Genomic DNA, 57671 nt, shown 5'->3' with positions numbered 1-57671 from the left:
TTCAGGAAGCGGCTGATGAGATTCGGCAGTCCAAGCAGCTGCTGGAAAATCGGCTGAAGGCAGTAGGATCAGGCTGGCAGGGAGAAGCAAGGGATAAATTTGATCAAAGCTTTGAAGAAACAACGGCACGCTATGATCAATTTGAAAAGGATTTGCTTGAAACAAGTCAGGAACTGCGGGATGCAGCGGTCAAAATTGAGGAGCGTAAAGCTGAAATTGCCAGAATGGAAGAGCTTGAGCGAAAGAGACGAGAAGAACGGAGAGAAAGAAACCGAGAAGGGAGATGATGTGATGGCACGTGACATTGTGGTTGATCCAGATCAGCTGACTGGGCTGGCGAATGATTTTGTAGGCGAGCTGTCAGCCATTGAAACGAAGCACCGCGATTTACATAGTGAACTGGACGGGCTGATTTTAGGCTGCGATCCTCGGTATAGAAGCTGTTTTTCTGGTGTCGGGGATGCATGGGGAGCAGGACAGGCATTAATCAGCAAATTGAGCAGTGATGATATTGCCATTCGACATGCAACCGATAAAATGGTCGAAGCAGATGATATATTGCGGAAATTGTACAGTATCTATGATCAATATGGTACACTCACGAGCTTAGGTGGTATCGTGATGATGCAGGCGAAATATTACGGGCTTGGGATGACGACTTTCATTAAAGAGAATGGCCGATATGCAGCGCAGCATTCAAAACTGCTGCTTGATCTGACCAGCCGGGTAGAAGGAACGAGATTTGACCGGTTAGCAAGGATTTGGCTGAGTAAAAAAGAATTATTAAAACGATCGAACTGGCCGATGGCTGACTTGGTCCATAAGAAATTCACAAAATTTTATCCTGACGATACAGTTGCGTTCACAAACAGTGTTCGTGATTTTACAAAAGGAAGTATTAATTGGAAGGACACGGCTGCGATTAAGTCTGTTCTGAAAAATGGTGCAAGATTTGCGAAAGGAAATGCCATCATTGCAACAGTTGTCACTGGTGCAACAGAAACGGTTGGCTGTGGATTGAAAATTGCCGAGAACTATGCAGAATTCGGCGATCAGCCAGAAGTTCTTAAGCGTGAAAATGCAAAGGCTGTTGGAAATGCAGTGAACAATACGGTCTTTATCGCTGGCGGTTCTGTCGCAGGTGCCGTTGTCGGCGGTGCTCTTGGCAGCTTTGCAGGTCCGATTGGAACCGTTGTTGGCGGCGCCATTGGTTCAGCAGTAGGTGGATTTATTGGAGAAAAAGTCGCCAAGCTGACATCCGGTTTTGCTGAACAGATGGCAGTGAAATTAAAGGACCCGATTCATGCAGTCGTGGATAAAGGGAAAAAAGCATTCGAACTGGCGGGTCAAGGTGTGAAAGCAGTGAATGATACCATTGATCAGGCAAATCAGGCGATACATAAAGGGATAGAAAAAACAAAAGAAACCGCAGATTCGCTCATAAAGGGTGCAGGCGATTTCTTTAAGGGTGCATTTTCTTTTGGATAAGGAGAGATCAAGTTGGATCAGCTAAGTCTAAGTATTGAGGAACTCATCTTTAGTTTTTACAGTGAAGGCTATTTTGAACAAGGCATGTCCTTAAAGGAGGCCTATTATCCTGAAGTAGAGGACGAGCGCCTTGGGTTTTTATTTGAAATTGCGTGCCGCTCTTTGCTTGCAAAAGGTGTACTGGAATTTCGAAACAGACAATACCGTTATAAAGCGGAATACCGTCATTTCATCCAGGCGATGAATGATGCCTCTCACACGATCAAGGCATCTAAATTTGGAGACACAGATGAAGAAGTCAGCACCTCTTTTCACACAACACAGGCCGGTGTATATGCGCATCATACGCTTTATGATCAACAAGTGCATCAGATTCGCAAACTGAACAGCGATCAGCAGGCAGAGGAGCAAGTGACAGCCTTTTTCAATATACAGATGAATGATCACCCTGAACCTGTCATCAGTTTGCAGGCAGAGGAATTTGAAATGCTGTTAGAGCAAGCAAGCGAAGCGAAAAATGAGTGGCCATCCTTTCTGAATAAAGCAGAGAATCAAGAGCTCGTGAAGGCATTTGTTTCTGATGTACTGACGAGAAAAGGAAAGATGGACTCCCTCATGAAGGTCGTCTATGACAAAAATAATACGCCTGATGTGGAGACCATGATATTTGTGATTCCAGGTGAGAACCAATCGTGGCTTGTATCAGGAATAAAAGAAAATGAATTTCGCATTGAGACGGCTCATCTAGACGGGTTACGTTCTATATTCTAATGGAGAAAAGGAGAATGACGCTTGAATCCAAGTGAAGTAATAGAAGTAAGGAGCAGACCTTTTTTAAGAGTATGGGCATTCTTAGCAACGGGCGGCTTCGGTATCATCGGTATTTGGTTATTTTCAGAAGCCCTTACATTTGAATCAAACTATACATTATTTTTATTTTTAGGCGGACTATTAGGTATTGTCTATGGCTGGATCTCCTTTTTGATGATTTTGCCTGCTTTTACGAAGAGGGGAAATGTGATTTTTCGCATTCAGCGCGGAGAGAATGGCGCTGTGCTGCACCGGGAGCGAATGATTCCTTTTCAAGATATTCAATCAATTGACATGCGCAGGCATCGTTACAGTATAAGAGGATTTCTTTTCATGGATGTGCTCATTCGGAAAGTAGATGGGAAATTGATCAAAATTCCGGCGTACAGCATTTTAGATGAAGAAGTATTTGAACAGACCGTCAAACAGGAGATCTATCCATATTTACATCAGACAGCCCAAGAAAATTGGAGACAGCAGCATGGCCAAGGAGAAGAGAAGACCGACTAAGCTGTTTTTGTCAGAATTCTATAGGATGAGGCGCCACTTTTTCGAAGAAATCGTGTATGATGTCAGTAAAGACTGAACACTCGAAAGAGGCGATGAGAGATGGATAAAGAGATGGTAATCGACCTCGTCACAGAACAAATGGCACGGATTCGAAGAGAAAAGAATTATACGCAGGATCGTATGGCGGAGGTACTTGGTCTATCGAAACGGCATCTACAGCAGGTTGAAAAAAACAGGCTGCGTCTCAACTGGACGCAATCCGCGGCCGTATGTGCATTATTCAGAGATAGTGACATTTTGAAAGGAACCCTAGGGGATGACCCGCTCGAGATTTTGGAAGTTGTGGCACATGATGAATTACATCTATCAGTAGAGCGTACGATTGGCGGCAAGGTTTGGTGGAGGACGTCTGTCAAAAAAGGCACGTTTCGCCTTCAGCAAAATGTACTTAGTCAGCATTACCGCATCTTAGATGAGGAGAATTATCGCTATTATAGTTCGTTTAATAAAGAAGAAGCGAAGCGGCGGCTAGAGGAATTAAGCCAGCTGTCTTCTCCATATTGAGATTGGAAAAGGAAAGAGAGGCACCTGTTTATAAGGTGCCTCTCTTTTCTGTGTTTATACTTTTAGAGTGTTTTTCGCCCGAATAAAGGCAACAAGCTGTTTGATTTCTTCATCATTTAGGGGAACGCCGTCTACATAAATGGTTCCTTCTTTTGCTTCCGTCAGTTCAATTTTGATATCAGAGATTTTGCGTTGTATCTCTGGCTCGTCCGTTCTACCAAGTAAAAAATCAATGGACGTATCATACAAATCAGCCAGCAGCTTCACTGCTTCAAGCGAAGGTCGTCGGTACCCAGATTCGTAACCGGCATAGGTGCTTTTGGCGATACCTAGGCGATCTGCCGTATGCTGGAGAGACCATTTTTTCTTTTTTCTAAGGGTGGTTAAACGATCGAGTATCATACATGAACGCTCCTTTATTTACAACAACAGTATATCATATTTTGACATAGAATGTACGCGTTATGCGTAACAATTTCTTGATTAATTCGCGTTATGTGACTATAATGGCAATGAAGGTACGCGTAAAGCGTATATTATAGAATAGCACAAGCTAGCTTATAATATGTGTGACAAACGAAGTAATTTTACGAAAGAGGTGGACCTGTTGAAGAAATTATTGCTTTTAACGACTGGTGGGACGATTGCATCTGTAGAGAGTGAAAATGGTTTAGCTCCAGGTGTTAAAGCTGAGGATCTTTTGAGCTATTTAAACGAAATTAATGCAGAATATACAATGGACACAAAGTCCCTAATGAGTATAGATAGTACAAATATGCAGCCTGAATACTGGGTTGATATCGCAACAGCCATTTATGAGAATTATGATCAGTATGACGGGTTTGTCGTTACTCACGGAACCGATACAATGGCCTATACATCAGCAGCGCTGTCTTATATGCTGCAAAACCCTGATAAGCCGATCGTGATTACAGGTTCACAAATTCCGATTACTTTTAAGAAAACAGATGCGAAGAAAAATATCACAGATGCCATTCGCTTTGCATGTGACGGTGTTGGCGGCGTGTATGTCGTGTTTGATGGCAGGGTCATCCAAGGAACACGTGCGATCAAACTAAGAACGAAAAGCTACGATGCATTTGAAAGCATTAACTACCCATATATTGCATCAATTGAAAACCATCAAATTGAATACAATAGCAAAGTAAAAAGAACACCAATGAAACCGCTTAAATTAGATGCATCCTTGAACACAGATGTGTGTCTGTTAAAATTGCACCCAGGCCTGAAGCCTGAGTTTTTAGATGCAGTCAAAAGCATGTACAAAGGCGTTGTCATTGAAAGCTACGGCAGCGGCGGAATTCCTTTCGAAGGAAGAAACCTTTTAGAAAAGATCAACGAATTGCTGGAAGAAGGCATTTCTGTTGTCATCACCACTCAGTGTCTGGAAGAAGGAGAAGACATGAGTGTGTATGAGGTAGGACGCAAGATCAATCAAGAATTGGTGGCACGTTCAAGAAATATGAATACAGAAGCTATCGTGCCGAAACTGATGTGGGCACTAGGCAAAACAACAGATCCAAGAGAAGTCAAAAAGATTATGGAAACGCCAATCGCAGAAGATTTAGTGATTTAACTATTCTATAGAAAGCAGGTCATAAGAGATGGTTCAAGCAACTTATCGCTATGAGAAGGATTTTCTTGGTGAAAAAGAAATTCCAGCAGACGTGTATTATGGGGTTCAAACCCTCCGTGCAAAAGAGAATTTCCCGATTACAGGATATCGGATGCACGAGGAACTAATTAGAGCCTTTGCCATCGTGAAAAAAGCAGCAGCTCAAGCCAATATGGAAGTTGGACGTTTATATGAGGGAATTGGAAATGCCATCGTTCAAGCGTCTGATGAAGTCATTGAAGGCAAGCTGCACGAGTACTTTATTGTCGATCCAATTCAAGGCGGCGCAGGAACGTCCATGAATATGAATGCCAATGAAGTGATTGGAAACAGAGCGCTAGAAATCATGGGACATCAAAAGGGTGAATACATCCATTTAAGCCCAAACACACATGTGAACATGTCGCAATCAACGAATGACTCATTCCCAACGGCGATCCACATTGCTGTGCTCAAGCAGTTAGACATTCTGCTTGAAACGATGCAAGTCATGCAGGACGTCTTTCAAAAGAAAGCGAAAGAATTCGATCATGTGATCAAAATGGGACGTACGCACCTTCAAGATGCTGTTCCAATCCGTTTGGGACAGGAATTTGAAGCTTACAGCCGCGTGCTGAGCCGTGATATTAAGCGGATCAACCAATCAAAACAGCATTTATATGAAGTCAATATGGGTGCAACAGCAGTTGGGACAGGCTTAAACGCAGATCCTCGTTATATTGAAATCGTGGTGAAGAAGCTCGCTGATATATCTGGTCTTCCTCTTGTAGGCGCAGAGCATCTCGTGGATGCAACGCAAAATACAGATGCTTACACAGAAGTATCCGCCGCTTTAAAAGTATGTATGATGAACATGTCTAAGATTGCCAATGACCTTCGCTTAATGGCATCTGGTCCGCGCGCAGGTCTTGCTGAAATCGCATTGCCGGCCCGCCAGCCTGGATCATCCATCATGCCTGGGAAAGTCAATCCAGTCATGGCAGAGCTCATTAACCAAATCGCATTCCAAGTCATTGGGAACGACCACACGATCTGTCTTGCTTCTGAAGCAGGCCAGCTTGAGTTAAATGTGATGGAGCCTGTTCTGGTCTTTAACTTGCTTCAATCTATTAGTATAATGAATAACGGATTCCGCTCATTCACAGATCATTGCTTAGCGGACATTGAAGCAAATGAAATACGTTTGAAAGAATATGTAGAAAAAAGTGCAGGCGTGATCACTGCCGTGAACCCTCACTTAGGCTATGAAGCAGCCGCTAGAATTGCAAGAGAAGCCATTTTAACAGGACAATCGATCAGAGATCTTTGCTTGCAGTACGATGTTTTAACGGAGGAAGAACTTGATATTATCTTAAATCCATACGAGATGACAAAGCCTGGTATTGCGGGTGCAGAGCTCCTAGAGCGATAATAATATCAAAAATTTTATTTTATTAATATGTGGAATTGCCTGTGAAAAAGAGAAAAACAGGCAATTCACTTTCTTTCGAATTGACACACTTTTTTCACAATATTTTGAAAACGCTTAACGCACGCACAAAGGGAGGAAACAACATTGAAATCGGTTCGCTTGCCATCTATGGTGGAGATCATCGCCGTACTAGGTTTATTTTTGGCGATTGTCTTATCATTTACTATTTATTTCGACTTGGATATTCAACTGGCTTTATTTATTTCTTGGTTTCTAGCAATTGGGCTTGGTCTTCATTTAGGACACTCTTACAAGGATTTACAGGGTGCTATTACAAAAGGGATATCAAATGGATTAGATGCTGTTTTGATTTTACTTGCTGTAGGTGCTTTAATTGGAACTTGGATCGCTGGCGGAGTCGTGCCGACACTGATCTATTATGGTCTTGAATTTATTCATCCAAATATCTTCTTACTGGCAACACTCATTATTTGTGCCATTATGTCTGTCGCAACAGGGACATCTTGGGGAACAGTTGGTACAGCTGGGATTGCCATGATTGCCATTGGTGAAGGTTTAGGGATTCCTCTCCCAATCGTTGCAGGTGCCGTCTTGTCAGGTGCTTATTTTGGAGACAAGCTTTCTCCACTGTCAGACAGTACAGTTCTCGCCTCGTCCTTATCAAAGGTTGAAGTTCTGGCGCATGTAAGAGCGATGATGGTCTTATCCATACCTGCTTTTGTTATTACAGCTATTATGTTTACGGTTACTGGTTTTATCTATGGAGGACGTAATATTGATCAAGAAAAGGTTGAATACTTAAAGAATGCATTGCTCGATACATTCAATATTAATGTATGGATGCTCATTCCAGCTCTAATTGTTGTGGTTTTACTTGTCATGAAAAAGCCTGCTCTGCCGGTTATTGCAATCGGTGCTTTGTTTGGGGCGATCTGGGCCTTTGCTTTTCAAGGTGCGAATCCTAGTGATGCAATTGGTGCAGCATACAATGGATTTTCAATTCAATCAGATGTAGACTTTCTAAACCAGCTTCTCAATCGTGGTGGAATGGTCAACATGCTTGGCTCTTTGGTAGTGATTATTCTTGGGCTTGGTTTTGGGGGAGTATTGGAACATCTGGGTGTATTGAAAGTCATTGTCTCAACCTTTGAGAAAAAACTGCACAATGCGGGAAATGTTACTCTTTCCACTATTCTTGTTGCATTCTTTGCTAACATTTTTGGTTGTGCAATGTATGTATCAATTATCCTTACACCAAAAATTATGGAAAAGAGCTACGATAAATTAAAGTTAGACAGACGAGTTTTATCCAGAAACTCTGAGGTCGGTGGTACGCTTACGTCTGGTATGGTTCCATGGTCAGATAACGGTATTTACATGGCAGGAATTCTCGGCGTATCGACATTCTCTTATTTACCATTTATGTGGTTGAGTTTTGTTGCCATTGGTCTTGCAATCATTTACGGATATACAGGTAAATTCATTTGGTACGTGAAAGATCAACAAGAAAGAGAAGAATCGGCCTCATAAGCCGTTTGCAAAAGCCGCTCCTGAACGGGGCGGCTTTGTTTGTCCTAGGACCGTGAGACTATATGTGACATATAGCAAACGAACAGGAGTTTAGACCTCCTATAAATGAGGTCGAAAGGGGTAGTGTGAAGCAGAATGAAAGCATATTTATCCCATAAAAAGGGCACAAATCCCTATTCAAACATGAGTCTTTGAACCTTATAATAACAATATTGGAAAAAGTGCTATTCACCTTACGCTCGTTTAGAGGGACTCTAAACAGCGTTTTTATTTTTGGACAGGAGGAGGAACCCATATGAGCTTATCGGATATGCTGTCTGCCCTTAACGGTGGCATTTCAAATAAAAAAGCAGAAATTGAAGAGAAAATTGCTCGACTCAAAAAGGCCAAAAGCAAGGTTGAACGTGAACAAGATGCGGCAGAAACAGATTTAAAGCAAATCAAGCAGCCAAAGCTTGGGACCTCTTGGAAAGGTGAGCGAAGCCAGGATTTCAAAACAGACCGAAATGAAGCACATGATGCGCTGCAAACAATCGTGAACGATCAATACCCACGCTACGTGAGCCGCATCGAATTCAAAATCAGTACATTAGAAGCAGAACAAGCTGCGTTATCCTTTGCCAGTTCCTTAGCTGGAGACGCTGCACGTCTTGCTGAAAAAGGAGAAGACGCAGTAGAGGACGCAAAACGCTTGATCTCAAAAGCATGGAGCAGCTTGTAAGAGAGCGTCATGCTGAACAAATCTGGAGGAAATCACAATGGGACAAATTAAGTTAAACTACCAAACAGTCATGGATAAACTAGATGAAGTCTCCCAAGCCGTAGAAGCTTTAGCGATGAAAAAAGCAGCAGATAAAGCGGGTGAAAACAGCCTTGAATTTGTAACTAAGTGGACGGCACGTGAAAGAGAAGTGAGCGAAATGGTCTCAAGCTTTAAAGAAGCCTTAATTAAAAATGTTCAGGATACACGTTCTAACGTGAAAACATTAAAAGAACAAGACGAAGCGATTGCTGCAAAATAATCAGCACACTCGCTTTTATTTATAGGTACATTTAACGCGGTGTATAATTATAGTCTTAAAGACTCATATTAAATTAGGGGTGTAAGACCTTGTATTATTCCGTTTTTCTTCCAAACGCGTCACTAAAAGGACACCTTTTCCCTATTTAAGGCTGAGGCTTTTCGCCTTATACTATACTTAATGAAAGCAAAACGATAGAAATGTCAGGATTGGAAAAATCATGTGATTCGTTGGTTTCCAAAGGCGCTCACGCCATGCTTTCGTATGAGGTCAGATAGAGGTGGATGACATGAGTTTATCCGAGATGCTGTACCATCTGCATATGGGAATTGAGAACAAACGTGCAGAATTTGACGAAATGATCTCTCGGTTAAAGACAGCCAAAAGCAATATTCAAACAGAACAAGATCTTGCCCAGTCAGATATCAAAGAAATCAAGAAGCCTGCACTAGATTCGTCATGGAAAGGCAAGAGAGGGACCGACTTTCATCGCCATCGGAAAGACGCTTACAGCGTGATGCATGACATCGTCAACAATGAATATGAAAAATATATAACAGAGATTGATCAAAAAATCTTACACTTTGAATTGAAAAAAATGGAGCTGGCCGTAGCCAGTAATTTTGCAGGAAGAGCTCAGGACGTGATGGAAAAGGGCGAGGATTTTGCAAAGGATGTTAAACATTTGATTGAACGGGGCTGGAAAGCTCTTTAAAACCATAAATGAAACAGCCGACTCATAAAAGGGCGGCTGTTTTTTTGTTTAATCACATCCACCACCGCCGCTGTCGCCTGAATCACTCCCACAGGAGGCATCAGAAGCGTGATGGGTATACGAATCAGTATAAGTGCTTGTCGTTGAGCTATGATGTGCAGAACGCTTAGCAGATGCACGTTTATCCTTTGGTGTGAACAAGCTGGCAACGATGGCTCCTAAAGAAGCTAATATGATAATGACAACAAACATAAAAGTACCCATAATGCATCCCTCCTCTAGTTTCATATTCATACGAATGAGCCATATCAAGGTTCCCGATTTGAAAGAAATACTGGGCAAAGAGTTCTATTTTCGTTTATGATGATAGGCAAAAGTAAATGCCAAGGGAGGAGAGCCCATGCTATCTCTACGTCAGGAGGAGCTTTTGAAACGATTGATGCAAGCGGAGCAGGAACTGACAAGTGAAGAAATTGCCCGTGTGATCGGAGTCACATCACGAACTATTCGAACAGATATGAAAGCGCTTAAAAAGATCTTAGAAGAACATGGTGCCGCACTGCATATTAAACGCGGAGCAGGGTATACATTGAGCGTTGAAGATTATGGAGCATTTCGTACATTTTTGAAAAAGTCACTGAGAGAAAGGAATGAGAAAAAGGAACCGTTCATTCCCAATCAGCCTGAGGACCGTGTGGCTTATCTATTGAAAAGGCTGCTTCTGTCAGAAGACTATATCAAATTAGAGGGGTTGGCAGAGGAATTATTTGTGAGTGAATCTACAGTGAAAAATGATTTGAAAGCTGTCAGGCACTTGTTTTCATTGCATGGACTTTCTATATCGCACCGGCCTAAATATGGACTGCGTCTGACAGGCGATGAAATGAAATTAAGATATTGTATGGCAGAGCATGTGTTTCAGCAGGAGCACGCGAACGCTGCACTGTTACCTGAAGAAACATATCAATTGATTCAGGACATCGTGCGTTCACGTACAAAAGCCACCGGACTTCATCTATCAGAAATCGGTTTAAGTAATTTAGTAACCCACATTGCTATCGCATGCAAACGAATTGAAGAAAAAAAGCTGGTCAAGATGCCAGAAGCGGAATTGAGAGAAATTCAAGTGCAGCCAGTTTTCCAGGTAGCTCAACAAATGGCTGAAGATATTCGCCGCGTATTATCGATTGATTTTCCGCTATCAGAAATGGCGTACATCGCGATTCACTTAATGGGGGCAAAGATGATGGCATATGGAGAGGCTGGCCATACGCTATTTCATCTGCTGGACGAAGATCATTTTCGTTTCACTCACCAATTGCTTGCTTATGTAGAGGAGCACATGTCACTTGATATTCAGTTTGATAAGGAGCTGATCGTTGGTTTAAGTCTTCATTTGCGTTCAGCCATTCATCGTTTTAGATACGATATGAACATCCGAAATCCTTATTTACCAGACATTAAAAGGTATTATCCCATTGCGTTTGAGGCGGGTGTTTATATGGGGAGATGGCTGAAGGAAAAAGAGGGTGTTGAGATTCCTGAGGATGAAATCGGATATTTGGCACTTCATATTGGGGCTGCAATCGAGCGGACAAAATCACAGCATGTGAGAAAGACATGTCTTATTGTGTGTGCGACGGGTGTCGCCAGCAGCCAGCTTCTTCTTCATAAACTCACGGCAGCTTTTAGCGGAAGGCTGGAGATCGCTGGAACTGCAAGTGTCGGGGAACTTCCTTCGTATGATTTAAGAAGCATTGATTTTATTATTAGTACCATTCCGCTTCAGAATACATTGCCGGTGCCAGTCATTGATGTACATACGATTCTAAGTGACGATGATATTGTACGGCTGAAACGATTTGTGATGAATTCACAGGATACAGGAGTTTTGCGGTATGTGAGTCCGGCGCTGACATTTTTTCAGCAAGATCTCCAATCAAGAGAAGAGGTTCTTCAATTTTTTGTGAACGTGCTAAAGGAGCAGCATCGAATCCCAGACGAGTTTGAACAATTATTGCTAGAAAGAGAGCAGGTGTCACCCACATCTTTCGGTCATTTGGTTGCGATTCCTCATCCAATTAAGCCGGCAACAGATGACACATTTTGTGCGATCTGTACGTTGAAAAAGCCGGTGCTGTGGGGTGAAGATCGAGTACAAGTCGTATGCTTGTTAAGCATCCAGAAGACGTATCAAAAAGAATTACAGTCGCTTTATCAATTTCTTGTGCGGCTGACAGAACGGAAGGAAGTGGTGGAACAACTCATCAAAGCCGCTTCATTTGAAGAACTGACAGCTGCGCTTCAAGTATTGGAGCATCCAAATGAAAAAACGCGGCACCCATTTCCGCATCTGTGAGGAAAAAGATTAGATGTTAATGAAAGCGCTTTTAAAATAACATCAAAAAGGAGGATGATCACGAGTTTTTGCAAAGGGGGAGACGGATCATGAGCTTCAAGGAGAAAGCGGCAGATGTCATGGGGCATGTGGCTTATCGCATCACCAACCAGAAATATATTATGGCGATTAAACAGGCATTTGTCACACTGATGCCGATCATCATTACAGGAGCTTTTGCTGTACTGGTGGCGAATATGATCATGAGCCCGGAAACAGGGCTTGCTCATTTTGAGATATTCAGGTTTTTAGCAGAGCTTCAGCCTATTATGAAGGCAATCAATTATGCCACACTGAACTTTTTAACCATTGGGGCTGTGTTCCTCATTGGGATTGAGCTTGGGAAAATCAACGGTCACAAGTCTCTGTTCCCAGGATTGATGGCATTGATTTCATTTATATCTGTTATTCCAACGACACTTCTTCTTGAGGTCGATGGATCGATGCGTGAGGTTGTTGACGTGTTGGCAAGACAATTTTCTGATCCAAAAAGCTTATTTTTAGGGATGATCATTGCGATCGTATCTGTGGAGATTTTTTGTAAGCTGACCGAGGTGAAATGGCTGCAAATCAAGATGCCGGATTCGGTTCCGTCGAATGTGGCAACGTCTTTTTCGTCACTTTTCCCATCGATCATTACAATTACAATCATTAGCTCAATTGGCTTTGCATTTCACCGGTTGACAGGCATTTATCTGCATGAAGCAGTGTATAACGTGGTGCAGCGTCCGTTAGAAAGTGTTGTACAGGGGCTGCCTGGGATTTTAACGTTGATGTTTGTGGCGCAATTTTTCTGGGTGATCGGCATTCATGGCAACCAGATGATTAAGCCGATCCGGGAGCCGCTCTTATTAGGATCGATTGCAGTGAATATGACAGCATTTCAAGAGGGAAAAGAGATCCCGAATATCATCACGATGCCGTTTTGGGATGTGTATATGAGCATCGGTGGTTCAGGTGTGACCATTGGTCTTTTGATTGCGATTTTTATTGCTGGGAGAAGGGAAGAGATGCGAAGCATTGCCAAGCTCTCATCTGGACCCGGACTGTTCAACATCAATGAACCCGTTATTTTTGGATTACCTGTGATGCTAAACCCTGTGATGGCGATCCCATTTATCGTCACGCCCCTTGTGACAGGTACGATTGGGTATATTGCGACGGCTACAGGATTCGCTGGAAAAGCGGTCGTGATGGTGCCATGGACGACACCACCGCTTGTGAATGCATGGCTGTCCACCGCTGGCAGTATGGGCGCTGTCATCACACAGCTTATCTGCATTGGAGTTGCTGTTTTCATCTATTTACCGTTTGTTCTCTTGTCTAATCGCAAGCCAGAAGCAGCACCAGATTCAGAATAAACATTCAGACGAAGAAAAGGGAGGCGGCGACATGAACAGAATTGAGATTCCAAGTGATTTTATCCTAGGTGCTGCGGCTTCTGCTTGGCAGACCGAGGGATGGAAGGGAAAGCGGGCGCATCAGGACTCGTACATCGACTTATGGTATAAGGAAGGATATCACGTGTGGCACGAAGGCTATGGTCCTGCTGGTGCGACAAGCTTTTACGAGCGCTACCCTGAAGATGTAGCCTTAATGAAAGAGATTGGGCTGACACATTACAGGACATCGATCAATTGGTCGAGGTTTCTCATAGATTACGAGAATGGGATAGTGGATGAGGCCTATGCTCGTTACATTGATGATCTGATCAATGAATTAATCGCAGCAGGTGTAGAGCCGATGTTTTGCTTAGAGCACTATGAATTTCCTGCTGTTTTGCTTGAGAAGTACGGCGGATGGTCATCAAAGCATGTTGTCGAGCTGTTTGTTCTCTATGCAGAAAAGGTGTTTGAACGCTACGGAGACCGAGTCAAGCATTGGTTTAGTTTTAATGAACCGATTGTTGTTCAGACACGTGTTTATCTAGATGCGATACGATATCCGTTTGAGCAAAATACGAAGAAATGGATGCAGTGGAACTATCATAAAGCTCTGGCAACAGCAAAAGTGGTGAAGCTGTTTCAGGAGATGGGTTTGAAGGAATCGGCAGGAGCCAAAATCGGCGTGATTCTCAATCCAGAAGTGACGTATGCAAGATCGTCTGCTCCCCATGACCAAGAAGCGGCACGTATGTATGACTTGTTTTTTAATCGAGTGTTCCTAGATCCTTCCATCAAAGGGGAGTATCCAGAGGAACTGATCGATGTGTTGAAAAAGCATGATATTCTTTTCGATTCCACAGAGGAAGAGCTTCAGATCATCAAGAATCATACGGTGGATGTTGTTGGGCTTAACTTGTACTATCCGCATCGTGTCAAGGCACCGAGTAAGGCTTGGAACGAAGGGACGCCTTTTCATCCATCCTATTATTACGATATGTTTGAGCTTCCAGGGAGAAAAATGAATCCTTTCAGAGGCTGGGAAATCTACCCGAAGATTGTCTATGATATGGGGATGAGAATAAAAGAAGAATACGGAAATATTGAGTGGTTTGTGGCCGAAAACGGCATGGGTGTAGAAAAAGAAGAACGGTTTAAAAAAGAAGACGGCATCATTGATGATCAATATCGCATTTCATTTATCAGCCAGCATTTGAAGCGGGCACTTCAAGCGAAAGCAGAAGGATCAAATTGCACAGGCTATATGCTTTGGGCATTTACAGACAATGTCTCACCGATGAATGCCTTTAAAAACCGCTACGGATTAGTCGAAATCCAGCTGGAGAATGAACGAAATCGTCAGCTGAAGGCATCTGCGTATTGGTACCAGACGTTAATCAAAACAAGGGAACTGCAGGTTGAAACAGAAGTCATTTATCAATAGGAGTGATGAGAAATGAAACGAATCATTCTCGCTTGTGCAGCAGGAATGTCAACGTCTATTGTGGTGTCCAAAATGAAGGCTGCCGCAGAAGCTAAAGGGCTGGATTACTATATTTATGCTATACCTGAAGGAGCCATTGCAGATGAACTAGAAGAGCATGGAGAGGATGTACAGGCGATTTTACTTGGACCGCAAGTAAGCTTTATGAAAAAAGCAGCTGAAAAAACGGCGGCACCCTATCAAATACCTGTCGATGTCGTCAATGTAAGATTATACGGAACAGCAAACGGAGAAAAAATTCTAGAGCATGCACTGAAACTAGCAAATGAATCTTGAATAATTGGAGGAGAAGCAGATGACGGTATTAGAGGAAATGCAGGGAGCAGCCTTTCAAATCATTGCCCATGCAGGCGAGGCAAGAAGTCATTATGTAGAAGCGATTCGTCTAGCAAGAGCGGATGATTTTGAAAAAGCGCAGCAGTTGATCGAAAAAGGGGAGGAAGCGTTTCGAAGCATCCACAACCTGCATCTGTCGCTGATTCAAAAAGAAGCGGCAGGTGAACAGCTTCCTTTTTCTTTACTGCTCATACACGCAGAAGATCAAATGCTCACAACAGAGACCATTCATCTGCTCGCCATCGAAATGATCGAAATGTGTAAAAAAATGAATACCCTGTCAAAATAGTTGTCAATGAATAACCAATTTCTGTTATAATCATTCGGTAGATAAAGAGAAAGCAGGATTGGTGAATGAAGAAAACATGTATGCTGATGACGATTGGTCTTATGCTGCTGCTCATTTCGGGCTGTATGGGAATGAAGGAGCAGGCGGGAGGAAGCCAGCAAGTCATCAAAGAGGAAAAGGGTCCATTACAAACAAAAGACATTCAGCAGAAAAAAGAAACGGCAGTGATAGAGACAAAAAACTGGATCAAGCAAAAGGAGCCGGTCGAGCTTCCGATTTTGATGTATCACAGTATCTCAAGCGGCAACTCGTTACGTGTGCCAAAAAGCGAATTTGCATCTCATATGAAATGGCTGAAGGACAATAACTATGTCACACTGTCGCCAAAAGAGGCATATCAAGTTCTCACGACCAATTCGATACCAAGTGAAAAGTATGTTCTCATCACATTTGATGACGGATATACGGATAACTATACAAAGGCATTTCCGATTTTAAAGCAGTATGAAATGAAAGCAACGATTTTCATGATTGAGCAATCCATTGGCCGTCCAAATCACTTAACGGATGAGCAAATGGACGAGATGATGGCACATGGGATATCGATTGAGAGTCATACGATTCATCATTTAGAGCTCAATCGATTATCAAAGCAGCAGCAGGAAGAGGAGTTAAAAGGATCAAAGACATTCTTCGATCAGCGATTTTCTCAGCGTACGAGAATGGTCAGTTATCCTGTCGGGCGCTATAATGAAGAGACGTTGAAGCTGGCGAAGGAAGCCGGATATCAAATGGCTGTCACCACTGAACCAGGACATGCGAAGAAGGAACAAGGCATGATGTCATTGCACCGCGTCCGTATTTCACCGGGGCTTTCACCTGAAAGCTTTGGCAGGCTGATAGAAGGGAAGTAAAGATCAATGTTTCACATGAAACATTTTTCGACAAGTTTCACCAAAATGACTTACCGCCCATACACCTTGACATGATATGTCTTGGTTTCAACTGTCATGACAAGAGACACTTAGATGGACAGAACTTTCATTATCAGGGGAGTTCTGTTTTTTAAATTGTCATTCAAACCCTACATCGTAAGAAACACCTCAATGAAAAACTCAAAGATCAAGCCCGCCAATGAAGTAACAAGTAAATTTTCTCAGCATCGCAAAAACTTAAGAAACACTACATAGAAAAACCAATTGAGAAAAGAAAGGGAGAAGGAATATGTCAAACTTTTTTGGAATAGACCATGTTCAACTAGCTGCCCCAAAAGGCAGTGAAGAGAAAGCTCGTTTGTTTTTTGGTGAAATTTTAGGGATGAAAGAAATACCTAAGCCTAGTAATCTAGCTAAACGTGGAGGTGTCTGGTTCCAATGCGGTCATCATCAGCTTCACATTGGCATTCAGGAACATTTTCAAGCTGCAAAGAAAGCTCATCCAGCTTTTCTTGTAAAGAGCCTATCGGAATTAAAAGAGGTATTATTGAAGCATCAGATTAGTATAAAAGAAGATGAGCCATTGGAGGGAGCCAATCGGTTTTATGTAGAAGATCCTTTTGGGAATCGAATTGAGTTTTTAGAGAGAAGAGACTAGAAGACAAAAAGAAGGCTGTCGAGGAAATCTCGACAGCCTGTTTGTTATTGATAAACGGGATAGCCCGTTATTTTAATATCTTTTCCGAGTGGTTCCACGGTGAGTTGATCCAGTTCAATGGCATCACTCATGAGGCGTATGCCTTCGCCTCCGAAAAAGGAAGGGGAAAGTCGTCCTCCAATGAGCTTAGGCGCCATATAGATGACGAGTTTATCTACAAGCTGCTGCTCTAAGAATGAGGCGTTAATCTGGCCGCCGCCTTCAATCATGAGAGAGGAGATATTTTTTTCTCCCAGCACTTGAAGCACTTCTTTCAGGGGCACCCGCGTGTCGCTGTCTGTCATGAAGACACGGACGCCAGCTTCTTCTAAAGCCGCTCGTTTTTCCTTATCGGCTTGCTTTGTTGTAAAGATCCATGTAGGTGCCATCTGATCCGTGACGATCTTTGCTGTCAGTGGTGTTGACAGCTTAGAGTCTAAGACAATTCGAATCGGATTATTCCCATTTGGAATCCGCGCAGTTAATGAAGGATCATCGTGAATGACGGTTTGAGCACCGACCAAAATCGCATCATTGATACTGCGGATATGGTGAGCGTCATAACGGGATGTCTCAGATGTAATCCACTTGCTGTCAGACGTGGCAGAGGCGATTTTTCCATCTAAGGTAATGCCTGCTTTGAGCGTCACAAAAGGTGTTTTTTTCGTAATAAAGTGATTAAATACTTCATTCATCAGAATGGATTCCTGTTCAAGTACGCCCGTGATGACTTGAATGCCTGCGTCTTGTAAAATGGCAATCCCGCGGCCAGCGACAAGCGGATTCGGATCAAGTGCTGCCACGACAACAGTTTCGACGCCGGCTTTTACAAGTGCTTCCGCGCAAGGGCCTGTGCGTCCATGGTGGGAACAAGGCTCGAGGGTCACATAAATAGTGGCTCCTTTTGCTTTGTCTCCGGCCATGTTGAGTGCATGAATTTCAGCATGTGGTTCACCGGCTTTCATATGAGCACCGACTCCAACAATTTCATTCTCTCGCACAATCACAGCCCCGACGAGCGGGTTCGGAGATGTCTGACCTTTCATTGCCCGTGCATTATCAAGGGCTAGCTTCATATATCGCTCATGATGTGGCAATCGTACGCACCTCTTGCTCCGCCTTCATGTGACCTGAGCGGTTGATTTTTGTCTGCAAGTATTTTTCGTTAAATTCAGAGACATCTCCCCAAAGCGGAATGCGTCCAGAAAGAGATAAGCCTGCATGGCTGATCGCATCTGTCTTTTTCGGATTATTGGTAATGAGTCTGACTGGCTTTGTACGAAGTGTTTGAAGAACGGCAATGGCTTCTTCGTATTGACGTGTGTCATCTTCAAAACCAAGTGCTTCGTTCGCTTCTACTGTATCGTAGCCGTTTTCTTGAAGAATATAAGCCATGGCTTTACTGAAAAGACCAATGCCGCGGCCTTCATGATTGGCTAAGTAAAACAGGGCTCCTGCCCCATTGTCCTCGATCATTCGCATAGACTGCTTCAATTGGAATCCGCAGTCGCAGCGCTTGCTTCCGAAAATATCGCCAGTGTGGCAAATGGAATGCATGCGGATAAGGGCTTCGTCAGCTTGCTCAAAATCCCCGTATACTAGAACGCTTGACTGCTGATGATCAGCAAGCTGGCGGGACGAGAGGCTTTCAATTAAAGCTTCATCTGTCAATGGCTCTTTTCCATCGTCTTTTAACCATGAATACCAGTTGAACATGATAGTTCTGCCGTCTAAATTCACTGGCAGTTTAATGGGTCCAGTAATATATATATACCCGTCTTCTTGCTGTACTCGTTTGATTTTATCTTTTAATATGGCTGTTTTAAGCTCTGTGTGTTTGTCCATATTCTGCACCTTCTTTTTAGTCTGTTTCTTCAATCTGTAAACGAACGAGAACGCCAAATGGATCAACAAATTCGCTGCTTTTTCCTGTCGTGTTGACTTGAGTGCCTGCTTTTGTCAGGCGTTCGATGACGGATTGTCTGTCTGCTTCTTCTGGGAAAACCAGTGTATAGCTTCTAATTCCTGAAAAACGTGGATCAATGGCTCCTTTTCGTCCGCGTCCCCATGCATTAAAGGCAAGGTGGTGGTGGTACACACCAGCAGCGATAAATAGGCTTGCTGGTGGAGCCATTCGGATATGAAAACCGAGCGTATGGACATAAAAGGAATCTGCTTCTTCTGGGTTGAGATGGAAATGCAAGTGTCCCATCACTGTACCCGCAGGGAGTCCTTCCCATGTGGTATCAGCGGCTTCCTGAAGGAGACCATCTCCATCAAGCGGTGCATTTCCGCCACCTTTCAGTTCTCCATGCTCACCTACCCAAATGTCCTCAGGACGGTCAGCATAAATTTCTACGCCAATGCCGTCAGGATCACTTAAATAAATGGCTTCACTGAAAAAGTGATCGCTTGCTCCAATTAAAGGATAGCCTTTTTTGATCACATGTGCCAGCCATGTGCCCAGGTTTTTTCTGGTAGGTAATAAAACCGCAAAGTGATAAAGTCCTGGCTCATGATCAGGCTTCTCTTTGAGCTGTGCATCTTCTTTTAACAAAAGAATTGGTTCCTTTGCATTGCTGCCAAGTGTCACCGTGGAATCTGTTTTTTCTAATATAGTAAATCCTAAAATGTCTGTATAAAAAGGTAAAGAACGATCAAAGCTGGACACATGTAATTCTGTCACACCCAACCTTAGCTGCTCAATTGTCTTCAAGCTCGGTCATCTCCTTCATGATATATGCATCGGCATGTTCAAATGTTTTTGAAAATCTATAAAAAATGAATACCTTGTTACTTTTAGTAACTAAACTATATAATAGTTAGTGACTTATTTCAAGTAATTAATTGTGTTATAATGAAAAAAAGAGAAAAAAGCAGGAGGGAGTAAGATATGGCTCAAGTAGATGGCTGCCCAATTACAGATGCCATGGAGATTCTAGGCAAGAAGTGGGTCATTCTCATCATCAATCAGCTTCTGACAGGGCCTAAGCGTTTTTGTCAGCTTGAAAATGAAATGAACATCAGCGGAAGATTACTATCAGAAAGGCTGAAGGATTTAGAAGCTGAGGGACTTGTTGAGAAAAAGGTATACCCCGACATTCCAGTGCGGATAGAATACGAATTAACAGTGCAAGGGAAGAAAATTGAACCGATTATTCGTGAAATGTATGCTTGGTCTTTAGATCGTAAAAACAGCAAAATAGAGGAACATGTTCCTTCTTAATCGATTTCGATCAGTGTGTCTGATCGAAATTTTTTTGTGTGATTTTCCAGAAAACTAAGACAATAGTATGAAAAATGATGTTGACAATCATTTCATGCATTATATAATATCAAGGAGAAGAGGGTTCTTTTCCCTGTAATGGAATGGAGGTTATGCCATGGTATTATGAATGGGACAGATTGCCTAAAACTCTTATCCATCCATCATTTAGAAACAGCCATCTTTGACTTTTTGGAAGCAAAGATTTATTTTTTCAACTCAATTGATAATGATTATCATAATCATCTATAAGTGTGTTCCAGCACTTATGAAGGTTATTTTTTTTATTGTCTATTGAGAATAATTATCAATATCATTTAGGAGGGCTCACATGAAAGTCATTCGTTCAACGTCACCCGTATTATTATTCCTTAGTTTTGTTCTATTATTTGCTCTAGCTCCTGTTAGCTCAGCCTCAGCAGCTGGCTTAGCAGATGGTCAATATTCAGCGCAATATGTGGTATGGAAAGCTGATAGCGATTCGAATTCAACAGCGAATACGTATTTCGAAAAACCAGCCAAGCTTGTCGTAAAGGATGGAAAAATCAAAGCGCAAGTCACGTTAACGAATAGCTCTTGGATCACAAGCTTTAAAACGCTCGATCAAGGTGTCTATAAAGATGCGAAGGTGATTAGTACAAATACAGCTGCGAATAAGAGAACAGTAGAATTCAATGTGAACAGCCTGACTGAGGCCGTACCAGCAAAAGTGAGTGTGACTGTACCGGCTATCGGATATACAGGCAATTACGACATTCGCCTCAAGTTTGATGCGGCATCTGTTCAATAGAAAGGGAGGAAATTCGCTTGATGAAAAAAAGAATGAGGCTGTCAGTCTTCATGGCGGTTTTTTTACTGGCACTTATGCTGCCTTTTTCAAACGCACAGGCTGCCGCATTAAAGGATGGTACATACTCCGTCAATTATACAGTGCTAAAAGCTGAAGGAAATGCGGTCTCAATGGCAAATGATTACTGGCTAAAACCAGCAAAAGTGATAGCGAAAAATGGGAACCTGACAGTGCAAATGACGATTAAAAATAGCAGCTGGGTAACGGAATTTAAAGTACCGGGAAATGGCGGCTATGTCGATACAACCGTTCTCTCAACAAATAAAAAAGCCAATACAAGGCTCGTTCAGTTCCAAGCTCAAAGCTTGTCTAAACCAATCAAGTCAAAAATTCATGTCACTGTGAAATCTGCTGATTATGATCATGATTACACCATTCAGCTGAAATTTGATGAGAGCAGCATCAAGTCACTTTCGTCTAACAATGCAAATCAATCAGCAGGTGCAGCAGAAAGTCAGCAGCCATCAAAAGAATCAACGAACAAAGCTGATTCATCCACAACGAAACAAGAAGAAAATCCTCAAACTGGTGATACAAGCCAGACAGGGTGGCTCCTTGTGCTTGTCTTATGTTCAGGCGGGTTTTTAGCAAGAAAGTGGATCATCAAGCATTAACGGAAGGAAGTGTCACCATTTGAAACGTCTTTTTCATCTAAAGGCAGCCAATCTGCTCGTTTTATTCAGTTTGTTGACTGCGTTTCAGATTCCTCAAGGAACAGCTCAAGCGGCATCATTCGTTGATGGTGAATACACAGTTGGATTCACCGTTTTAAAAAATGGCAGCACAGAAGCGTCCATGATGGATACCTATACAGAAAAGCCAGCTAAGCTGATTGTGGAAAATGGCAAGAAAACAGCCTATGTCACACTGAAGCAAAGCAAAGAAATAACAGATTTCAAGGTCGAACAAAATGGTGCTCTCGTTACCACTGAAACGGTCAGTGAGGACGAGACAGCCAATACACGTGTGATCAAATTTGATGTCGACGACTTATCAGCGAAATTAAACGGCTGGGTGAAAATTTACTGGGATTTAGGCGGCTTTATTTATGACGAAGCATATGACGTACAGCTTGCATTCGATCAAAGCAGCCTCACACTCGTTACGCCTGCAAAACCAGATGATAACGAAACAAAACCAGATGACCAAAACGGTACAAAGCCAGACGATAACGAAACAAAACCGGATGACCAAAACGGTGCAAAGCCAGACGATAACGAAACAAAACCGGATGACCAAAATGGTACAAAGCCAGACGATCAACCAACAACACCGGGCAATAATAATGGCACAAAACCAGATGATTCCGCGCAAAATCAATTAAAAGATGGCGTATATCGTATCAATTACAGTGTGCTAAAAGGGGATACGGATGAGTCATCTCGAATGAGTGATTACTTCTCACATCCTGCATCCTTAACTGTCAAAAATGGAAAGCAAACCATTTCCTTTACGGTGAAGGACCATAAGTCTGTCGCTTCTTTGAAAACAGAGAAAGACGGTTCTTATCAAGAAGCCAAAACAGTCAGCAAGGATGAAGCAAAGAACACAAGAGTGGTTTCATTTGATGTAGGTGATTTGAAAAACGAGATCAAAGGAAAAGTACACATTGTAGTAGCAGCCGCTAACTATGACCAAACCTACGATATTCGTTTTCAATTTGATTCAAAGAGTATCGCTCCAGTGAAGGACGGGCAGGTGGTAGAGGAAGAAACACCAGCTGCACCAGAAACACCAAAACCAAACACACCAACAACAGAAACAAATAACGGCGGAGCAAATCAAGAGACGGCTCAGCTAAAAGATGGTGTATACAAGCTTCCTTTCTCAATGAAGAAGGCAGACAAGGATGAGCTTTCTCGCATGAACGATTACGTTGTGAGTCCTGCGACACTGGTTGTAAAAAATGGCCGCCATTTCGTTTCATATACAGTGAAGAACAGCTCAGCGATCACGTCATTCCAAGTAGGAACAGGCGGAAAGTTTGAGGAGACACTTGTCGCGAAGACAGATCAAAAAGCAGATACACGCGTCATTCAATATGAAGCAAAAAGTTTAAGTGGAGCTCAGGCAGCACGCGTAAAGATTGATATTCCAGCTGCGAATTATCATGAGCAGTACGATGTCAAACTCGTCTATGACACAAAAGGTATCGCTCTCGGTGAGGGAAGCGGAATTTCAACGGTCATTGGAGACGATGAGAGTATCGGCTTTATCAAAAATCCAAATGATCACGATTCTCAAACGAATCAACTTGAGAATGCAGTACCTGAGGAAACGGGTGCGGAGCAGATGACATTTACGCCATCAGATGATCAAACCAAATCTGAGTCTGGACAGCTGAATCCGAAAACGGGAGATACCTCTCTTCTTTGGGTGTATATTCTTTTATTCGGCGGTTCGTTATTGGTACTCGTCAGAAAATATCAAACACGGACAAGATAGACTGTTTATTTTATGTGAGATGCGCCATTTATGCTGGCGCATCCACTCTCTTTTTTCGAAAGGAGGCTTCTATTTTTGAAGCATCGAATGTTATGTACCTTGATCGCTGCCTTCAGTGTGTGCATGATCTTATCGGGCTGCTCACAGTCAGCTGAAAGCTCAGCAAAAGGCAAAAAAAGCGCTGAATCAAGTGAGCGCATTGTAGCAACGACTGTAGCTGCTGCGGAGATCATGGATGCTTTAGAGGTGGATCTTGTCGGGGTGCCAACAAGTCAAAAATCCTTGCCAGCTCGTTACAAAGGACTGCCGGAAGTCGGTAACCCAATGAGCCCGGACATGGAAATCATCCAATCACTTCAACCGACAGATGTCCTCTCTGTCACAACCCTTCAATATGATTTAGAGACACCCTTTCAGCAAGCAGGTGTCCCTGCCACATACCTAAATCTCGAGAGCATGGCTGACATGGAGAAGGCCATCACGAAGCTTGGAGATCAGTATGACAGAAAGAAGCAGGCTGAACGCATTGTGTCAGAGTTTGAGCAAAAAAAGAAAGACATTCAAGAGAGGACGAAAGGAAAACGCAAGCCGTCCGTTCTGATTTTGCTTGGTGTGCCAGGCAGTTATTTGGTGGCGACAGAGAATTCATATATTGGTGATCTTGTGCGTATCGCAGGAGGAAAGAATATTGTCAAAGGCGAGAAAATGGAGTATTTGGCATCCAATACGGAATATTTACAAAAAGCCAATCCAGATATCATTCTCCGGGCCGCACATGGGATGCCAGACGAAGTCGTCCAAATGTTTGATGAAGAATTCAAAACAAATGACATCTGGAAACATTTCAATGCGGTCAAACAAGACCGGGTGTATGACCTCGAAGAAAGCTTATTCGGGACAACAGGCAATTTAAAGGCAGCAGAAGCATTAGATGAATTGACTCGTATGTTGTATCCGTCATAAGCGGCGAATCTTAATGATAAAAGGACGTTCAAGATGAAAAAAACAGGGATTTTATTTCTGATAGTCAGTCTCTTACTGGTCTGCGTATTTATTTATTCAGCCATTACTGGGAGCATTCATGTCACCCCATTTGAATTATTAGAAGGGCTCATCACCGGTCAACATGCACAGGTAGAAATCATTAAAGATTTGAGAATTCCCCGCATGCTTATCGCGATGTTTACAGGGGCCGCCTTATCTGTCTCCGGTGTACTGCTGCAGTCGGTCATGAGGAATCCGTTAGCTGATGCCGGCGTCATTGGCATTTCATCAGGAGCCAGCTTCTTTTCATTAATGGCGATTACAGCGCTTCCTCAATTTTATTTCTACTCTCCTTTATTTTCGGTTTTAGGCGGGGCTATTGCGTGTTTCCTCGTGTACGTTCTGTCTTGGAAGGGTGGTTTAAGCCCGATCCGCATGATCTTGGTTGGGATCGCCATCAATGCCATGTTTACTGGGATGGCTGAAGCATTTGTGACCATTTGCAGCTATTTCAATATCACAATTAATCAGTCAGGGCAGTCGAATCTCACGATGAAAACGTGGGGAGATGTCCGTTTAATCGGTGTCTATGGTGTCGCCGGCCTTGTCGTTGCACTCTTCTTCAGCAGATGGTGCAACCTCCTGGCTCTTCAGGACAAGACAGCGAAAAATTTAGGATTGCGTGTGACCAGAATGCGCCTTTTGATTTCCATCACAGCCGTTTTACTTGCGGCGGTGACAGCTGCAGTAGCGGGCGTGATAGCCTTTGTCGGCTTGCTCATTCCGCACATTTCAAGAAGGCTTGTCGGCTCGGATCACCGGGTACTGATTCCATTTTCTGCGTTAAGCGGGGCTTTGCTTATTTTAACGGCTGATACGCTCGGCAGGACGCTTGTGGCGCCAAATGAGATTCCTGCTTCTACGATCATGGCCGTGATAGGCGGGCCGTTTCTGATCTTTTTATTAAGAAGGGGGGACCGTCTCCATGGACATTCGTGAGGTGTCATTCTCATATGATCAGCAGAAGGACATTGTTCAATCGGTCACAACACAGATTGAAAAGGGGAAAATCACAACCATTATCGGTCCAAATGGCTCGGGAAAATCCACACTGCTTTCCTTAATGGCGAATAATCATTGTCCAAATAAAGGGCAAATTCACTTAGACGGGCAAACGCTGAATACGTTCAAGCCAAAGGAGCTGGCAAAAAAGCTCGCTGTCGTCCATCAGCAAAATGAAGCGCCGCTTGATTTAACGATCGAACGGGTCGTGGCATTCGGCAGAACGCCGTACCAGACGATGCGCGGAGGAGACAAGGAAGAGGATGAGAGAGCCATAGAGTGGGCGCTGTCCAGTACAAAGCTAACGGACAAACGAAAGGTGCCGCTCGCCTCTCTGTCAGGTGGAGAGCGGCAGCGTGTATGGATTGCGATGGCGCTTGCGCAAAAAACACCAATCCTTTTCTTAGATGAACCGACAACTTATTTGGATATTTACTATCAATTTGACATTCTTGAGCTGATCCGTGAACTGAATGCCGTGCATGGATTAACGATTGTCATGGTGCTGCACGACATGAATCAGGCTGTCCGCTATAGCGATATCATCATAGCGATGAAGGATGGACAGGTTATCAGTGAAGGACAGCCAAACGATGTGTTAACAGAGGAAAACGTGCGTCACATTTATGATGTGTCCGTCACGATTAGACAGGATGCAGAAACAGGGATGTATATTGTGCCTGTTGGTATATAAGCTGTGCAAAAAGCAGGTGAGACAGTGTGAAACGAGGAAAACGGCTCTGGCAGCGGATGCTGACGATTGTTTGTTTAGGAGTGTTTATTTATAGCGGTACAGCCATCGGCTTCGAACTTTTCGGTTATTATCAAAATCGCCAGGTGCTTGCAAAGGCCCAAACGATGTATGGACATCAAGAAGAAATGACTGAAAAACGGGAGCCGGGAAAGATCCGTTCGTCATTTGATGAGCTGCGGAAGGTGAATGAGGATATTGTCGGCTGGATCAATATGAAGGACACGATGATTCAGTATCCGATTGTTCAATCTCGTGATAATGCATTCTACTTAACTCGCAATTATTTAAAAAAAGACACCCGGGCAGGCAGTATCTTTATGGATTATCGTAATGATGTCCTGCATGAAAGCCCAAATACAGTCGTGTACGGCCATCGGATGAGGGATGGATCCATGTTCGCTGGACTCACAAACTATCTAAAAAAAGATTTCTTCCAAGAGCACCGGACATTTCAGTACGATACGCTGTATCAAAGCTATGAAGCGGAGATTTTTGCTGTGTATGAAACGACGGTTGACTTCGACTATATTCAAACCGATTTTCAAGATCTTGGCGAATATGCGCACTACTTGCAAGCTGTGCGGAAGAAATCAATCTATCAAACGAAGACAGACGTGTCCACAGATGACCTCATCCTCACCTTATCGACCTGTGATCATGTGCTTGCACCTAAAAACGGGCGTCTCGTGGTACAGGCAAAGCTAAAGAAAGTTTACTAGAAAAGGAGAGACAGGCGGTTGAAATTTTCACATGTGATCTTGGCGGGACTCGTCTTGATGCTTCTCCTCGGCGGATGCAGTCAGGCAGCACCTGTAGAGAAAGGGAGCGGGCAAGGAGCACTGAAGATAAAGGATTTTACCGGAAGAACGCTGTCGTTTGATGAATCCCCTCAGCGTATCGTCGCTTTGTCGTCTGGGGACATGAGTATTGTGTATGCTTTAGGCGGTGAGGTGGTCGGCCGGCCAACTGCCGAGTTACCAGACAGCTTACAAAAGGCAAAGTCCGTACAAACGATTGGCACAACGCATCAATTTGATGTAGAGCTGATCACAAGCTTAAAGCCTGATGTTGTGCTTGGAAATGAACAATTAAACAGCAAGGACATCTCTACAATAGAAGGAATTGGTTCACAGCTTCTTTTGACAAGCGCCAATTCAGTGAAGGACATCCAGCGTCAAATGACGTTATTTGGGGAGTTACTTGGGAAACAGCAACAGGCTAAAGCACTCAATGATCAAATTGAAGAGCGGAAAAAGCAGGTCAAGCAGCCTGAGAAAAAAGTGAAAACACTCGTTGTGTACGGGGCACCCGGCACATATATGGCGGCGCTTCCTCAATCCTTAAGCGGAGATTTACTGCATATCGCAGGGGGTGCAAACATCGCTGAGAATGAACCGGCACTCGAAAAATTCCCACAATACGCCCAAATCAATGCAGAAAAGGTGATCGAAGCCGATCCTGATCTCATTCTGCTCATGACACACAGCAATCCTGAAGATGTGAAAGCAGGTTTTATGAGTGAAATGAAACAGAATGCAGCATGGCACGATGTATCTGCTGTCAAGAATGGCCGAGTGGAGGTTCTGCCTAGTGATCTATTCGGGACGAATCCAGGCGCAGACGTCATAAAGGCGATAGATGAACTAGAGAAGAGATTGAAGCGATTGTCATCATGAAGATGAATGCAGAGTTAGATTTTCAAAAAAGACAGTCGAGACGAAGATGGCTGATACCGGGACTGCTTCTTTCGCTAGGTGTGGGCATTTGTTTAGGGCTTGCCTTAGGTTCTGTTCAATTATCGCTGCCAGATTTGATCGCTGCTTTGACGGGATCAGGCCAGCCAGTCCATGAAAAAATCGTCATGGATTTACGTCTGCCTCGCGTTCTCATAGGTTTCATCGTCGGGGCCTGTCTCGCAGCATCAGGGGCCATTTTACAAGGAGTCGTCCGAAATCCACTCGCTGACCCCGGGATCATCGGTGTGACCGCCGGCGGCGGGTTAGCTGCTGTACTCAGCATGATTGTGTTTCCGCAATTCACTTATCTGCTTCCAGCGGCTGCCTTCCTAGGGGCTTTATTAGCGGCACTTGTTGTGTATATGTTGTCGTTTGATCAAGGAGTTTCACCACTGAAATTGATTCTGGCGGGTGTGGCAGTTAATGCCCTGCTTGGTGCGGTCATGAATGGATTTATGGTGCTTTATAGTGAGCGTGTGCAGGCTGTTCTGCCTTTTTTATCAGGAGGATTAAATGGACGGAGCTGGCATCACCTGAGCTTTGTGTCACCTTATGCGATTGCTGGATTGTGTCTTTGTTTTTTTGCGATCAAGCCGGCAAATCTTCTTTTGCTTGGTGATGAGTCAGCACAGCTGCTCGGCCTTAGAGTCGAGCGAACCCGATTTTTCTTAATTGCACTGGCGGCGCTTTTGGCGGGTGCAGCTGTAAGCGTGAGCGGTTTAATTGGATTTGTCGGTCTTGTCGTCCCTCATTTTATCCGCCTTTTAATTGGAGATGACTACCGGTACCTGCTGCCGATCTCAATGCTTGGCGGCGGCGTACTTGTGGTCTTTGCTGATACAGCAGCACGGGTATGGTTTACACCGGTTGAACTGCCTGTTGGTATCCTGCTTGCCTGTATCGGTGCACCTTTCTTCCTCTATTTATTAAAAAAGAAAGGGAGGGGTTAAGTTGGATGTGATTGCGATGGATGACGTGAGTCTCAGTCAAGGAGGCTTTCGGCTGTCGTCTATATCAGCAGCTGTGCCTAAAGGAAGTGTAACAGGCATTATTGGACCGAATGGGTCAGGGAAGTCGACGTTTATTAAAGCAGCCGCACGTCTTACGTCGATTGAAAGCGGCATGATTTATATTCACGATATCCCGCAAAAAGAAATGACAGCACAGGAGATTGCACAGGAAATCGCCGTTCTGATGCAGACGAGAACGGCGATCCCATCGATGACAGTACGTGAGCTGGTCGCACTTGGACGCAGTCCGCATCGTTCGATCTGGAAAAAGAGCTCGAAGACAGATCAGGAAGCGGTAGAGTGGGCGCTTGATGTGACAAATAGCCGCGTGAATGAAAACAGGATGCTGCATACATTGTCAGGCGGAGAAAGGCAAAAGGCGTATATTGCAATGGCACTGGCTCAGAAGACAGAAACGATTATTCTGGATGAGCCTACCACTTACTTAGATATTGCGCACCAACTTGATTTATTAGAGCTGCTCAAACAGCTGAATGAAACACATGGAATCACCATTTTAATGGTACTTCATGACCTGCAGCAGGCAGCAAAATATTGTGACCGCCTGATTGCGATGAAGCGTGGTCAGGTTTACCAAATAGGGACACCAAAGGAAGTATTAACAGAAAACTTTTTCAAAGAGGTCTTTGGGATTCAGGCAGAGGTTCACCTAGATGGAGAGCATCCGCTCATTATCCCAATCGCTTCGATCCAACAACAAAAGGGAGATGAACCAAACATGATCATTGTAAACAACCAGGTTAGAGTAGAAAAAGGCAGTGCAGACCACCTTGTTAAGCGTTTTAACAAGCAGGGACAAGTAGAATTCATGGAAGGATTTTTAGGCATGGAAGTCTGGGTCACGCAGCAGACAACTGATTACGATGAGGTGACCATTCATACCCGCTGGAATCGAAAAGAAGACTTTGTGAACTGGACAAAATCTCAGGCATTTGGAGATGCACACGCTCACGGAAAAGCGAAACCTGAAGGCCTATTAAAAAACAAAATTACGTACTATGAAGTCCAAGTGACAAGACCTGCTTTACAGAAAAAAGCCTAAAAAGAAACACAGCGCTGCGGCCCACATGCAGCGCTGTTTTTTTGCGATTTTTTATTTTCCGTCACATATTTTTGACAAAGTATTCAAACAACTGACACAATACCATCCAATTTTTAGGTAAAATTTACTTTATTTTTGAAGCGTATGGGTGTAAAGTACAGGTATAAATAACTAACCGAATGAAAATCAAGAGTAAAATTTCACCGAGTGAACCATTTCAAATGGACTTTTATTTGTGAAACATTGAACAAATGGTGAATATTTTGTGAAGTGGTGAGCATGAATCGTTCGGCATGTGAAAGTAAGGGAGGATGTAAGGCTGTGAGTGAGCTGTTTTTAGCAAGATTTCAATTTGCTTCAACGACATTATTTCATTTTATTTTTGTTCCTATGTCAATAGGTTTGGTGTTTATCGTCGCATTGATGCAGACCCTTTATGTCGTCAAGAAAAAAGACATCTATAAAAAGATGGCGAAGTTTTGGGGTCACCTGTTCTTACTTAACTTTGCAGTAGGTGTGGTAACAGGGATTCTGCAGGAATTCCAGTTTGGGATGAACTGGTCAGATTATTCAAGGTTTGTCGGTGATGTCTTTGGTGCACCGCTTGCCATTGAAGCACTTTTGGCCTTTTTCCTTGAATCTACATTTATTGGACTTTGGATATTCGGCTGGGATCGTCTGCCGAAGAAGATTCATTTATTGTGCATTTGGCTTGTTTCCCTTGGTACGATCTTTTCGGCATTTTGGATTTTACTCGCTAACTCATTTATGCAGGAGCCAGTTGGATTTGCCATTAAAAATGGCCGTGCAGAAATGAATGATTTTGGCGCTCTTGTGACGAACCCGCAGCTTTGGGTTGAGTTTCCGCACGTTCTATTTGGTGCACTGGCAACAGGAGCTTTCTTTATTGCAGGAGTTAGTGCCTATAAAATGATCAAAAAACAAGAAATCGCCTTTTTCAAAAAGTCATTCCAGATTGCGATGGTCCTCGCTTTAATTTCTGGTTTAGGTGTGGCGTTCTCTGGACATGATCAAGCGAAGCACTTAATGAAATCACAGCCAATGAAGATGGCAGCAAGTGAAGCCCTTTGGAAGGATAGTGGAGATCCAGCAGCTTGGACACTATTTGCCAACATTGACACAAATAAAAAAGAAAACTCTGCGGAGATCAATATTCCGTTTGCTTTAAGTTATTTGGCGTATCAGAAGTTCAGTGGAGATGTTCCAGGCATGCTGACACTTCAAAAAGAATATGAAGCCAAGTTTGGTCCTGGAGACTACATTCCGCCAGTGAAAACAACATTCTGGAGCTTTAGAATCATGGTCGGTGCTGGCATGCTGATGATTTTTGCTAGTATGATTGGCTTATATTTGAGCTTTAGAAAGAAACTAGAAACGAACAAATGGTTTTTACGCTTCATGGTAGGGATGATCGCGTTTCCGTTTATTGCGAACTCAGCCGGCTGGATCATGACTGAAATTGGGCGTCAGCCGTGGACTGTCTTTGGTATGATGACGACAGCTCAATCGATTTCACCGAACGTATCGTATGGCATGCTGTTATTCTCAGTCATTAGCTTTACGGTGATGTATCTGATTCTTGCCATTTTGCTTGCCTACTTATTCATTCGAGAAATTAAAAAAGGTGCACATTCTGAAGAGGATACAGATCAAAAGGATGAAACGGACCTGTCTACAGATCCATTTGATGGAGGCGCATATCATGGTATATCTTAACGAGATTTGGTTTATTCTTGTCGCAGTATTGTTTGTTGGATTTTTCTTCTTAGAAGGATTTGATTTTGGTGTCGGGATGTCCATGCAGCTGCTTGGAAAGGACGCGCACGAGCGCCGCATTTTAATCAATACGATTGGTCCTTTCTGGGATGCGAATGAGGTCTGGCTAATTACAGCTGGCGGCGCTATTTTCGCTGCATTTCCTCACTGGTATGCCACGATGTTCAGCGGATACTATATTCCGTTTGCGGTTCTCCTCTTAGCGCTCATTGGGCGCGGCGTCGCCTTTGAATTCCGAGGGAAGGTTGAGAAAGCCTCTTGGATTAAAGCGTGGGACTGGGTGATCTTCTTTGGCAGTCTGCTTCCGCCGTTTTTGCTCGGTGTGTTATTCACGAGTATTTTACGAGGGATGCCAATTGATCAAGACATGAACATGTACGCTGGATTTACGGACTTTGTGAATCTTTACTCAGTGATCGGCGGGTTAGCTGTGACGGTTCTTTGTCTGCTGCATGGCTTGATTTTCGTCACACTTCGTACAGAGGGTGACTTAAGAGACCGTGCAAGAAAACTAGGCCAGCGTGTCCTGCTCATTGCACTCCCTGTTCTTGTTATATTTGTCGGTGTGTCCATCATTGAAACAGATATTTATACTGTACGCCCGATCATCACCATTCCATTAACTGTGCTGATTGTGGTTTGTTATGTAGCTGCCCTTGTTTTGATGAGAAAAGAACGTGATGGCTGGACATTCTTATTCACAGGCGCAGGCATCATGGTGACGGTGTCCATGCTGTTTACTGCATTGTTCCCGCGCGTCATGATTAGTTCAATCAGTCATTCATTTGATCTCACAATTCAAAACGCTGCATCTGGATCTTATTCACTGACGGTCATGACGATTGTTGCTGTTTCTTTGCTGCCCTTTGTGCTTGGGTATCAAATTTGGAGCTATTACGTCTTCCGTAAACGTGTAAGCGGTAAGGAGCCAATGACCTACTAATGGATAAACGTTTGCTTCAATTAAAAGGAATGAGAGGGCTTCTTGCCCTCTTAGGTATTGTGTCACTCATCCAAGGAGCAAGTATTATTTTCCAAGCACAGTGGCTGGCACATGCCATTACAACGCTGTTTGACGGGAAAAGCCTCTCGCAGGCAACGCCTTATGTCATGCTGTTTCTTGCTGCCTTTGTTGTGCGGCACGGTCTCACCTTGATTCGGGAGAAGGTCATGTTTACCTACTCTTCCCGAATTGGAGCAGACGTCAGAAAGCAGCTGTTAGACCAACTCTTTCGATTAGGGCCTGCCTTCGCAAAGAAAAAAGGGACAGGAAAGCTTGTCACATTAGCAATGGAAGGAATTGCTCAATACCGTCAGTATTTACAGCTGTTTTTGCCGAAAATGGTGAACATGGCAGTGATTCCGGCGGTGGTCCTTATCTATGTGTGGACATTAGATGAAACATCAGCCGTCATTTTAATTGTGACGCTGCCAATTTTAATTATTTTTATGATTTTGCTAGGCCTTGTTGCTCAGCGTAAAGCGGCCAAACAATGGAGATCGTATGAGAAATTATCCAATCATTTTACTGACTCTCTCCGGGGCCTTGAGACGCTGCGTTACTTAGGTATCAGCAAAAAACACTCCCGTCATATTGCGGAGGTGTCAAAGCGATATCGAAAAGCGACCATGAGTACACTGAAGGTCGCCTTTCTGTCATCGTTTGCCCTCGATTTCTTTTCCATGCTATCAATTGCAACCGTCGCTGTTTTTCTTGGCTTACGTTTAATTGAAGGAGAGCTTCTGTTATTGCCGGCTTTGACGGCGCTTATGCTGGCGCCGGAGTATTTTCTGCCGGTACGTGAAGTGGGAAATGATTATCATGCGACGTTAAATGGAAAAGAAGCGAATGAAGCCATGCAGGTCATTTTAGAAGAAAAAGGCTTCCGCGCCCAGGAGACACAATCTGTGCAGCTGAATAAGTGGGATGAACAATCCGTGCTCACCCTGCAGGATGTTTGTGTTCAGCATGATGAACTTGCTCCTTATTCCATTCAGGATGTAGATCTCACTGTCAAAGGGAAGAAAAAAATCGGCATCATTGGTGCCAGTGGTTCAGGGAAATCGACATTAACTGATGTCCTCGGCGGCTTTGTTGAACCGTCTTCGGGTCAAATCACGCTAAACGGCCAGCCGCTTGGTCATTTACAGATGAACGAATGGCAAAAGGAAGTTGTCTATATGCCGCAGCACCCCTATTTATTTCACATGACATTAAGAGAAAACATTCGTTTTTATGAACCAAATGCAACAGAGGAAGAAGTGGAAAGAGCGGTGCATGAAGCTGGCTTATCTCAGCTGGTTACGCAGCTGCCAAACGGACTGGACGAAGTCATTGGAGAACAGGGAAGAGAGTTAAGCGGAGGACAGGCGCAAAGAATTGCGCTTGCTCGAACTGTGCTGGGCCAGCGGTCCATTATGCTGTTAGATGAACCAACGGCGCATCTCGATATTGAAACAGAGTATGAACTGAAGAAAACAATGCTTCCACTGTTTGAACATAAACTTGTGTTCTTAGCGACACACAGACTCCATTGGATGCCGGACATGGATGAAATCATTGTCATGGATCAAGGAACCGTCGCAGAAATGGGGACACATGAATCATTAATGCAAAGAAAAGGCGTGTATTATCAATTGGTACAGGAGCAAATGGGGGCGGTCACACATGGTCAGTAAAGGCTGGTTTATACCTTATATCAAGGAGAATCAAAAGCTGTTTGCCTTGGTTTTATTTTTAGGAGCCATTGCGGTATTCTCTGCTTCTATGCTAATGTACACGTCGGGATTTCTCATTTCAAAGGCTGCGACAAGACCTGAGAATATACTCATGGTCTACGTCCCAATTGTGGCCGTACGTACCTTTGGTATTTCGCGCTCTGCTGCCCGCTACGCAGAAAGGCTGGCAAGCCATCAGCTCATTTTGACAATGATTGAAAAAATGCGTGTACGCCTCTATGACATGGCTGAACGAAGTGCCAAACAGACAAAGCTTGGGACAGGTGAAATGCTTGGTCTCTTGTCAGATGATGTGGAGAGATTGCAGGATGCCTATTTAAAAACCATCTTTCCATCCATCGGTGCACTGCTTTTATATGCCGCATCCATTGGAGCACTTGGCCTTTTCTCATGGCCTTTTGCTGGACTGATGCTGCTTTATATGGCGCTTCTCATATTCGTTTTCCCATACGTCACAGTGCTTGTGAACCGGGCAAGACAAATTCAAATGAAAAAAGGCAGAAATGAACTGTACAGCCATTTAACAGATGCAGTCATGGGCGTTAGTGACTGGCTGTTCAGCGGCAGGCAGAAAGATTTTGTGGATGGATATGAACAAAAAGAAGCGCAGCTGTTAGCGCTTGAAGCAGCGAAACACCGATTTATCCGCGTGCGTCAATTTTTGGCACAGCTCTTGATTGGAGGGGCTGTCGTGCTTGTTGTGTATTGGAGCGGCTCGGTCGTTCAGTCAGGATCCATGTCACACACACTGATTGCAGCCTTTGTACTTGTGCTGTTTCCATTAACAGAAGCCTTTCTTCCGCTGTCAGATGCGGCAGGTGATATTCCCGTCTATCAGCATGCTGTCAGCAGATTACATCATTATGAAAAGCAGTCATATGAAGGAGAAGCTGAGAGCAAGGCAGTGGATCAATCAGCCCTTTCTCACGATGAAGCTGTCTGTTTTGATCAAGTGTCCTTTCGGTATGACACGCATCAATATGTCCTTCAAGACCTGTCCTTTTCTCTGAAGCAAGGGGAATCACTCGCGCTTTTAGGAAAAAGCGGTGCAGGAAAATCGACCATTTTGAAATTGTTAGAAGGGGCAGTTGTTCCAAATCAAGGGACTGTCAGCATTCAAGGAAAACCGGTTCAAAGCATTCAAGAGAAGGTGTCTGCCTATGTATCTGTGCTGAATCAACAGCCATATTTATTCGATACGTCTGTTTTAAACAATATTCGTTTAGGATCTCCAGAGGCAACAGAAGAGCAGGTAAAAGAAGCAGCTAGACAAGTGCAGCTGCATGATGACATCGAGTCTTTGCCAGAAGGTTATCACACAGGTGTTCAGGAGACAGGGGTTCGATTTTCAGGTGGAGAAAGACAGCGTATGGCGTTAGCTCGAATTTTGCTTCAGGACACGCCGGTTGTTGTATTAGATGAACCCACCGTCGGGCTTGATCCACGGAAAGAGCGTGAATTGCTTGAAACCATCTTCCGTGTGTTAAAAGGGAAAACAGTTATTTGGATCACCCATCATCTGACTGGCTGTGAGGCGTGTGACCGCATCATGTTTATTGAAGACGGACGCATTGAGATGCAGGGTCAGCATCAGGAGTTACTAAAAGAAAACAAGCGTTATCAAAAGCTGTATGAAATGGATCGCCCGTTTTCTACAATATAAATGGATGAAATGACAAAAACGTTCGGACAGGAAATCTCTGCCCGAACGTTTTGTGGTTTAAGGGTTTACTTTACCAACACCTGCATTTGATATCACTTCTGATTTCACATTGTTCACGTTAAGCAAAGAGTAGTTATAAGGAGGGTTATACGTACCTGTTGAAGACGTTGGCAGACTGCCTGTGCTGTTAATATACGAGTTGTTGATGACATGCCATGTACCAACTTGACGGCTGTCCCAGCTTCCAATGGCATTTGTGGTGTTTTCAAATACGTTGTGTTCAATTCTCATTTTCGCGCCCATACGTGAGTTAATCGCTGTTGTGAGGATGTTTTTATAATAGTTGTTATAGACATGTCCTTCCCCGAAGCGCATAGACGGTACACGAGAGTTTAGGTTTTCAAAGCGGTTGTTGTGGAACGTAATTTTTCGATTGTAGTTATCGTTATCGGAGCTGCCCATGAGCATTGTTTTCCAGCTGTCATGTACATAGTTCCACGAGAAGGTAATGTAGTCAGAGTCATTTTTTACATCAAATAAACCATCGTAATCATCCTTCCCGGAATTCAATGTGTTGTACAATTCATTATGATCGACCCATATGTTTTTAGAACCGCCTTCGATCCCGATGGCATCCTTGTCACCGATTTTGCTGTGGTGGATTTTCAAGTTGCGGATGATGATGTTATTGGCACGCCATACTTTAATGCCAATTCCATTCAATTCGCCGTTCGTCCCTTTACCGACGATCGAGACATTATTTGTATCTTTCACATCGATTTTATTGGCTGATGTATTAGAAGGGGTAATGGTCCCGTCTACAACAATTTTTAATTTTTCGTTTGTTCCTTTATTTTTGAGGGCAGCCAATAGTTCATTTCCAGTTTTGACTGTGACGGTTTTACCGCCTTCACCGCCTGTTGTGCCGCCATTTAATGTGGAGAAGCCTTGTTGATTAAAGTTGGCCATAATAGAAGGGCTTTCTGGATATTTGGCTGCTGCCTTTGCCTCCCCGTTTGGTGCAAATAATGAAGTGACGAGACCAACAGCTAATACACCGGCTAACATTGGAATTTTTCTTTTCAAACTCAACATCTCCATTCTATTTTATTTTAATGAAAACGTTTCCAAAATAAGCTGTGATTCAACCACTCCTCCTTCCTTCACAAGCATTGCTTCTTTCGGAATGTAGGATGAGCATAGCATGCAAAAAGGTATCATCGGCTAAGGATAGGCGCAGCGTATTCCATGATTTTCTAGGAAGCTAAGCCAATGATTATTTCATTTTCATCTTCATGAGATAAGGACCATTGTCGATAGGTATGAGGATGACATCTTGATTATGGAGAGGAGGCTCTCCGTTTGGTAGAAAATCAAGATGATTATAAACGCATCATTTTGTTAGAGAAGAAGGAATGCCATAATCATTACATAAGAAAAAATTGGATATAAAACGAGAATCATAGAAGGAATGCTAAAAAATAAGGTCTAATTTAAACGATATTGTCATCCGTGTCGTCTTATGAGTAAGAGAAGAAAAGGAAGGAGGGGCGTGCTTGGAGCAGACAGAAGAGACATTATTGATTCAGCGGGCAAAACAGGGAGATGATGCCGCGTTTACAGCCCTTTATCGGCATCATTATTCCTTTCTTTACCGATATATGTTGAAGCTGACCCTTCAACAAGAGCTGGCAGAGGAAATCATGCAAGAAACGATGCTGAAAGCGTATATGAAACTTTCTTCATTTAGAGGAGATGCCTTATTTTCAACCTGGCTTATTTCGATTGCATCTAGGCAATTTTTAGATCACCAGAAGAAAAGAAAACGTGAACAAATGAGAGAAGGAAAAGCGAATCAGGAAGCCATACGCCGCTTTAAATGGGACGTTCAGCAAAAGGGGAACACATGGCATGACATGTGGGATGCTTTAAATGAATTAAAGGCTCAGGAGAGAGCACCGATTATTCTGCACTATTATTATGGATTTACCTACCCAGAAATGGCTTCAATGCTTGGAATGAGAGAAGGCACTGTGAAATCGAGGGTTCATCATGGATTAAAGAAAATTCGAAAGGAGTGGGATTTATGAAGGAAGATCGTTTGACCGAACGTTTAAAAGAAGAGCTCAAGCAGCTAGACGAACAAATTGAAGTGGAAAAGCCAAGTGAGCAGGCTGTCATGATGATGCTGAAACAGGCGAAGGAAAAAGAGAAAAGGCGTTTTAAACAAGAAGTGCTGGCATACGTTTTGATCAGTTTGACCATTCTAGCACTCTTTGCAGCTGCCATTACCCATTTGCCTATCATCTTCATTCTTCTCCAAATAGTGAGCGTCCCCATCTGCTTTGTTGTTGGCTACAAGGAATATCAACATATCAAAGGAGGGTCTTCCGTATGAGTCAGTCGGAAATGATCATCTTATTGTGCGTCTTGCCGTTATTGTTTGCACAGGGCTTTCTTTTATTTATAGATGCAAAGAAAAGAGGGCGTTACAAGTGGTTTTGGGGCATTGTCGGTCTCATTAACTTTCCATCGTCTTCTATTTTATATTGGCTTTGTGTCGTGTTACCTGATCGAAAAAGAGGCGGGAAGCCGCCCCGAAAAGATTGAGTGCATCCGATCAAACTTTTGACCCTTTTTTCAATGGAAAACCAGCTAGAAATTCATCATGATTCATGTATTTGTCAAAGAAAACGGGACGAGAAATATCCGCTCGTTCGTTTCTAGCACATTAGTCATTCCTTGAGCGCTTATTTTAAAAAACAATCGCTGCGGCTGCTTGATCTATCTCAATTCGGCATCATTTTCATCTGTTATCAATATTGATCAGATTTTACAATTGGTGTTAAATTAATCTCAATATGCGTTAGAAAATCTAACAATTAAATGTGTGGAGATATCTACAAGGAGGCAGATGCGACATGTTGACCTTAGATCGAGCAGCACAAACAGCACAAAGCTACATCCACCGTGTGTTAGAAGAGGTGGAAAAACGAAATCCCGGCGAGGAGGAGTTCCAGCAAGCCGTAAAAGAAATTTTGGAATCACTCGTCCCAGTTTTTGCGAAGCATCCAGAGTATGAAAAACAAGGCATTTTAGAACGGCTCATTGAGCCTGAGCGGCTTGTGGTATTTCGAGTGCCATGGGTAGACGATAAGGGCAAAGTACAAGTCAATCGAGGGTTTAGGGTTCAATTCAATAGTGCCATCGGTCCTTATAAAGGAGGCATTCGTTTCCATCCAACCGTCAATGCAAGCATTATCAAGTTTTTAGGGTTTGAACAAATCTTTAAAAACGCACTGACTGGTATGCCGATTGGCGGAGGGAAAGGCGGATCGGATTTTGATCCTAAAGGGAAGTCTGATGGAGAAATCATGCGTTTCGTTCAAAGCTTTATGAGTGAACTCGGCCGATATATTGGACCTGATCAAGATGTGCCAGCAGGTGATATTGGTGTAGGAGCACGCGAAATTGGCTATATGTTCGGACAGTACAAGAAAATGCGCGGTGCTTATGAAGCGGGTGTACTCACGGGGAAAAGCCCTGGATTCGGAGGCAGCTTAGCGAGAAAAGAGGCGACAGGCTACGGACTGGTGTACTTCATGGAGGAAATGCTGAAAGCACATGGGCTCCAATTTGAAGGACGTTCTGTTGTTGTGTCGGGCTCAGGAAATGTGTCTATCTATGCAATGGAAAAGGTAATTGAATTAGGCGGTAAGGTTGTGGCTTGCAGTGATTCAAGCGGAGCGATTTATGATCCTCAAGGGATTTCACTTGAGACGATCAAACAGCTCAAGGAAGTCGAGAATCAGCGGATTGGGGCATACATAGACATTCACCCGCATGCTGAATTAATTGAAGATTGCGAACAAATTTGGTCCGTTCCTTGTGATATTGCGCTGCCATGTGCAACACAAAATGAAATATCAGAGGCGCATGCACAGCAGCTTGTGGCAAATGGTGTCATCGCTGTAGGAGAAGGAGCCAATATGCCATCCACTCTTAAGGCGGTCAAAGTATTTGAAGAGAATCGTATTTTGTTTGCGCCGGCAAAAGCAGCGAATGCTGGCGGTGTAGGTGTATCAGCATTGGAAATGGCACAAAACAGTGCAAGAATATCTTGGACATTTGAAGAAGTAGATGCTCAGCTGAAACAAATGATGCAGTCTATTTATCGTCAGTGTACAGAGACAGCAGACGAATATGGACACTCAGGAAACATCATGGTTGGAGCAAATATTGCAGGATTTCGTAAGGTGGCAGATGCCATGATCGCACAAGGCGTGATTTAACTCCTGCTCTCCCGCACCTGTTTATTTCATGACAAGATGGGGAATCGTCCTTTAAGAATGACAATAAGGAGGCGCGGGAGAAATGAAAAAATGGCTGAAACAAATTGTCAAATGGGCACCTGTGATTTATCCAGTGGTGAGAAAAATATATAAAGAGCGAAAAGCATCTAAACGTCGTAACGTATCAGCCGGATAATCCGGCTTTTTTTTATGCAAACATACAGAGCCTGTGTTGTAAGAAAAAAATAATAGAATCGAATGATCTATTTTCTCCCTCTCTCCGTTAAGTACATAACAAACGGAAAGAGGAGGAAATAAAAGATGAACATGAAGAAAGCAATGTTAACCATTCCACTGAGCGCAGCGTTATTATTCCCAGCGGCTCATATCGCAAGTGCACACGAAGGACATATGCATGGGGAGGCGAAGAAGACGTCTTCGTCACAAGAGGTGTCAAATAAAGCCACAGATCTTCGAGCAGCACTAGATCAGCTGTTTTCAGAGCATGCCTATTTAGCAGTGATCACAATGCAAAAAGGAATTGACGGCAGTAAAGACTTCGATCAAGCAGCGGCGGCTTTAAATGACAACACGAATGACTTATCAGATGCAATTGCCTCTGTGTATGGAAAAAAAGCAGGCAAACAATTCAAGGACATTTGGTCAAGTCATATCGGCTACTTTGTTGACTATGTACAAGCCACAGCGAAAAAAGATAATGCAGGTAAAAAGAAAGCGATGAAGCAGCTTGATCAATATCGAATGAAACAAGCCGATATGCTCGATCAAGCAACAGATGGCAGACTGAAAGCAAGTGAGCTTGAAGAAGGCTTGAAGATGCATGTGAATGAACTGCTAAAAGCGTTTGACAGCTATACTGAAAAGGATTTTGATACGACCTATGAAACGGTTAGAAAATCCATTCATCATATGTTTGAGGTAGGAAAAGGCGTGTCATGGGCCATCACAGATCAATTTCCTGGGAAATTTGATCAAAAGTCAGTGGATACACCAGCAGCGGATCTTCGTGAAGATTTAAACTACTTGTTCTCAGAGCATTTGGCACTCGCGGTAGTTGCCATGCAAAAAGGAAATGATGGCAGTAAGGACTTTAAGCAGGCAGCTGCGGCTTTAAATGAAAACACAAATGATTTATCTGCTGCGATTGCATCTGTTTATGGTAAGGATGCAGGCAAACAATTCAAAAACATTTGGTCAAGCCATATCGGCTATTTAGTTGATTATGTCAAAGCGGATGCATCAGGGAATCAACAAGCAAAAGAAAAGGCTGTCAAAGATTTAGATGCGTATCGAATGAAGCAAGCGAAATTCCTAGATCAAGCGACAGATGGACGTTTAAAGGCAGCTGATTTAGAGGCTGGTTTGAAAACACATATTGATGAGCTGATCAAAACATATACGTCTTACCATAATGGCGAATATGATCAGCTTTATCCGACAGTGAGAGAGGCTTATGGTCATATGTTCATGGTTGGTCAGGATGTCACAGCAGCGATTGTTGATCAGCATCCTGAGCTGTTCAAATCCAATATGCCTAATGAAATGCCGAAAACAGGTATGGGAGGCACAGCCGGTCCTTTAGGCATGTCCTATGAAGCATTTGCGGGTATGATCGCAAGTTTAATTCTAGCAGGCGGTGCATTTTTCCTCATTCGCCGTAAGGCATCAAATTCTAACTCATAAAGACAGATGGGAACGTGCACAATCGTGCCGTTCCTTTCTTCAAAAGGAGGCCGGCTTAGATGAAGAATTGGCTGCTCAGTATTCTTTCGCTTCTCATCATCACAGGCTGTTCATCACCGTCAAAGGATGAATCGTCATCCTCAAAAAACATATCCGCTTCTAAGGAAATGACTACACATCAAGCTGAGAAACAGAACCACTCACACGATACATTAAAAGACGAGCCGTCTGGCATTGTACCAGCTGAAATTGCCATTCCCGCTATTGATGTCAAAGCAAAAGTGGAGAAAACATCTTTATCAAATGATGGCAGTATGGGTGTTCCTCAGGATACAGACAACACCGCTTGGTTTGAAGATGGTCCAAAGCCGGGAGATAAAGGGAATGCCGTCATGAATGGCCATGTAGATAATAAATGGGGGCCATCGGTTTTTTATCGATTAAAGGAGCTAAAAAAGGGAGACAAGGTGGTCGTCACGTCCTCATCAGGAAAAAAGCGAAGCTTTGAAGTCATAAAAGTAAGAAGCTATCCGCGTGAAGAGAAGCCCAATGCGTTTTTTGGATACGCCTTTACACGGAATCTCAATTTAATCACTTGTACAGGGACCTTTGATCATGCAGCAGGTACGCATGAAAAAAGATTGGTTGTCTTTACCGAGCTGATCTCTTCATAAAGAAGGCGGATACACGAAGGTGTACGCCTTTTTTTCGTTGTTTTCGCAAGTATCTTTCAAAAAGATTCATAGGACATTAGATATGGTTAGTTGTATAAATAGGGGCATTTGTCATATAAATGAGTTGGCAATTTTTATTTCTTTTCAGTAGAATATGAGTAATGAAGAGAACTGCAAGCGTATACAACCTGTCCAGACAAGGCAGATTCTCCACCCCTACATAAGGAGGCCGATCTGATGCTGAGTAAAAGACTGGCGCACATCTTAAGTCAGCTCATGGCAGCTGAGACCCCGCTCACCAGCGCTGCACTTTCTGCCAGTTTACAAGTGACAAGCCGCACCATTCGTACAGACATAAAGGAACTGAACGACCGCCTTGCCCCTTACCAAGCGGCCGTAACAGCTGTTAGAGGAGCTGGTTATGAGCTGCTGATCAACGATGAGAATGCCTTTCGCCGTTTTATGAAGGAGGAGGTCGAGCAGGAAGAGCCGCTTGCTGTGCTGCCAGAGGAGCGTGTTCGGTTTATTTTAAAAAGGCTTCTTTTGGCAGAATCCTATGTGAAGCTGGAGGATTTACAGGAGCAGCTGTTTATTAGTAAATCAACGATGAGCAACGATGTGAAATCGGTCAAACGTAAGCTGGAGCCCTTTGATCTGAAGCTGGAAGCGAAGCCGAGCAAAGGCTGCCGAATCAAGGGATCAGAGATGAAAATCCGTTATTGTATGTCAGAATATTTATTCAATGAACGTCGTTCTTATCAAACGATGCTGAACACAGCTGTTACCATTTTGCCAAAGCATGAACTCGAATTGATTCAGAAAACAATGATCAATTATATCAATGAGGAAGGTATGAATCTATCAGACATTTGCATGAATAATTTAATCGTTCATGTCGCCATTGCCTGCAAACGAATTAGACACGGAAACTATGTATCTGTTCTTCCAGAGGAAATCAGCGAAATTCCACGGGCAAAGGAATATAAGGTCGCTAAAAAAATGGTGGAGCGTCTTGAAGGGCTGCTGGATGTCTCATTTCCACAAGAGGAAATTGTCTATATCACCATTCATTTGCTAGGAACAGCCAAAATGGTACAGTCCTTTTCCTCGAACGGTCAAAAACAAATTGTAGATGATGAAACGAGCCGGCTTGTACAGCTCATGCTGAAGGCCATTGATCAAAAACTGCAGCTTGATTTAGCCGGTGATACGGAACTAATGATTGGACTCAGTCTGCACTTAAAGCCTGCCATCAACCGATGTAAATATGGAATGAACTTAAGAAATCCGATGCTTGATGAAATAAAAGCGGGGTATCCCCTTGCTTTTGAAGCGGGGATTATCGCCAGCAGGGTCCTTGAAGAAGAGGAAGGGCTGAGTATTCATGAGAACGAAATCGGATATATGGCGCTTCACTTTGGTGCGGCTTTAGAGCGGAGGAAAATGGAGATCCCGCCGAAGCGGTGTCTTATTGTCTGTGCGTCTGGTGCAGGGAGTGCAAGGCTGCTGCAGGATCGTTTGCGGTCACAATTTGGGTCAAAGCTGACCATTTTAGGAACAGCAGAGCTATATTCGCTGCCGCATGTCTCTTTGCATGCCCTGGATTTGATTATTACAACGATCCCAATTCATATGGATCTACCGGTTCCAGTCATTCAAGTGAACACCATATTGGGAGGCGGTGATTTTTTAAAAATTGAAGAAGCTCTGACGAGTGAAACAAGGGTGACATTGGCCTCTCAATATATGAAAAAGGAATTGGTTTTTACAAAACGAGCTTTTCACACAAAGGAAGAGGTCATCACCTTTTTAACGCAAAAAGTCATCGATTTGGGCTTAGCGCCAGCTGAACTCACACCATCTGTCATGGAAAGAGAAGAGGCTGCCCCAACCTCTTTCGGACATTATACAGCGATTCCGCACCCGATGACGCCGCTGACAGATGAGACGTTTTGGGCGATATGTACATTAGAAAAACCAATCATTTGGGGAGAGAAAAAGGTTCAATTTGTCTGCCTGCTTTGTGTCGAAAAAGAGAATGCCAAAGATTTAAAAGGCATGTACCGCCTGCTGGGGGAGCTTGTGCATAATGTGAAATTCATTCAGCATCTGATTGCCTGTGATACATTTGAAGACATGCTTGATATCATGTATAAAAAGGTTCCTTCGTACAAGAACTAACTGTGTGATATTAACTTTTTCCGCTTCCTAAAGGAAAAAGTATGGGTGTTTATGAAAGCGGTTTCATAATATGATGAAAGTGTAAAGAATAGCTTCACACTTTGAAAAGGGGGCGTTTACACATGAACATCTTATTGGTTTGCGCAGCAGGTATGTCCACAAGCTTACTTGTCACAAAAATGGAGAAAAGCGCACAAGAACAAGGAAAAGAATATCGTATTTGGGCAGTATCAGGAGATTCTGCGAAAAATCATATTGATCAAGCCGATGTGCTTTTATTAGGACCTCAGGTTCGATATTTATTACCACAAATGAAAAAGCTCGGAGAAGAAAAAGGAATCCCAGTAGACGTGATTAATACTGTGCATTATGGCGTTTGTAATGGCGCTGAGGTTTTAAAATCTGCTGAACAGTTAGTGAACGGATAAAGGGGGCGGAGGGGATGAATGGATTCAACCGATTTCTAGAAGAGAAGGTCATGCCGTTTGCAGGGAAGATTGCCGCTCAAAGACATTTACAAGCATTGCGTGACGGAATTGTTTTAACGATGCCTCTCATTATTGTCGGTTCACTGTTTCTCATTTTAGCCAACCTTCCGATTCCAGGATACAGCGATTTTATGGCAAGTATCTTCGGAGCAGAATGGGCCACGAAACTATCCTATCCTGTTAATGCAACCTTTGACATTATGGCACTTGTTGCGACCTTCGGGATTGCTTACAGGCTTGCTGAAAAGTATGCCGTTGATGCGCTATCATCTGGTGCGATCGCTGTTGCGGCTTTCCTTTTGGCTACACCATATCAAGTACCTTTCACACCTGAAGGCTCAACAGAAGCTATCCTAGTAGGCGGGGGAATTCCTGTCACACTGATGGGCAGTAAAGGTTTATTCGTTGCCATGATTATTGCCATGCTTTCAACCGAAATTTACCGCTTCATTGTACAGCGGAACATTGTTATCAAAATGCCTGATGGTGTACCGCCAGCAGTCAGTAAATCGTTTATTGCACTTATTCCAGGTTTTGTGGTCATCACCCTGATCTGGGTCGCTAGACTTGTGATTGAGATGACACCTTTTGAGAGTATTCATAATATCATCACGGTCTTAATTGGCACACCGCTATCGATTCTTGGTGGCAGCTTAGGCGGCAGTATCGTTGCGATGGGTGTGCAAATGCTCCTCTGGGCATGTGGTATTCACGGAGCAACCATTGTCGGCGGCGTCATGGGGCCAATTTGGCTCGGTGCAATGGATGAGAACCGTCTTGCATTCCAAGCAGGAGAAGTACTGCCGAATATTTTCACAGCGCAGTTCTTTGAAATCTTCATCAACGTCGGCGGAAGCGGAGCAACGCTTGCTTTGGTGCTGACCATGATCTTACGTGCCAGAAGTAAACAAATGAAACAGCTTGGCCGCCTTGCCATTGGGCCAGCCATCTTTAACATCAACGAACCAATCATTTTTGGAATGCCGATTGTCATGAACCCAATGCTCCTCATTCCGTTTATCCTTACGCCAATCATGATGATCATCACCACATATATCGGAATGAGCACAGGGCTTGTGGCAAAACCAGCCGGGATCGCTGTCCCATGGACCATGCCGCCAATCATTTCAGGCTATCTCGCCACAGGAGGCAAAATCTCTGGTGCTGTCATGCAGCTGATTAACCTTGCGCTGTCATTTGCTCTATACTACCCATTCTTTAGAATGTGGGATAAGCAGAAATTGAAAGAAGAAAGTGAATTAGAAACAAAAGCATCAACTGATGAAAATGTCGTCAGCATGTAATAGAGGGAACAAGGGGGATGCGGCCGATGGAAATGGAACAAATTGTGTTTCAACTCATCCTGCACGGCGGAAATGGCAGAAGCTCTGCGATGGAGGCCATTACATGTGCAAAACAAGGAAACTTTGATGAGGCGAAGCAAAAATTGCAGGAAGCACAAGACGCGTTAAATGAGGCGCATCACGCACAGACAGAGCTGATCCAAGGAGAAATCAGGGGCGAAAAGACGGATATTAGTCTCTTAATGATTCATGCGCAGGATCATCTCATGAACGCAATGACCGTCAAGGAGCTCGCAGCAGAAATCATCGAGCTCCATGAAAAAATGAAGCAACTCGGAGGTGTCAATTCATGAAAGAAGGAATCAAAATTGTCACAATAGGCGGTGGATCGAGCTATACGCCTGAGCTCGTCGAAGGGTTTATTAAACGATATCAAGAATTGCCTGTAAAAGAATTATGGCTTGTGGATATTGAAGCGGGTCAGGAAAAGTTAAACATCGTAGGCGCTCTGGCGAAACGTATGGTTGAAAAAGCAGGTCTGCCGATTGAGGTACACCTGACTCTTGATCGCCGGGAGGCCTTGAAGGACGCAGATTTTGTGACGACACAATTTCGTGTAGGACTGCTGGAAGCACGGGCAAAGGATGAGAGAATACCGCTTAAATACGGCGTCATCGGTCAGGAAACGAACGGACCAGGCGGTTTATTTAAAGGCCTTCGGACCATCCCAGTCATTCTAGACATTGTGAAGGATATGGAAGAGCTTTGCCCAGACGCATGGCTTGTGAACTTTACAAATCCAGCCGGCATGGTCACAGAAGCTGTTTTACGCTACACGAATCTAAAAAAAGTGGTCGGTCTATGCAATGTGCCGATTGGGATCAAAATGGGGATTGCCAAAGCGCTTGATGTGGACGTTGAACGCATCGAGGTACAGTTTGCCGGTCTCAATCACATGGTCTATGGATTAGACGTATATTTAGACGGGGTCAGCATTATGGATCAAGTGCTTGATGAACTAGGAAATCCAAACAGCCAGTGGTCCATGAAAAACATTGAAGCGAAAAACTGGGAGCCTTCTTTTGTGAAAGGATTAGGGGTCATCCCATGTCCGTATCACCGCTATTACTATAAAACGAAAGATATGCTGGAAGAAGAGCAAAAGGCGGCTCAAGAGAAAGGAACACGAGCAGAGGTTGTGCAGCAGGTCGAGCAGGAATTATTTGAGCTTTATAAAGATCCTGATTTGTCGATTAAACCACCGCAGCTCGAAAAAAGAGGCGGGGCCTATTACAGCGATGCGGCCTGTAACTTAATCAGCTCTATCTATAATGATAAGCACGACATTCAACCAGTCAATACAGTGAACAGAGGGGCGATTGCCAGCATTCCGGCTGAATCAGCGGTTGAAGTAAACTGTATCATTACAAAGGACGGACCAAAACCAATCGCGATAGGTGATCTGCCTGTAGCTGTAAGAGGACTCGTTCAACAAATCAAATCATTCGAGCGTGTGGCAGCAGAAGCGGCTGTGACTGGAGATTACGAGACGGCTCTTGTGGCGATGACCATCAACCCGCTCGTCCCATCTGACGGCATTGCAAAGCAAATTTTAGACGAAATGCTCGAAGCGCATCGTGAGCATTTACCGCAATTCTTCAAATCAGTCAATGCTTAACACTAACACATAATGGCCCCTTTAATGGGGTCATTTTTTTGATTGCCCCATATGGAAACTGGAGAAAGAAGTGTATGATTAGAAAAAACAGCATGTATGGCTTCAAAGAAAGGACTGTTGGAATATGGTTGCAATTGGTTTAATGTTTTACGGCTTTGTCGTACAGCCTGTCATGAGTTATGGTACAGTGATCTTGTTTTTGTATGGCCTTATTGCTTCATTTGTTGGCCTCATTCGGCATAAGGAATATGTGTGGATCTATGTTCTCCGCCTGCTCGTTTGTTTTACCATTCCCGTAACCAATCTGTTGATGTATTTTGCAACGATTGGAGGAGATGCAAGGAAATTTGATTTCCAGCCAATGCCGCTTGTTTATTATCTTGTCTTTATCCTAGAAATCATGATCATCTTTTTGCCAGAGATCTTTTTACTGATCGAAAAAAAGCGGAGCATCAAAAGGAAACAGTGGATATACGCAGGGGCGATTGTTGGGGTATCGGTCTTGTTTTGGTGCACGATTTGATGGGAAGAGACGGGTCAACTAAGTCTATTTCGCTTTTGTTTCTGTAACTTCTTTCGTCGGACCTTTACAAAAGAGATGGAAAGAGCAAGGATAGAGATTCCAAGAGCCTTAAATAAAAACCGGGTGAGGAAAGGTGAATCGTCGAAACCAGTGGCGACGATCATCGATCCGATGCAGATTCCAAAGAATGCTAGTAGATAAGTAAAAAACATACCATCACTCCCCTTATTCATGTGTATTTCCCATTATAAGGGATAAAAGAGAGGTAAATAAACAAAAAAGAACCCTTCATGATTGAAAGGTTCTTTTTATATGCTTATGCTTGCTTGACGACTGAGTCAACTTCAACTGTCCAGCCGAAGATGTCTGGCTGTGTCCCTTTTTGGATGCCAGTAATGGCTTCGTACAATTTCTTCGATACTTCGCCTGTTTGACCATTTTGGATCACATATGGCTGATCATGATAAATTAATTCCCCGACAGGAGAGATCACGGCTGCCGTTCCAGTTCCGAAAATTTCTTCAAGCTCGCCAGATTGATGTGCTTCAATTAACTCATCAATTGAAATTTTGCGCTCTGTTACTGGAATTCCCCAATGCTTTAACAGTTCAAGTACAGAGTTGCGTGTGATGCCTTCTAAAATGCTGCCGTTCAATTCAGGCGTCACGATTTCGCCATTGATTTTAAAGAAGATATTCATGCTGCCGACTTCTTCAATGTATTTTTTCTCGACCCCATCAAGCCAAAGAACCTGTGAAAACCCTTTCGTTTCAGCAACTTGCTGTGCTTTAAGGCTTGAGGCATAGTTTCCAGCTGTTTTGGCATTTCCTGTTCCACCCTTAACGGCACGGACAAACTCATTTTCAACTGCAATTTTGACCGGATGAATGCCTTCTTTATAGTATGATCCCACAGGAGATAAGATAATGAGCAGCTTATACGTGCTAGACGGTGCAACGCCTAAATACGGCTCAGTGGAAATAATGAATGGACGAATATACAAGGAAGTTCCCTCTGCATCAGGTACCCAATCCTTATCAATACGAATGAGTTCATTTAAGCCCTCTAATACTGTTTCTGTATCAATTTGCGGAATACACAGGCGGTCATTGGATCTGTTTAAGCGTTCCATGTTTTTTTCCGGACGGAATAAGAGAATTTTTTGATCCTCAGAAACATAAGCTTTCAAGCCTTCAAAAACAGATTGACCATAATGGTAGACCATCGACGCTGGGTCCATTGGAATGGCTTGATAAGGGATAATTCTTGGATCGTACCAGCCTTTATCAACTGAATAATCCATCACAAACATGTGATCTGTGAAGATTTTTCCGAATTCAAGTTGATCAGATTGAGGTTTTGGTTTTTTTGTTGAACTAAGTTCAACGCGGATGGGTTGTTTTGGCATTGTAAATCTCCTTGCTGTTTGATTATTTGAAAATTCTAATAATATGAAATAATTATGATTCTATTCTATACCTTCACAAAATATTAGCAATAGGTTTTCTGTAATTCAGACAAGAAAAATCTGTTAAAGCGCTTTCCTTCTCTCTGCTGTCAGTTTGGCTCATGTCACCCCTTTTAAAAAAAGAAATAAAATCCAAATGCATTATTAACTGATTAATCTGACAATTTAAAACGAATGGTTTTCCTGTAAGATATTCTTTCAACCATACACCTTTTGACTAGTACATTGCAAGGGACATCGTCATATTTTAATCCTCTTTTTTTTAACCGATAAAGGAAGGAGAGAAGGGAAAGGAGCAAACAACAAGATGAAACGAGCGATACCAGGCATTTTACTCATTTTATTCATGACCGTCATCAGCTTTGGCTGTCAAGCGATGACAGATGAGGCTGGCGCTAAGCAAAGCACAGCCTATTACGTAGCGGTAAACGGAAGCGACAAAAACCCGGGAACTAAGCAAAAACCTTTCCGTACGCTGAAAAAAGCGGCAAGTATGGCGAAGGCTGGGGCAACCATTTACATGAGAGGCGGCACATACAAAGAAAAATTGATTGTCCGCCATTCAGGAACAAAGAAAGCACCCGTTGTCTTTCAAGCTTACGGAAAAGAAAAACCTGTGATTAGCGGGGCTTCCCTTAAAGGAAATCAAGCCGATGGCGGTCTTGTCACGATCGATCAAAAGAGCTACATCACCCTCAAAGGCCTGACTGTAGGACATCTTAAGACGAATAAAGAAGATTTGACACCAGTTGGTATTTTCATCAAAGGAAGCGGCAAAGGCGTCAAACTGCTTAATAACCGAGTGTATGATATTCAGACGAAACATGAAAATGGAAATGCACATGGAATTGCTGTCTATGGGACAAAAGCTCCAGCAGCGATTGAAGACATTGAAATCAAAGGAAATACCGTTGAAAAATTAAAGCTGGGCTTCAGTGAAGCGCTTGTGCTAAATGGGAACGTGAAAAAGTTCCGTGTGACACATAATACGGTCCGGCACACTGATAATATTGGCATTGATTTAATTGGATTTGAGAACGTGGCACCCTCTAAAAAGTATGATCAAGTCAGAAACGGTGTCGTCTCAAGAAACAAAGTATATGAGATTACGAGTGCAGGGAACCCAGCCTATGGCAGCGACATTTCTGCTGGCGGAATTTATGTTGATGGCGGAAAAGACATTGTGATCGATCATAACATCTCACATCACAATGACTTAGGGATTGAAGTAACAAGCGAACATAAAGGAAAAATGGCGGACCGCATCCGCATCGAACACAATCAAGTGTATTTGAACCGCTATACAGGCATTTCTATTGGCGGCTATGATAAGAAGCGTGGCGGTACAACCAATACGACGATCTCACATAATACTTTGTACAAAAATGACACAGCCGGCTTAGAAGGCGGTCAATTGCTGATGCAGTATCAAGCAGTGAACAATCGAATCACGAATAATATCATGACCGCTAGTGCCTCGCATTACTTAGTCGTGAATCTTTATCAAGTGAACCAAAAGAATACCTTCCAGAAGAACGTTTATGATGACCGCAAAGGTGCAAAAGCATCACAGTGGGTATGGCACGGGAAATGGCTGGAAGGCTACAAAACGTATCTCTCTAAAAGCGGTCAAGATAAAGGATCAGCACATCTGAACCCGCAATTTGTGAATGAGAAAAAATATGATTTCCGTCTGAAGAAATCATCACCTGCGAAGAAAATCATCGGAAGCTGATGATATTTTAGAAATTTTCAAAAAAGTCATTGACATTGATGTGACATCACATTAAAGTAAAGAAGACATTTCAACGAAAACAAATTTCATAACGGATCTCTTATCAAGAGAGGCAGAGGGACTGGCCCTATGACGCCCGGCAACCGTTTCTATTTTAGAAATTGGTGCTAATTCCTGCAAAGCTGTTACAGCTTTGACAGATAAGAGAGGAAGACTTCCCGATACATGTTTCATGCAACGGTGATCAAGCCTCTCTTTCCAAGAGAGGCTTTTTTTCGTCTCTTTTTTCAAATCAAATGCCTGTTTTACAGGCGTATTTCCACTTTTTTACCTAGTTTTCCGATGTGAAAAATCAAAACAACTTGAGGAGGAACAGCAATGAAGCGTAAGCATTTTACATCATGTCTTGTCTTATTAACGGCATTAACCGTCCTATTAACAGGCTGCGGCACTGGATCAAGTGCAGGCTCAAAGGCAAATACGAACGAAAAAGTCTCTTTTGACAATGTACCGAAGCGATTTGCAAAGGGACAGGGAGCAAAAATTAAAGTCATCCGCAAAATTGGAGGAGACGATCATACAGCTCAATTTTTAGCTGGAACCAAGGCAGAAGGTGAAGCACTCGGCTTTACGGTAGATGTCTACACCGCAAATGGAGATACAGCGAAGTTCCATGATGCCATCTCTCAGGCGCTTGAAGAAAATTATGATGGCTTTATCATCTCTCACGGGGACGACGAGGCGACAGTCGCTGATGTGAAAAAGATCACAGCGAAAGGCATTCCAGTTGTAGCATTTGATTCGAATCCTAAGCTGAAGGACATCAAAGGGGTCACAGTGACATCTCAAGATGACGAACAATTAGCGAAAAAATCATTAGATGCGCTCGTGTCTGATTTTAAAGGAAAAGCAAATATTGCGTACCTCTGGGTAGATGGATTCCCGCCAATGGTGAGACGAAATAAGGTCTATCAAGAAACGCTTAAACAACATTCAGGGATCAAGGAGCTTGACCGCTTTGGTATTGCCTCCTCTGATACGTCTGTTCAAACGCAAAATGCAGTAGCAGCCATGCTGAATAAGTATCCAAAGGGCAAGCTGGACGCTATTTTTGCCACATGGGATGCCTTTGCCATTGGGGCAGCAAGAGCGTTAAAGGAAGCAGGAAGAACAGAAGTGAAGATTTATGGGATTGATGTATCAAATGCGGATCTTCAAGAAATGACAGCGAAGGACAGTCCGTGGAAGTACACAGCAGCGGTTGATCCGAAGCTCATCGGCGCAGTCGACGTGAGGATTCTTGCGAAGAAAATAGCTGGTGAGAAAACACCGTCTTCCTATGACCTTGAGGCCTCTCTCATCTCGCAAAAGCAGCTTCAACAAGCAGGAAAAGCTATTAACATGGTCAATCTTGCAGACGAGGTGAAGGGATTCGGTTCATCGACTGCTTTTGAGGAAGATTGGATGAAGACCTTGAAGAAGCATTATGCAAAATAAACGACGTGCACTCTCTTTTCATAGAGGGTGTTTCGTTTTTCAGATGATATCAAGAGAAGGAGGACACCTATGACAGCGCCGCTTGTTCGTATGAAGAATATTTCAATTGAATTCCCAGGGGTCAAAGCGTTAGATCAAGTGAATTTCACATTAAAAAAAGGGACGGTCCATGCACTGATTGGAGCAAATGGTGCTGGGAAGTCAACGTTAATGAAGGTTCTTTCTGGCGCTCATTCCCACTTCGACGGGACCATCTACATCAATGGCCAGGCGGCATCCATTCAAACCCCAAAGGATGCATCCTCATATGGTGTGCAGACGGTCCACCAAGAAGTGGATACGGCGCTTGTTCCCTACTTAAGTGTTGGTGAGAATATGATGATGCATGAGATTGAGAAAAAAACATTTGTCAGTTGGAAAGAGCTGCATCGCAAGGCGGCTCAACTATTAAAAGAAATGGACATCGACATCTCCACAAATCGACTTGTCAGCGATCTGACCCTTGCCGAAAAACAGTTGGTGCTCATTGCCAAGGCCGTTTCCATTAAATGCAGCATTTTAATCTTAGATGAACCAACGGCTCCGCTTAGTCATGCAGAAACAAGTAAATTATTCTCAATGATTGATCGGTTGAAACAGAATGGGAAGGGGATCGTGTTTATTTCTCACCGCATGCCTGAAATTTTCACCATCTGTGATGAATTGACTGTGATGCGAAATGGAACGGATGTCACAGCTCACCTTGTCAAAGACACAAATCCGCAGCAGGTCATTGAAGAAATGCTAGGCGCACCATTAGAGGAGCAATTCCCGTCTCGCAGGCCACTGAAAGATGCACCTATTGTGCTTGAAGTGAAAGAGCTAAACGATCAACATAAATTAAACAACATTCACTTTTATGTCAAAAAAGGAGAAATTCTCGGGATCGCAGGACTTGTCGGTGCTGGTAAAACAGAATTGTGCAAAGCCCTTTTTGGTGCCTCAGAAGAAAAAAAGACGGGGACCGTGCAGCTTCATGGTCAAACCATCCGCATCACATCGCCTCATCAAGCGGTGAGAGCTGGAATGGCTCTTGTGCCGGAAGAGCGGAGAAAAGAAGGGATCCTGACCGAAGAGAGCGTGGGGTGGAACTTAACGGCTGCAAGTCTTCACTCATTTTCACGGATATTCAGCTTCTTACATCGTTCGAAGGAAAAGCAGGGAGCAGGCGACATCGTCAAACGGCTTGGTGTCAAAACGCCGTCGCTTGAAGCGAAGGTGAAGCACCTATCGGGTGGAAATCAGCAGAAGGTTGCTATCGGAAAATGGCTGCTGGCTGAGGCAGATGTGTATCTCTTTGATGAACCAACCAAAGGTGTAGACGTTGGAGCGAAAAAAGATATTTTCACTTTGATTGCAGAGCTTGCCGCCCGCGGAAAATCTGTGATTTATGCGTCGAGTGAGCTGTCAGAGATTGCAGGTATCGCTGACCGAGTATACGTGTTATATGATGGCAGCATTACCCGGGAAATGACCGCACCGACGACTGAAGAGGAGCTTTTATATCATTCAACAGGAGGACAATCATGAGCGAACAACAAATTTCAGCCCCTGTGCAGCAAATTAAAAAACAGCGGCCATCCTTTCATCTGTTTGATTTCTTTTATCGATATGGCACAATCTTAACCATTGTTGTGTTGATTGTAATATTTGCGGCATCGAATCCAGCGTTTTTGCAATCAGGAAATATCATCAATATTCTACGGTCTATCTCAATTGTGACCATCATTGCGGTGGGCTTAACCATCTCATTGGCAGTAAACGGCTTTGATTTATCAGTTGGATCAGTCGCTACGCTATCAAATGCGATTGTCATTTCTATGTTCGTATGGTTCTCGCAAAACCCACTGATTGCAATCCTCTCTGCACTAGCGGCTTCTATCATTGTTGGTTTGCTAAATGCATGGATGATCGTCAAAATGAAAATTCCAGATATGCTCATGACATTAGCCATGATGTTTATCATTCAAGGACTGGCTCAAACGTATACGAAAGGGGCGACCATTTCTGAAAATATGGTACTGTCCGATGGTACGTTCTCAACGGGAACGATTCCTGCCTTTTTCAGCAAAATTGGACAGGTGCCATATATCATTCTCATTATGGCTGCCATTGTACTCTTTGCGCATGTTTTCATGACCTACACAAAGCACGGCCGATTCATGTACATCATCGGTGGGAATAAGGAAGCGGCTCGTTTGTCTGGCATACATGTGAACAAATACAAAATTTCGGCCTATCTGCTTTCTGCGTTATTTGCAGCGATCGGCGGTATCGTGCTGGCATCAAGGGTGATGACAGCAGAAATTAATGCGGGTGCACCATATTTAATGGATGGAGTAGCGGCTGCTTTTATCGGCTTTTCCGTTATGGGAGCAGGTAAGCCAAACGCATTTGGTACTTTTATCGGGGCTGTACTCATCGGTATTTTACAAAATGGGCTTGTGATGATGTCTGTCCCTTATTATGCAATGGATATTGTGAAAGGCTCTGTGCTGGCCCTTGCACTGGCGCTGACATATTACAAACAACGAGGCTAACTGCGTATTTTTTAAAACCATTCGAGTCCTCTCTCCGTCTAGTAAACGGAAAGCGGTGCAGCTGCCGTTTCCCAAAAGGAGATGACAAAAAGAAAATGAATATGTCAGCAACTCATGTAGAAGATTTGAAAAATGTCATGGAAGACTGGAAAAATGAACTTTTAGTATATAAATTTGCGTTAGATGAAATGGATACAAAGTTTTCAATTATCAGCCAGGAGTATAATTTAATCCATGGACACAACCCAATAGAGCATACAAAATCACGAATTAAATCCTTTGAAAGCATAGTGAATAAACTAGCAAGAAAAGGATGCGACATCACGACACAATGTGCCAAGGAGCATATCCATGATATCGCAGGTGTCCGCATCATCTGTTCTTTTATTCAAGATATCTATAACATTATGGATGTATTGAGGCAAAGAGAGGATTTAAAGATCCTTGAAGTGAAGGACTACATTCAACATCCAAAACCAAATGGCTACAGAAGCCTTCATTTAATTGTTGAGATACCTGTCTACTTAACAAATCGTGTGGAGCATGTGAAGGTTGAGATTCAGGTGCGGACCATTGCGATGGATTTTTGGGCGAGTCTAGAGCATAAAATCTATTATAAACTGCAAAACGATGTTCCTCATCAGCTGACTGATGAACTGAAGGAAGCCGCAGATATTGCCCATTACTTAGATGAAAAAATGCAGAATATTAAACGAGAAATTGATTAGCACATCAAAAAGCAGCTGTTTTGATCACAGCTGCTTTTTTTCATATTAAGGATTGGTTCCACGGTCTCTCTTTTGAATAATATCTTGAGATTGTGCAGATTGGCTGTCTTTTTGAATGGAAGTACCAACAGAAACACCTGTTATCAAGAGGGTTAAAATCGCACTTGTGATGAGCCATTTCTTCATCATACATCACTCCATTTT

59 protein-coding genes and 1 riboswitch (1 of these 60 cut by a window edge) are annotated in these 57671 nt (G+C 43.3%); of the genes, 51 read left to right on the top strand and 8 right to left on the bottom strand.

From position 1 onward, the window contains the following. From NST65_RS18100 to NST65_RS18080, 5 genes are all read left to right on the top strand, one after another. Positions 1–287 carry the 3' portion of a WXG100 family type VII secretion target gene (locus NST65_RS18100; RefSeq protein ID WP_024427532.1) on the top strand. 37 nt of this gene lie to the left of the window's left edge, so 287 of the gene's 324 nt are visible here — the last part of the coding sequence; the start codon falls outside the window, past its left edge; its stop codon occupies positions 285–287. A gap of 4 nt (positions 288–291) precedes the next feature. Continuing rightward, positions 292–1488 (top strand): DUF6861 domain-containing protein, encoded by a 1197-nt coding sequence (locus NST65_RS18095; RefSeq protein WP_342489201.1) that lies wholly within the window; start codon positions 292–294, stop codon positions 1486–1488. A 12-nt stretch (positions 1489–1500) separates the two neighbouring features. Next, a complete protein-coding gene (locus NST65_RS18090) occupies positions 1501–2259 on the top strand; it encodes a hypothetical protein (RefSeq protein WP_081125091.1) in 759 nt (252 codons plus the stop codon). A 21-nt stretch (positions 2260–2280) separates the two neighbouring features. After that, on the top strand, positions 2281–2808 hold the full coding sequence (locus NST65_RS18085) for a YfjD family protein (protein WP_061110270.1): 528 nt from the start codon (positions 2281–2283) through the stop codon (positions 2806–2808). A gap of 99 nt (positions 2809–2907) precedes the next feature. Then, the gene (locus tag NST65_RS18080) at positions 2908–3372 is read left to right on the top strand and encodes a helix-turn-helix transcriptional regulator (protein WP_025093780.1); all 465 of its coding nucleotides are present in this window, start codon (positions 2908–2910) and stop codon (positions 3370–3372) included. Between the two features lie 54 nt (positions 3373–3426). On the opposite strand, the gene NST65_RS18075 is transcribed toward NST65_RS18080, so the two are convergent. Continuing rightward, complete coding sequence (locus NST65_RS18075) at positions 3427–3774, bottom strand: helix-turn-helix transcriptional regulator (protein WP_024427528.1); 348 nt, start codon at positions 3772–3774, stop codon at positions 3427–3429. A 205-nt stretch (positions 3775–3979) separates the two neighbouring features. Here NST65_RS18075 and NST65_RS18070 point away from each other — a divergent pair, with 205 nt between their 5' ends. The 6 genes from NST65_RS18070 (at position 3980) to NST65_RS18045 (ending at position 9707) form a co-directional block, all read left to right on the top strand. Then, positions 3980–4969 (top strand): asparaginase, encoded by a 990-nt coding sequence (locus NST65_RS18070; protein ID WP_024427527.1) that lies wholly within the window; start codon positions 3980–3982, stop codon positions 4967–4969. A 28-nt stretch (positions 4970–4997) separates the two neighbouring features. Beyond that, positions 4998–6419, top strand: a complete 1422-nt coding sequence (aspA, locus tag NST65_RS18065; RefSeq protein ID WP_034624136.1) for an aspartate ammonia-lyase — start codon at positions 4998–5000, stop codon at positions 6417–6419. A 144-nt stretch (positions 6420–6563) separates the two neighbouring features. Next, a complete protein-coding gene (nhaC, locus tag NST65_RS18060; RefSeq protein ID WP_024427525.1) occupies positions 6564–7970 on the top strand; it encodes a Na+/H+ antiporter NhaC in 1407 nt (468 codons plus the stop codon). 295 nt (positions 7971–8265) lie between these two features. After that, complete coding sequence (locus NST65_RS18055; RefSeq protein WP_024423906.1) at positions 8266–8691, top strand: DUF5082 family protein; 426 nt, start codon at positions 8266–8268, stop codon at positions 8689–8691. A gap of 37 nt (positions 8692–8728) precedes the next feature. Continuing rightward, the gene (locus tag NST65_RS18050) at positions 8729–8992 is read left to right on the top strand and encodes a YwqI/YxiC family protein (protein ID WP_034281361.1); all 264 of its coding nucleotides are present in this window, start codon (positions 8729–8731) and stop codon (positions 8990–8992) included. 289 nt (positions 8993–9281) lie between these two features. Further along, positions 9282–9707, top strand: coding sequence for a DUF5082 family protein (locus NST65_RS18045; protein WP_342489200.1), 426 nt, complete (start codon positions 9282–9284; stop codon positions 9705–9707). Positions 9708–9755: 48 nt separating this feature from the next. Here the strand turns inward: NST65_RS18045 and NST65_RS18040 are convergent, their stop codons facing one another. After that, positions 9756–9971, bottom strand: coding sequence for a hypothetical protein (locus tag NST65_RS18040; RefSeq protein WP_254001492.1), 216 nt, complete (start codon positions 9969–9971; stop codon positions 9756–9758). A 136-nt stretch (positions 9972–10107) separates the two neighbouring features. Here NST65_RS18040 and NST65_RS18035 point away from each other — a divergent pair, with 136 nt between their 5' ends. The 7 genes from NST65_RS18035 to NST65_RS18005 all read left to right on the top strand — a co-directional run bounded on the left by NST65_RS18035 (position 10108) and on the right by NST65_RS18005 (position 17209). Beyond that, the gene (locus NST65_RS18035; protein WP_342489199.1) at positions 10108–12066 is read left to right on the top strand and encodes a BglG family transcription antiterminator; all 1959 of its coding nucleotides are present in this window, start codon (positions 10108–10110) and stop codon (positions 12064–12066) included. Between the two features lie 89 nt (positions 12067–12155). Continuing rightward, positions 12156–13466, top strand: coding sequence for a PTS transporter subunit EIIC (locus NST65_RS18030; RefSeq protein ID WP_342489198.1), 1311 nt, complete (start codon positions 12156–12158; stop codon positions 13464–13466). Positions 13467–13497: 31 nt separating this feature from the next. Next, positions 13498–14931 carry a glycoside hydrolase family 1 protein gene (locus NST65_RS18025; protein WP_342489197.1) on the top strand — a complete coding sequence of 478 codons (1434 nt, stop codon included), beginning with the start codon at positions 13498–13500 and terminating at the stop codon, positions 14929–14931. Between the two features lie 12 nt (positions 14932–14943). After that, the gene (locus tag NST65_RS18020; protein ID WP_024423899.1) at positions 14944–15267 is read left to right on the top strand and encodes a PTS sugar transporter subunit IIB; all 324 of its coding nucleotides are present in this window, start codon (positions 14944–14946) and stop codon (positions 15265–15267) included. A gap of 19 nt (positions 15268–15286) precedes the next feature. Then, a complete protein-coding gene (locus tag NST65_RS18015) occupies positions 15287–15616 on the top strand; it encodes a PTS lactose/cellobiose transporter subunit IIA (protein WP_024423898.1) in 330 nt (109 codons plus the stop codon). Positions 15617–15681: 65 nt separating this feature from the next. Then, the gene (locus tag NST65_RS18010; RefSeq protein ID WP_342489196.1) at positions 15682–16530 is read left to right on the top strand and encodes a polysaccharide deacetylase family protein; all 849 of its coding nucleotides are present in this window, start codon (positions 15682–15684) and stop codon (positions 16528–16530) included. Positions 16531–16840: 310 nt separating this feature from the next. Next, positions 16841–17209 carry a VOC family protein gene (locus NST65_RS18005; protein WP_024423896.1) on the top strand — a complete coding sequence of 123 codons (369 nt, stop codon included), beginning with the start codon at positions 16841–16843 and terminating at the stop codon, positions 17207–17209. 44 nt (positions 17210–17253) lie between these two features. Here the strand turns inward: NST65_RS18005 and ribD are convergent, their stop codons facing one another. The 3 genes from ribD to NST65_RS17990 are packed head-to-tail and all read right to left on the bottom strand — an operon-like array spanning position 17254 to position 19964. After that, complete coding sequence (gene ribD / locus NST65_RS18000) at positions 17254–18345, bottom strand: bifunctional diaminohydroxyphosphoribosylaminopyrimidine deaminase/5-amino-6-(5-phosphoribosylamino)uracil reductase RibD (RefSeq protein WP_120207966.1); 1092 nt, start codon at positions 18343–18345, stop codon at positions 17254–17256. Next, complete coding sequence (locus NST65_RS17995) at positions 18332–19093, bottom strand: GTP cyclohydrolase II (RefSeq protein ID WP_342489195.1); 762 nt, start codon at positions 19091–19093, stop codon at positions 18332–18334. Before NST65_RS17995 ends, ribD begins: the two co-directional genes overlap by 14 nt. Before the next feature lie 16 nt (positions 19094–19109). Next, the gene (locus tag NST65_RS17990) at positions 19110–19964 is read right to left on the bottom strand and encodes a VOC family protein (RefSeq protein WP_065214953.1); all 855 of its coding nucleotides are present in this window, start codon (positions 19962–19964) and stop codon (positions 19110–19112) included. 177 nt (positions 19965–20141) lie between these two features. Between NST65_RS17990 and NST65_RS17985 the strand changes: the two genes are divergently transcribed. From NST65_RS17985 to cydC, 15 genes are all read left to right on the top strand, one after another. Then, entirely contained in the window at positions 20142–20474 is a 333-nt protein-coding gene (locus NST65_RS17985) for a helix-turn-helix domain-containing protein (RefSeq protein ID WP_024427514.1), read from the top strand. A 370-nt stretch (positions 20475–20844) separates the two neighbouring features. After that, on the top strand, positions 20845–21303 hold the full coding sequence (locus tag NST65_RS17980) for an NEAT domain-containing protein (RefSeq protein ID WP_254001486.1): 459 nt from the start codon (positions 20845–20847) through the stop codon (positions 21301–21303). 20 nt (positions 21304–21323) lie between these two features. Then, entirely contained in the window at positions 21324–21977 is a 654-nt protein-coding gene (gene isdC, locus NST65_RS17975; protein WP_034281463.1) for a heme uptake protein IsdC, read from the top strand. Between the two features lie 19 nt (positions 21978–21996). Then, positions 21997–23808 (top strand): NEAT domain-containing protein, encoded by a 1812-nt coding sequence (locus NST65_RS17970; protein ID WP_034281349.1) that lies wholly within the window; start codon positions 21997–21999, stop codon positions 23806–23808. Positions 23809–23883: 75 nt separating this feature from the next. After that, positions 23884–24771, top strand: a complete 888-nt coding sequence (isdE, locus tag NST65_RS17965) for a heme ABC transporter substrate-binding protein IsdE (protein WP_034281348.1) — start codon at positions 23884–23886, stop codon at positions 24769–24771. Positions 24772–24804: 33 nt separating this feature from the next. After that, the gene (locus NST65_RS17960; protein WP_041118234.1) at positions 24805–25791 is read left to right on the top strand and encodes an iron ABC transporter permease; all 987 of its coding nucleotides are present in this window, start codon (positions 24805–24807) and stop codon (positions 25789–25791) included. Next, a complete protein-coding gene (locus tag NST65_RS17955; RefSeq protein WP_120207958.1) occupies positions 25778–26548 on the top strand; it encodes an ABC transporter ATP-binding protein in 771 nt (256 codons plus the stop codon). The genes NST65_RS17960 and NST65_RS17955 overlap by 14 nt, the downstream gene beginning before the upstream one ends. A 26-nt stretch (positions 26549–26574) precedes the next feature. Beyond that, a complete protein-coding gene (gene srtB / locus NST65_RS17950) occupies positions 26575–27327 on the top strand; it encodes a class B sortase (RefSeq protein ID WP_065214946.1) in 753 nt (250 codons plus the stop codon). A gap of 18 nt (positions 27328–27345) precedes the next feature. Beyond that, positions 27346–28284: an ABC transporter substrate-binding protein gene (locus NST65_RS17945; protein WP_065214945.1), complete on the top strand. Its 939-nt coding sequence runs from the start codon at positions 27346–27348 to the stop codon at positions 28282–28284. Next, on the top strand, positions 28281–29294 hold the full coding sequence (locus NST65_RS17940; RefSeq protein ID WP_061110257.1) for an iron ABC transporter permease: 1014 nt from the start codon (positions 28281–28283) through the stop codon (positions 29292–29294). Before NST65_RS17945 ends, NST65_RS17940 begins: the two co-directional genes overlap by 4 nt. Position 29295: 1 nt before the next feature. Then, positions 29296–30417 carry a heme oxygenase gene (gene isdG, locus NST65_RS17935; protein WP_034281342.1) on the top strand — a complete coding sequence of 374 codons (1122 nt, stop codon included), beginning with the start codon at positions 29296–29298 and terminating at the stop codon, positions 30415–30417. Between the two features lie 321 nt (positions 30418–30738). Next, complete coding sequence (locus tag NST65_RS17930) at positions 30739–32154, top strand: cytochrome ubiquinol oxidase subunit I (protein WP_041118224.1); 1416 nt, start codon at positions 30739–30741, stop codon at positions 32152–32154. After that, positions 32141–33157 (top strand): cytochrome d ubiquinol oxidase subunit II, encoded by a 1017-nt coding sequence (gene cydB, locus NST65_RS17925; RefSeq protein ID WP_070326179.1) that lies wholly within the window; start codon positions 32141–32143, stop codon positions 33155–33157. Before NST65_RS17930 ends, cydB begins: the two co-directional genes overlap by 14 nt. Next, positions 33157–34893, top strand: coding sequence for a thiol reductant ABC exporter subunit CydD (cydD, locus tag NST65_RS17920; protein WP_342489193.1), 1737 nt, complete (start codon positions 33157–33159; stop codon positions 34891–34893). Before cydB ends, cydD begins: the two co-directional genes overlap by 1 nt. Next, the gene (cydC, locus tag NST65_RS17915) at positions 34883–36616 is read left to right on the top strand and encodes a thiol reductant ABC exporter subunit CydC (RefSeq protein ID WP_098677101.1); all 1734 of its coding nucleotides are present in this window, start codon (positions 34883–34885) and stop codon (positions 36614–36616) included. The genes cydD and cydC overlap by 11 nt, the downstream gene beginning before the upstream one ends. 57 nt (positions 36617–36673) lie before the next feature. Here the strand turns inward: cydC and NST65_RS17910 are convergent, their stop codons facing one another. Beyond that, on the bottom strand, positions 36674–37711 hold the full coding sequence (locus NST65_RS17910) for a pectate lyase (RefSeq protein ID WP_034281462.1): 1038 nt from the start codon (positions 37709–37711) through the stop codon (positions 36674–36676). Between the two features lie 461 nt (positions 37712–38172). Between NST65_RS17910 and sigY the strand changes: the two genes are divergently transcribed. From sigY to NST65_RS17845, 13 genes are all read left to right on the top strand, one after another. Continuing rightward, on the top strand, positions 38173–38706 hold the full coding sequence (sigY, locus tag NST65_RS17905) for an RNA polymerase sigma factor SigY (RefSeq protein ID WP_034281337.1): 534 nt from the start codon (positions 38173–38175) through the stop codon (positions 38704–38706). Further along, positions 38703–39014 (top strand): YxlC family protein, encoded by a 312-nt coding sequence (locus tag NST65_RS17900; protein WP_081125063.1) that lies wholly within the window; start codon positions 38703–38705, stop codon positions 39012–39014. Before sigY ends, NST65_RS17900 begins: the two co-directional genes overlap by 4 nt. Then, on the top strand, positions 39011–39226 hold the full coding sequence (locus NST65_RS17895; protein ID WP_046312798.1) for a hypothetical protein: 216 nt from the start codon (positions 39011–39013) through the stop codon (positions 39224–39226). The genes NST65_RS17900 and NST65_RS17895 overlap by 4 nt, the downstream gene beginning before the upstream one ends. 311 nt (positions 39227–39537) lie before the next feature. Next, the gene (gdhA, locus tag NST65_RS17890; RefSeq protein ID WP_046312800.1) at positions 39538–40908 is read left to right on the top strand and encodes an NADP-specific glutamate dehydrogenase; all 1371 of its coding nucleotides are present in this window, start codon (positions 39538–39540) and stop codon (positions 40906–40908) included. 82 nt (positions 40909–40990) lie between these two features. Then, the gene (locus NST65_RS17885; protein ID WP_223250414.1) at positions 40991–41104 is read left to right on the top strand and encodes a hypothetical protein; all 114 of its coding nucleotides are present in this window, start codon (positions 40991–40993) and stop codon (positions 41102–41104) included. Positions 41105–41229: 125 nt separating this feature from the next. Then, the gene (locus NST65_RS17880; protein WP_034281334.1) at positions 41230–42612 is read left to right on the top strand and encodes a hypothetical protein; all 1383 of its coding nucleotides are present in this window, start codon (positions 41230–41232) and stop codon (positions 42610–42612) included. Positions 42613–42671: 59 nt separating this feature from the next. Then, on the top strand, positions 42672–43286 hold the full coding sequence (locus NST65_RS17875; RefSeq protein ID WP_034281333.1) for a class F sortase: 615 nt from the start codon (positions 42672–42674) through the stop codon (positions 43284–43286). Between the two features lie 237 nt (positions 43287–43523). Beyond that, positions 43524–45467, top strand: a complete 1944-nt coding sequence (locus NST65_RS17870) for a BglG family transcription antiterminator (RefSeq protein WP_034281332.1) — start codon at positions 43524–43526, stop codon at positions 45465–45467. A gap of 122 nt (positions 45468–45589) precedes the next feature. After that, a complete protein-coding gene (locus tag NST65_RS17865) occupies positions 45590–45895 on the top strand; it encodes a PTS sugar transporter subunit IIB (protein ID WP_024423869.1) in 306 nt (101 codons plus the stop codon). 14 nt (positions 45896–45909) lie between these two features. Continuing rightward, on the top strand, positions 45910–47259 hold the full coding sequence (gene celB, locus NST65_RS17860) for a PTS cellobiose transporter subunit IIC (RefSeq protein WP_024423868.1): 1350 nt from the start codon (positions 45910–45912) through the stop codon (positions 47257–47259). Positions 47260–47285: 26 nt separating this feature from the next. Next, the gene (locus tag NST65_RS17855; RefSeq protein ID WP_003215078.1) at positions 47286–47612 is read left to right on the top strand and encodes a PTS lactose/cellobiose transporter subunit IIA; all 327 of its coding nucleotides are present in this window, start codon (positions 47286–47288) and stop codon (positions 47610–47612) included. Further along, a complete protein-coding gene (locus NST65_RS17850) occupies positions 47609–48937 on the top strand; it encodes a 6-phospho-beta-glucosidase (protein WP_034281331.1) in 1329 nt (442 codons plus the stop codon). The genes NST65_RS17855 and NST65_RS17850 overlap by 4 nt, the downstream gene beginning before the upstream one ends. 124 nt (positions 48938–49061) lie before the next feature. Then, positions 49062–49460, top strand: coding sequence for a hypothetical protein (locus NST65_RS17845; RefSeq protein ID WP_034281330.1), 399 nt, complete (start codon positions 49062–49064; stop codon positions 49458–49460). 316 nt (positions 49461–49776) lie between these two features. Here NST65_RS17845 and NST65_RS17840 read toward each other — a convergent pair whose 3' ends face one another. Continuing rightward, positions 49777–50868, bottom strand: coding sequence for a branched-chain amino acid aminotransferase (locus tag NST65_RS17840; protein ID WP_024426445.1), 1092 nt, complete (start codon positions 50866–50868; stop codon positions 49777–49779). A 367-nt stretch (positions 50869–51235) separates the two neighbouring features. Between NST65_RS17840 and NST65_RS17835 the strand changes: the two genes are divergently transcribed. The 5 genes from NST65_RS17835 (at position 51236) to NST65_RS17815 (ending at position 57467) form a co-directional block, all read left to right on the top strand. Next, entirely contained in the window at positions 51236–52663 is a 1428-nt protein-coding gene (locus NST65_RS17835; protein WP_046312807.1) for a right-handed parallel beta-helix repeat-containing protein, read from the top strand. A 97-nt stretch (positions 52664–52760) separates the two neighbouring features. Beyond that, a riboswitch (SAM riboswitch) is annotated at positions 52761–52870 on the top strand. A 171-nt stretch (positions 52871–53041) separates the two neighbouring features. Then, positions 53042–54160: a sugar ABC transporter substrate-binding protein gene (locus NST65_RS17830; RefSeq protein ID WP_111926945.1), complete on the top strand. Its 1119-nt coding sequence runs from the start codon at positions 53042–53044 to the stop codon at positions 54158–54160. Between the two features lie 69 nt (positions 54161–54229). After that, entirely contained in the window at positions 54230–55729 is a 1500-nt protein-coding gene (locus NST65_RS17825; RefSeq protein WP_111926943.1) for a sugar ABC transporter ATP-binding protein, read from the top strand. Next, positions 55726–56739, top strand: a complete 1014-nt coding sequence (locus NST65_RS17820; RefSeq protein ID WP_111926941.1) for an ABC transporter permease — start codon at positions 55726–55728, stop codon at positions 56737–56739. The genes NST65_RS17825 and NST65_RS17820 overlap by 4 nt, the downstream gene beginning before the upstream one ends. Before the next feature lie 95 nt (positions 56740–56834). Further along, positions 56835–57467, top strand: coding sequence for a GTP pyrophosphokinase family protein (locus NST65_RS17815; protein ID WP_025093809.1), 633 nt, complete (start codon positions 56835–56837; stop codon positions 57465–57467). Between the two features lie 45 nt (positions 57468–57512). Here NST65_RS17815 and NST65_RS17810 read toward each other — a convergent pair whose 3' ends face one another. After that, positions 57513–57653 (bottom strand): hypothetical protein, encoded by a 141-nt coding sequence (locus NST65_RS17810; protein WP_162860197.1) that lies wholly within the window; start codon positions 57651–57653, stop codon positions 57513–57515. Positions 57654–57671 lie beyond the last annotated feature (18 nt).

Source organism: Bacillus sp. FSL P4-0248, assembly GCF_038593305.1.
Taxonomy (GTDB): Bacteria; Bacillota; Bacilli; order Bacillales; family Bacillaceae; genus Bacillus; species Bacillus safensis.
The sequence above is the reverse complement of the archived record's forward strand: the minus strand, read 5'-3'. Positions and strand labels throughout refer to the sequence as shown.

What these genes read in the sequence shown, in the direction of transcription:
- NST65_RS18095 (WP_342489201.1), top strand. Translation starts at nt 292, where the DNA reads ATGGCACGTGACATTGTGGTTGATCCAGATCAGCTGACTGGGCTGGCG.
- NST65_RS18080 (WP_025093780.1), top strand. Translation starts at nt 2,908, where the DNA reads ATGGATAAAGAGATGGTAATCGACCTCGTCACAGAACAAATGGCACGG.
- NST65_RS18075 (WP_024427528.1), bottom strand. Translation starts at nt 3,774, where the DNA reads ATGATACTCGATCGTTTAACCACCCTTAGAAAAAAGAAAAAATGGTCT.
- aspA (WP_034624136.1), top strand. Translation starts at nt 4,998, where the DNA reads ATGGTTCAAGCAACTTATCGCTATGAGAAGGATTTTCTTGGTGAAAAA.
- NST65_RS18055 (WP_024423906.1), top strand. Translation starts at nt 8,266, where the DNA reads ATGAGCTTATCGGATATGCTGTCTGCCCTTAACGGTGGCATTTCAAAT.
- NST65_RS18050 (WP_034281361.1), top strand. Translation starts at nt 8,729, where the DNA reads ATGGGACAAATTAAGTTAAACTACCAAACAGTCATGGATAAACTAGAT.
- NST65_RS18045 (WP_342489200.1), top strand. Translation starts at nt 9,282, where the DNA reads ATGAGTTTATCCGAGATGCTGTACCATCTGCATATGGGAATTGAGAAC.
- NST65_RS18040 (WP_254001492.1), bottom strand. Translation starts at nt 9,971, where the DNA reads ATGGGTACTTTTATGTTTGTTGTCATTATCATATTAGCTTCTTTAGGA.
- NST65_RS18035 (WP_342489199.1), top strand. Translation starts at nt 10,108, where the DNA reads ATGCTATCTCTACGTCAGGAGGAGCTTTTGAAACGATTGATGCAAGCG.
- NST65_RS18030 (WP_342489198.1), top strand. Translation starts at nt 12,156, where the DNA reads ATGAGCTTCAAGGAGAAAGCGGCAGATGTCATGGGGCATGTGGCTTAT.
- NST65_RS18025 (WP_342489197.1), top strand. Translation starts at nt 13,498, where the DNA reads ATGAACAGAATTGAGATTCCAAGTGATTTTATCCTAGGTGCTGCGGCT.
- NST65_RS18020 (WP_024423899.1), top strand. Translation starts at nt 14,944, where the DNA reads ATGAAACGAATCATTCTCGCTTGTGCAGCAGGAATGTCAACGTCTATT.
- NST65_RS18015 (WP_024423898.1), top strand. Translation starts at nt 15,287, where the DNA reads ATGACGGTATTAGAGGAAATGCAGGGAGCAGCCTTTCAAATCATTGCC.
- NST65_RS18010 (WP_342489196.1), top strand. Translation starts at nt 15,682, where the DNA reads ATGAAGAAAACATGTATGCTGATGACGATTGGTCTTATGCTGCTGCTC.
- NST65_RS18005 (WP_024423896.1), top strand. Translation starts at nt 16,841, where the DNA reads ATGTCAAACTTTTTTGGAATAGACCATGTTCAACTAGCTGCCCCAAAA.
- NST65_RS17995 (WP_342489195.1), bottom strand. Translation starts at nt 19,093, where the DNA reads ATGGACAAACACACAGAGCTTAAAACAGCCATATTAAAAGATAAAATC.
- NST65_RS17985 (WP_024427514.1), top strand. Translation starts at nt 20,142, where the DNA reads ATGGCTCAAGTAGATGGCTGCCCAATTACAGATGCCATGGAGATTCTA.
- NST65_RS17980 (WP_254001486.1), top strand. Translation starts at nt 20,845, where the DNA reads ATGAAAGTCATTCGTTCAACGTCACCCGTATTATTATTCCTTAGTTTT.
- isdC (WP_034281463.1), top strand. Translation starts at nt 21,324, where the DNA reads ATGAAAAAAAGAATGAGGCTGTCAGTCTTCATGGCGGTTTTTTTACTG.
- NST65_RS17960 (WP_041118234.1), top strand. Translation starts at nt 24,805, where the DNA reads ATGAAAAAAACAGGGATTTTATTTCTGATAGTCAGTCTCTTACTGGTC.
- NST65_RS17955 (WP_120207958.1), top strand. Translation starts at nt 25,778, where the DNA reads ATGGACATTCGTGAGGTGTCATTCTCATATGATCAGCAGAAGGACATT.
- NST65_RS17940 (WP_061110257.1), top strand. Translation starts at nt 28,281, where the DNA reads ATGAAGATGAATGCAGAGTTAGATTTTCAAAAAAGACAGTCGAGACGA.
- cydB (WP_070326179.1), top strand. Translation starts at nt 32,141, where the DNA reads ATGGTATATCTTAACGAGATTTGGTTTATTCTTGTCGCAGTATTGTTT.
- cydD (WP_342489193.1), top strand. Translation starts at nt 33,157, where the DNA reads ATGGATAAACGTTTGCTTCAATTAAAAGGAATGAGAGGGCTTCTTGCC.
- cydC (WP_098677101.1), top strand. Translation starts at nt 34,883, where the DNA reads ATGGTCAGTAAAGGCTGGTTTATACCTTATATCAAGGAGAATCAAAAG.
- NST65_RS17910 (WP_034281462.1), bottom strand. Translation starts at nt 37,711, where the DNA reads ATGTTGAGTTTGAAAAGAAAAATTCCAATGTTAGCCGGTGTATTAGCT.
- NST65_RS17900 (WP_081125063.1), top strand. Translation starts at nt 38,703, where the DNA reads ATGAAGGAAGATCGTTTGACCGAACGTTTAAAAGAAGAGCTCAAGCAG.
- NST65_RS17895 (WP_046312798.1), top strand. Translation starts at nt 39,011, where the DNA reads ATGAGTCAGTCGGAAATGATCATCTTATTGTGCGTCTTGCCGTTATTG.
- gdhA (WP_046312800.1), top strand. Translation starts at nt 39,538, where the DNA reads ATGTTGACCTTAGATCGAGCAGCACAAACAGCACAAAGCTACATCCAC.
- NST65_RS17885 (WP_223250414.1), top strand. Translation starts at nt 40,991, where the DNA reads ATGAAAAAATGGCTGAAACAAATTGTCAAATGGGCACCTGTGATTTAT.
- NST65_RS17880 (WP_034281334.1), top strand. Translation starts at nt 41,230, where the DNA reads ATGAACATGAAGAAAGCAATGTTAACCATTCCACTGAGCGCAGCGTTA.
- NST65_RS17875 (WP_034281333.1), top strand. Translation starts at nt 42,672, where the DNA reads ATGAAGAATTGGCTGCTCAGTATTCTTTCGCTTCTCATCATCACAGGC.
- NST65_RS17870 (WP_034281332.1), top strand. Translation starts at nt 43,524, where the DNA reads ATGCTGAGTAAAAGACTGGCGCACATCTTAAGTCAGCTCATGGCAGCT.
- NST65_RS17865 (WP_024423869.1), top strand. Translation starts at nt 45,590, where the DNA reads ATGAACATCTTATTGGTTTGCGCAGCAGGTATGTCCACAAGCTTACTT.
- celB (WP_024423868.1), top strand. Translation starts at nt 45,910, where the DNA reads ATGAATGGATTCAACCGATTTCTAGAAGAGAAGGTCATGCCGTTTGCA.
- NST65_RS17855 (WP_003215078.1), top strand. Translation starts at nt 47,286, where the DNA reads ATGGAAATGGAACAAATTGTGTTTCAACTCATCCTGCACGGCGGAAAT.
- NST65_RS17850 (WP_034281331.1), top strand. Translation starts at nt 47,609, where the DNA reads ATGAAAGAAGGAATCAAAATTGTCACAATAGGCGGTGGATCGAGCTAT.
- NST65_RS17845 (WP_034281330.1), top strand. Translation starts at nt 49,062, where the DNA reads ATGGTTGCAATTGGTTTAATGTTTTACGGCTTTGTCGTACAGCCTGTC.
- NST65_RS17840 (WP_024426445.1), bottom strand. Translation starts at nt 50,868, where the DNA reads ATGCCAAAACAACCCATCCGCGTTGAACTTAGTTCAACAAAAAAACCA.
- NST65_RS17835 (WP_046312807.1), top strand. Translation starts at nt 51,236, where the DNA reads ATGAAACGAGCGATACCAGGCATTTTACTCATTTTATTCATGACCGTC.
- NST65_RS17830 (WP_111926945.1), top strand. Translation starts at nt 53,042, where the DNA reads ATGAAGCGTAAGCATTTTACATCATGTCTTGTCTTATTAACGGCATTA.
- NST65_RS17825 (WP_111926943.1), top strand. Translation starts at nt 54,230, where the DNA reads ATGACAGCGCCGCTTGTTCGTATGAAGAATATTTCAATTGAATTCCCA.
- NST65_RS17820 (WP_111926941.1), top strand. Translation starts at nt 55,726, where the DNA reads ATGAGCGAACAACAAATTTCAGCCCCTGTGCAGCAAATTAAAAAACAG.
- NST65_RS17815 (WP_025093809.1), top strand. Translation starts at nt 56,835, where the DNA reads ATGAATATGTCAGCAACTCATGTAGAAGATTTGAAAAATGTCATGGAA.
- NST65_RS17810 (WP_162860197.1), bottom strand. Translation starts at nt 57,653, where the DNA reads ATGAAGAAATGGCTCATCACAAGTGCGATTTTAACCCTCTTGATAACA.